Annotated in this window: 54 protein-coding genes and 1 pseudogene (2 of these 55 cut by a window edge); 26 read left to right on the forward strand and 29 right to left on the reverse strand. The window is 73.2% G+C overall.

Features of this window, described 5'->3' with window-relative positions:
- On the forward strand, positions 1-1,769 hold the end of the coding sequence (locus tag KBX43_RS13405) for an NAD-glutamate dehydrogenase (RefSeq protein ID WP_166457024.1). 3,298 nt of this gene lie to the left of the window's left edge; only the last 1,769 of its 5,067 coding nucleotides appear in the window; its start codon lies beyond the left edge, outside the window; the stop codon is at positions 1,767-1,769.
- A gap of 63 nt (positions 1,770-1,832) precedes the next feature.
- Here the strand turns inward: KBX43_RS13405 and KBX43_RS13410 are convergent, their stop codons facing one another.
- Both KBX43_RS13410 and KBX43_RS13420 read right to left on the reverse strand, forming a co-directional pair.
- Positions 1,833-2,642: a class F sortase gene (locus KBX43_RS13410; RefSeq protein WP_247677397.1), complete on the reverse strand. Its 810-nt coding sequence runs from the start codon at positions 2,640-2,642 to the stop codon at positions 1,833-1,835.
- Between the two features lie 79 nt (positions 2,643-2,721).
- A complete protein-coding gene (locus KBX43_RS13420; protein ID WP_247677389.1) occupies positions 2,722-4,017 on the reverse strand; it encodes a hypothetical protein in 1,296 nt (431 codons plus the stop codon).
- 725 nt (positions 4,018-4,742) lie between these two features.
- On the opposite strand from KBX43_RS13420, the gene KBX43_RS13425 reads away from it, so the two are divergent.
- A complete protein-coding gene (locus tag KBX43_RS13425) occupies positions 4,743-6,551 on the forward strand; it encodes a glycoside hydrolase family 6 protein (protein WP_069087262.1) in 1,809 nt (602 codons plus the stop codon).
- Positions 6,552-6,657: 106 nt separating this feature from the next.
- Here KBX43_RS13425 and KBX43_RS13430 read toward each other — a convergent pair whose 3' ends face one another.
- The 5 genes from KBX43_RS13430 to KBX43_RS13450 all read right to left on the reverse strand — a co-directional run bounded on the left by KBX43_RS13430 (position 6,658) and on the right by KBX43_RS13450 (position 10,965).
- Positions 6,658-7,041 carry a hypothetical protein gene (locus KBX43_RS13430; protein ID WP_043328785.1) on the reverse strand — a complete coding sequence of 128 codons (384 nt, stop codon included), beginning with the start codon at positions 7,039-7,041 and terminating at the stop codon, positions 6,658-6,660.
- Positions 7,042-7,110: 69 nt separating this feature from the next.
- Positions 7,111-7,434, reverse strand: coding sequence for a hypothetical protein (locus KBX43_RS13435; protein ID WP_043328786.1), 324 nt, complete (start codon positions 7,432-7,434; stop codon positions 7,111-7,113).
- A gap of 17 nt (positions 7,435-7,451) precedes the next feature.
- Positions 7,452-9,110, reverse strand: a complete 1,659-nt coding sequence (locus KBX43_RS13440) for a sodium:solute symporter family protein (protein WP_064447792.1) — start codon at positions 9,108-9,110, stop codon at positions 7,452-7,454.
- A gap of 135 nt (positions 9,111-9,245) precedes the next feature.
- A complete protein-coding gene (locus KBX43_RS32220; RefSeq protein WP_210884629.1) occupies positions 9,246-10,334 on the reverse strand; it encodes a hypothetical protein in 1,089 nt (362 codons plus the stop codon).
- A 13-nt stretch (positions 10,335-10,347) separates the two neighbouring features.
- Complete coding sequence (locus KBX43_RS13450) at positions 10,348-10,965, reverse strand: hypothetical protein (protein WP_043328790.1); 618 nt, start codon at positions 10,963-10,965, stop codon at positions 10,348-10,350.
- A gap of 305 nt (positions 10,966-11,270) precedes the next feature.
- Between KBX43_RS13450 and KBX43_RS13455 the strand changes: the two genes are divergently transcribed.
- From KBX43_RS13455 to KBX43_RS13485, 7 genes are all read left to right on the forward strand, one after another.
- A complete protein-coding gene (locus KBX43_RS13455; RefSeq protein ID WP_064447789.1) occupies positions 11,271-13,625 on the forward strand; it encodes a nitrate- and nitrite sensing domain-containing protein in 2,355 nt (784 codons plus the stop codon).
- The gene (locus KBX43_RS13460) at positions 13,625-14,047 is read left to right on the forward strand and encodes a roadblock/LC7 domain-containing protein (protein WP_043328791.1); all 423 of its coding nucleotides are present in this window, start codon (positions 13,625-13,627) and stop codon (positions 14,045-14,047) included. Before KBX43_RS13455 ends, KBX43_RS13460 begins: the two co-directional genes overlap by 1 nt.
- A complete protein-coding gene (locus KBX43_RS13465) occupies positions 14,037-14,426 on the forward strand; it encodes a DUF742 domain-containing protein (protein WP_030502282.1) in 390 nt (129 codons plus the stop codon). Before KBX43_RS13460 ends, KBX43_RS13465 begins: the two co-directional genes overlap by 11 nt.
- Entirely contained in the window at positions 14,407-15,009 is a 603-nt protein-coding gene (locus tag KBX43_RS13470; RefSeq protein WP_043328792.1) for an ATP/GTP-binding protein, read from the forward strand. Before KBX43_RS13465 ends, KBX43_RS13470 begins: the two co-directional genes overlap by 20 nt.
- Positions 15,010-15,115: 106 nt before the next feature.
- Positions 15,116-16,150, forward strand: a complete 1,035-nt coding sequence (locus KBX43_RS13475; protein WP_210884631.1) for a lactonase family protein — start codon at positions 15,116-15,118, stop codon at positions 16,148-16,150.
- A gap of 178 nt (positions 16,151-16,328) precedes the next feature.
- On the forward strand, positions 16,329-18,083 hold the full coding sequence (locus tag KBX43_RS13480) for a substrate-binding domain-containing protein (protein WP_051611375.1): 1,755 nt from the start codon (positions 16,329-16,331) through the stop codon (positions 18,081-18,083).
- A gap of 213 nt (positions 18,084-18,296) precedes the next feature.
- Positions 18,297-19,778, forward strand: a complete 1,482-nt coding sequence (locus KBX43_RS13485; protein ID WP_043328795.1) for a sugar transferase — start codon at positions 18,297-18,299, stop codon at positions 19,776-19,778.
- Between the two features lie 10 nt (positions 19,779-19,788).
- On the opposite strand, the gene KBX43_RS13490 is transcribed toward KBX43_RS13485, so the two are convergent.
- Positions 19,789-20,919, reverse strand: a complete 1,131-nt coding sequence (locus KBX43_RS13490; RefSeq protein WP_209963001.1) for a PP2C family protein-serine/threonine phosphatase — start codon at positions 20,917-20,919, stop codon at positions 19,789-19,791.
- Between the two features lie 95 nt (positions 20,920-21,014).
- Between KBX43_RS13490 and KBX43_RS13495 the strand changes: the two genes are divergently transcribed.
- On the forward strand, positions 21,015-21,530 hold the full coding sequence (locus KBX43_RS13495) for a MarR family winged helix-turn-helix transcriptional regulator (RefSeq protein WP_140946171.1): 516 nt from the start codon (positions 21,015-21,017) through the stop codon (positions 21,528-21,530).
- 2 nt (positions 21,531-21,532) lie between these two features.
- Here KBX43_RS13495 and KBX43_RS13500 read toward each other — a convergent pair whose 3' ends face one another.
- The 3 genes from KBX43_RS13500 to KBX43_RS13510 form a co-directional block, all read right to left on the reverse strand.
- Positions 21,533-22,513, reverse strand: a complete 981-nt coding sequence (locus KBX43_RS13500) for a B12-binding domain-containing protein (RefSeq protein WP_166457029.1) — start codon at positions 22,511-22,513, stop codon at positions 21,533-21,535.
- Positions 22,510-24,099 (reverse strand): PP2C family protein-serine/threonine phosphatase, encoded by a 1,590-nt coding sequence (locus KBX43_RS13505; protein ID WP_233514812.1) that lies wholly within the window; start codon positions 24,097-24,099, stop codon positions 22,510-22,512. Before KBX43_RS13505 ends, KBX43_RS13500 begins: the two co-directional genes overlap by 4 nt.
- A 210-nt stretch (positions 24,100-24,309) precedes the next feature.
- Complete coding sequence (locus KBX43_RS13510) at positions 24,310-25,569, reverse strand: ROK family protein (RefSeq protein ID WP_140946172.1); 1,260 nt, start codon at positions 25,567-25,569, stop codon at positions 24,310-24,312.
- 52 nt (positions 25,570-25,621) lie between these two features.
- Here KBX43_RS13510 and xylA point away from each other — a divergent pair, with 52 nt between their 5' ends.
- The 3 genes from xylA (at position 25,622) to KBX43_RS13525 (ending at position 29,785) form a co-directional block, all read left to right on the forward strand.
- Positions 25,622-26,809, forward strand: a complete 1,188-nt coding sequence (gene xylA, locus KBX43_RS13515; protein ID WP_043328799.1) for a xylose isomerase — start codon at positions 25,622-25,624, stop codon at positions 26,807-26,809.
- An 11-nt stretch (positions 26,810-26,820) separates the two neighbouring features.
- Entirely contained in the window at positions 26,821-28,245 is a 1,425-nt protein-coding gene (gene xylB, locus KBX43_RS13520; protein ID WP_210884634.1) for a xylulokinase, read from the forward strand.
- Positions 28,246-28,354: 109 nt separating this feature from the next.
- Positions 28,355-29,785: an MFS transporter gene (locus tag KBX43_RS13525; protein ID WP_043328800.1), complete on the forward strand. Its 1,431-nt coding sequence runs from the start codon at positions 28,355-28,357 to the stop codon at positions 29,783-29,785.
- A 58-nt stretch (positions 29,786-29,843) separates the two neighbouring features.
- On the opposite strand, the gene KBX43_RS13530 is transcribed toward KBX43_RS13525, so the two are convergent.
- From KBX43_RS13530 to KBX43_RS13550, 5 genes are all read right to left on the reverse strand, one after another.
- The gene (locus KBX43_RS13530; protein ID WP_043328802.1) at positions 29,844-31,490 is read right to left on the reverse strand and encodes an alpha-amylase family glycosyl hydrolase; all 1,647 of its coding nucleotides are present in this window, start codon (positions 31,488-31,490) and stop codon (positions 29,844-29,846) included.
- Positions 31,491-31,533: 43 nt separating this feature from the next.
- A complete protein-coding gene (locus KBX43_RS13535) occupies positions 31,534-32,604 on the reverse strand; it encodes a LacI family DNA-binding transcriptional regulator (protein ID WP_043328803.1) in 1,071 nt (356 codons plus the stop codon).
- Positions 32,605-32,666: 62 nt separating this feature from the next.
- Entirely contained in the window at positions 32,667-33,626 is a 960-nt protein-coding gene (locus KBX43_RS13540) for a carbohydrate ABC transporter permease (protein ID WP_043328804.1), read from the reverse strand.
- A gap of 1 nt (position 33,627) precedes the next feature.
- Complete coding sequence (locus KBX43_RS13545; RefSeq protein ID WP_030502266.1) at positions 33,628-34,674, reverse strand: carbohydrate ABC transporter permease; 1,047 nt, start codon at positions 34,672-34,674, stop codon at positions 33,628-33,630.
- Positions 34,675-34,746: 72 nt separating this feature from the next.
- Positions 34,747-36,087 carry an ABC transporter substrate-binding protein gene (locus KBX43_RS13550; protein ID WP_030502265.1) on the reverse strand — a complete coding sequence of 447 codons (1,341 nt, stop codon included), beginning with the start codon at positions 36,085-36,087 and terminating at the stop codon, positions 34,747-34,749.
- A 236-nt stretch (positions 36,088-36,323) separates the two neighbouring features.
- Between KBX43_RS13550 and KBX43_RS13555 the strand changes: the two genes are divergently transcribed.
- Positions 36,324-37,100 carry a M23 family metallopeptidase gene (locus KBX43_RS13555; protein ID WP_043328805.1) on the forward strand — a complete coding sequence of 259 codons (777 nt, stop codon included), beginning with the start codon at positions 36,324-36,326 and terminating at the stop codon, positions 37,098-37,100.
- Positions 37,101-37,143: 43 nt separating this feature from the next.
- Here the strand turns inward: KBX43_RS13555 and KBX43_RS13560 are convergent, their stop codons facing one another.
- The 5 genes and pseudogenes from KBX43_RS13560 to KBX43_RS13580 all read right to left on the reverse strand — a co-directional run bounded on the left by KBX43_RS13560 (position 37,144) and on the right by KBX43_RS13580 (position 39,556).
- Positions 37,144-37,641 carry a TspO/MBR family protein gene (locus KBX43_RS13560; protein WP_210870440.1) on the reverse strand — a complete coding sequence of 166 codons (498 nt, stop codon included), beginning with the start codon at positions 37,639-37,641 and terminating at the stop codon, positions 37,144-37,146.
- A gap of 139 nt (positions 37,642-37,780) precedes the next feature.
- Positions 37,781-37,927 carry a GPGG-motif small membrane protein gene (locus tag KBX43_RS13565; protein WP_013288160.1) on the reverse strand — a complete coding sequence of 49 codons (147 nt, stop codon included), beginning with the start codon at positions 37,925-37,927 and terminating at the stop codon, positions 37,781-37,783.
- A pseudogene (locus KBX43_RS13570) lies at positions 37,918-38,698 on the reverse strand (metallophosphoesterase). The gene KBX43_RS13565 and the pseudogene KBX43_RS13570 overlap by 10 nt, the downstream one beginning before the upstream one ends.
- A gap of 10 nt (positions 38,699-38,708) precedes the next feature.
- Complete coding sequence (locus KBX43_RS13575; RefSeq protein WP_225319459.1) at positions 38,709-38,918, reverse strand: hypothetical protein; 210 nt, start codon at positions 38,916-38,918, stop codon at positions 38,709-38,711.
- A gap of 56 nt (positions 38,919-38,974) precedes the next feature.
- The gene (locus KBX43_RS13580) at positions 38,975-39,556 is read right to left on the reverse strand and encodes a nucleotidyltransferase (protein WP_013288157.1); all 582 of its coding nucleotides are present in this window, start codon (positions 39,554-39,556) and stop codon (positions 38,975-38,977) included.
- Between the two features lie 148 nt (positions 39,557-39,704).
- Here KBX43_RS13580 and KBX43_RS13585 point away from each other — a divergent pair, with 148 nt between their 5' ends.
- Positions 39,705-40,436 carry a dTMP kinase gene (locus KBX43_RS13585; protein WP_043328813.1) on the forward strand — a complete coding sequence of 244 codons (732 nt, stop codon included), beginning with the start codon at positions 39,705-39,707 and terminating at the stop codon, positions 40,434-40,436.
- On the opposite strand, the gene KBX43_RS13590 is transcribed toward KBX43_RS13585, so the two are convergent.
- The gene (locus KBX43_RS13590; RefSeq protein ID WP_043328814.1) at positions 40,421-41,098 is read right to left on the reverse strand and encodes an SDR family NAD(P)-dependent oxidoreductase; all 678 of its coding nucleotides are present in this window, start codon (positions 41,096-41,098) and stop codon (positions 40,421-40,423) included. The two genes, KBX43_RS13585 and KBX43_RS13590, sit on opposite strands and share 16 nt — an antisense overlap.
- 268 nt (positions 41,099-41,366) lie before the next feature.
- On the opposite strand from KBX43_RS13590, the gene KBX43_RS13595 reads away from it, so the two are divergent.
- The 3 genes from KBX43_RS13595 to KBX43_RS13605 all read left to right on the forward strand — a co-directional run bounded on the left by KBX43_RS13595 (position 41,367) and on the right by KBX43_RS13605 (position 44,686).
- On the forward strand, positions 41,367-42,281 hold the full coding sequence (locus tag KBX43_RS13595; RefSeq protein WP_051611377.1) for a MurR/RpiR family transcriptional regulator: 915 nt from the start codon (positions 41,367-41,369) through the stop codon (positions 42,279-42,281).
- The gene (locus tag KBX43_RS13600; RefSeq protein ID WP_051611378.1) at positions 42,278-43,225 is read left to right on the forward strand and encodes an N-acetylmuramic acid 6-phosphate etherase; all 948 of its coding nucleotides are present in this window, start codon (positions 42,278-42,280) and stop codon (positions 43,223-43,225) included. The genes KBX43_RS13595 and KBX43_RS13600 overlap by 4 nt, the downstream gene beginning before the upstream one ends.
- A gap of 471 nt (positions 43,226-43,696) precedes the next feature.
- Positions 43,697-44,686 carry an RNA polymerase sigma factor RpoD/SigA gene (locus KBX43_RS13605; RefSeq protein WP_043330973.1) on the forward strand — a complete coding sequence of 330 codons (990 nt, stop codon included), beginning with the start codon at positions 43,697-43,699 and terminating at the stop codon, positions 44,684-44,686.
- Between the two features lie 72 nt (positions 44,687-44,758).
- Here KBX43_RS13605 and KBX43_RS13610 read toward each other — a convergent pair whose 3' ends face one another.
- Positions 44,759-45,724, reverse strand: coding sequence for a C40 family peptidase (locus KBX43_RS13610; RefSeq protein ID WP_043328816.1), 966 nt, complete (start codon positions 45,722-45,724; stop codon positions 44,759-44,761).
- A gap of 406 nt (positions 45,725-46,130) precedes the next feature.
- Here KBX43_RS13610 and KBX43_RS13615 point away from each other — a divergent pair, with 406 nt between their 5' ends.
- The gene (locus KBX43_RS13615; protein ID WP_104112957.1) at positions 46,131-46,640 is read left to right on the forward strand and encodes a DUF6232 family protein; all 510 of its coding nucleotides are present in this window, start codon (positions 46,131-46,133) and stop codon (positions 46,638-46,640) included.
- 7 nt (positions 46,641-46,647) lie between these two features.
- Here KBX43_RS13615 and KBX43_RS13620 read toward each other — a convergent pair whose 3' ends face one another.
- Both KBX43_RS13620 and KBX43_RS13625 read right to left on the reverse strand, forming a co-directional pair.
- The gene (locus KBX43_RS13620; protein ID WP_043328820.1) at positions 46,648-46,977 is read right to left on the reverse strand and encodes a DUF3817 domain-containing protein; all 330 of its coding nucleotides are present in this window, start codon (positions 46,975-46,977) and stop codon (positions 46,648-46,650) included.
- A 25-nt stretch (positions 46,978-47,002) separates the two neighbouring features.
- Positions 47,003-47,434: a hypothetical protein gene (locus KBX43_RS13625; RefSeq protein WP_166457035.1), complete on the reverse strand. Its 432-nt coding sequence runs from the start codon at positions 47,432-47,434 to the stop codon at positions 47,003-47,005.
- A gap of 125 nt (positions 47,435-47,559) precedes the next feature.
- Between KBX43_RS13625 and KBX43_RS13630 the strand changes: the two genes are divergently transcribed.
- Genes KBX43_RS13630 through KBX43_RS13640 form a run of 3 tightly spaced genes read left to right on the forward strand, consistent with a single transcriptional unit; the run spans position 47,560 to position 48,743 of the window.
- A complete protein-coding gene (locus KBX43_RS13630; protein ID WP_030502251.1) occupies positions 47,560-47,853 on the forward strand; it encodes a DUF6158 family protein in 294 nt (97 codons plus the stop codon).
- Positions 47,853-48,170, forward strand: a complete 318-nt coding sequence (locus tag KBX43_RS13635; RefSeq protein ID WP_064447778.1) for a hypothetical protein — start codon at positions 47,853-47,855, stop codon at positions 48,168-48,170. The genes KBX43_RS13630 and KBX43_RS13635 overlap by 1 nt, the downstream gene beginning before the upstream one ends.
- A gap of 33 nt (positions 48,171-48,203) precedes the next feature.
- Positions 48,204-48,743, forward strand: a complete 540-nt coding sequence (locus KBX43_RS13640; RefSeq protein ID WP_030502249.1) for a DUF1360 domain-containing protein — start codon at positions 48,204-48,206, stop codon at positions 48,741-48,743.
- 59 nt (positions 48,744-48,802) lie between these two features.
- On the opposite strand, the gene KBX43_RS13645 is transcribed toward KBX43_RS13640, so the two are convergent.
- The 3 genes from KBX43_RS13645 to KBX43_RS13655 are packed head-to-tail and all read right to left on the reverse strand — an operon-like array spanning position 48,803 to position 50,410.
- A complete protein-coding gene (locus KBX43_RS13645) occupies positions 48,803-49,012 on the reverse strand; it encodes a hypothetical protein (protein WP_043328824.1) in 210 nt (69 codons plus the stop codon).
- Between the two features lie 26 nt (positions 49,013-49,038).
- Positions 49,039-49,272, reverse strand: a complete 234-nt coding sequence (locus tag KBX43_RS13650) for a hypothetical protein (protein ID WP_018786980.1) — start codon at positions 49,270-49,272, stop codon at positions 49,039-49,041.
- A 40-nt stretch (positions 49,273-49,312) separates the two neighbouring features.
- On the reverse strand, positions 49,313-50,410 hold the full coding sequence (locus tag KBX43_RS13655; RefSeq protein ID WP_043328826.1) for a 3-deoxy-7-phosphoheptulonate synthase: 1,098 nt from the start codon (positions 50,408-50,410) through the stop codon (positions 49,313-49,315).
- A gap of 255 nt (positions 50,411-50,665) precedes the next feature.
- Here KBX43_RS13655 and KBX43_RS13660 point away from each other — a divergent pair, with 255 nt between their 5' ends.
- Entirely contained in the window at positions 50,666-50,887 is a 222-nt protein-coding gene (locus KBX43_RS13660) for a hypothetical protein (RefSeq protein WP_013288141.1), read from the forward strand.
- On the opposite strand, the gene KBX43_RS13665 is transcribed toward KBX43_RS13660, so the two are convergent.
- A complete protein-coding gene (locus tag KBX43_RS13665; protein WP_210884636.1) occupies positions 50,862-51,575 on the reverse strand; it encodes a phosphodiesterase in 714 nt (237 codons plus the stop codon). The two genes, KBX43_RS13660 and KBX43_RS13665, sit on opposite strands and share 26 nt — an antisense overlap.
- Positions 51,576-51,660: 85 nt before the next feature.
- Between KBX43_RS13665 and KBX43_RS13670 the strand changes: the two genes are divergently transcribed.
- The 3 genes from KBX43_RS13670 to KBX43_RS13680 form a co-directional block, all read left to right on the forward strand.
- Positions 51,661-52,950 (forward strand): pitrilysin family protein, encoded by a 1,290-nt coding sequence (locus KBX43_RS13670; RefSeq protein ID WP_043328830.1) that lies wholly within the window; start codon positions 51,661-51,663, stop codon positions 52,948-52,950.
- Entirely contained in the window at positions 52,950-54,293 is a 1,344-nt protein-coding gene (locus tag KBX43_RS13675; RefSeq protein ID WP_069087278.1) for a pitrilysin family protein, read from the forward strand. Before KBX43_RS13670 ends, KBX43_RS13675 begins: the two co-directional genes overlap by 1 nt.
- Before the next feature lie 97 nt (positions 54,294-54,390).
- Positions 54,391-55,094, forward strand: partial view of an aspartate-semialdehyde dehydrogenase gene (locus KBX43_RS13680; RefSeq protein ID WP_064447774.1) — the 5' portion only. It continues 319 nt past the right edge of the window; 704 of the gene's 1,023 nt are visible here — the first part of the coding sequence; the start codon lies at positions 54,391-54,393; its stop codon lies beyond the right edge, outside the window.

The following is a 55,094-nucleotide window of genomic DNA, read 5'->3' on the forward strand; positions in this document are numbered from 1 at the left end:
GGGAGGAGCGCAAGCGGCTGTTCGACATGCCGCGCTCGTCGTGGGAGGACTACGACCGCGAGCTGATCTCCGAAGGCGGCGGCGTCCACTCGCGTACGGCGAAGTCGGTGCCGATCTCGCCGCAGGTCCGCGCGGTGCTCGGCCTCGACGAGGACGTCACGCAGCTCAGCCCGCAGGAGCTGATGAAGGCGATCCTCACCGCGCCGGTGGACCTGTTCTGGAACGGCGGCATCGGCACCTACGTCAAGGCGTCCAGCCAGACCAACGCCGAGGTCGGCGACAAGTCCAACGACGCCATCCGGGTGGACGGCAAGAGCCTGCGCTGCCGGGTGGTCGGCGAGGGCGGCAACCTGGGCTTCACCCAGCAGGGCCGGATCGAGTACGCCTCGACCGGCGGCCGCATCTACACCGACTTCATCGACAACGCGGCCGGTGTGGACTGCTCCGACCACGAGGTCAACATCAAGATCCTGCTCAACACGGCGGTGGCCGACGGGGAGCTGGACCGGCCGGAGCGTGACGAGCTGCTGGCCCGGATGACCGACGAGGTCGCCGAGCTGGTGCTGCGGGACAACTACGACCAGGCGCGGGCGCTGAACAACGCCCAGGCCCAGGCCGCCTCGCTGCTCCCGGTGCACCGGCGGATGATCAACGACCTGGAGCGGTCCGGCGCGCTGGACCGGGCCCTGGAGGCGCTGCCGTCGGACGAGGAGCTGGCGGTCCGCACCGAGAGCGGGCTGACCGCGCCGGAGTTCGCGGTGCTGCTCGCGTACGTGAAGATCGTGCTGGAGCGCGAGATCGTCGGCGAGGGCCTGGCGGACGAGGAGTGGACGACCGACATCCTGGTCAACTACTTCCCGACGCCGCTGCGGCAGCGCTTCGCCGACCGGATGGGCCGGCACCGGCTGCGCCGGGACATCGTCACCACTGTCCTGGTCAACGAGGCGATCAACCGGGGCGGCATCTCGTTCGTCTTCCGGGTGGTCGAGGAGACGGCCGCCTCCGCGGCGGACGTGCTCCGGGCGTACGTGGTGGTCCGCGAGGTGTTCGGCCTGCGTGACCTCTGGGACGCGGTCGAGGCGCTGGACAACAAGGTCTCGCCCGAGCTGCAGACCGCCGTCTACCTGGACACCCGGCGGCTGCTCGACCGCGCGGTGCGCTGGCTGGTCACCAACCGCCGGTCGCCGATCGACGTGCCGGCGGAGATCGACCGGCTGCGTGGCGGCGTGGCCCAGCTCCTGCCGGACCTGGAGCACCGGTTCTGGGGCACCGAGCGGGAGGCCATCGCGGCGCACATCGAGTCGCTCGTCGACCGGGGGCTGCCGCGTGACCTGGCCGAGCAGGCGACCCGCCTGATGTACAGCTTCGGCCTGCTCGACATCGTCGAGACGGCGCAGGCGACCCGGCGGGACGTGGGCGAGGTGGCCTCGGTCTACTTCGTGCTCTCCGACCGGTTCCGGGTGGACGCGCTGCTGTCGAAGATCTCCCTGCTGCCGCGCGAGGACCGGTGGCAGACGCTGGCCCGGATGGCGCTGCGCTACGACCTGTACGCCGCGCTGGCCGCGCTCACCGCCGAGGTGCTCGGCTCCACCCCGGACGACGTGCCGCCGGTGGAGCGGGTGCAGGAATGGGAGCAGGCGAACGCCACCTCGATCCACCGGGCGCACCGGGCGATGGGGGAGTTCGACGAGTCCCGCGCCGACCTGTCCGCGCTGTCGGTGCTGCTGCGCCAGATCCGTACCCTGGTCCGGACCTCGGCGGCGGCCTGACCGTTCAACCGAGCGTGGCCCGGTGGTCGGGGAACCGACCACCGGGCCACCGCCGTTTCCGCCTCAGCTCGTCATCGGGGCGTAGACGACGATGTTGTTCAGGTAGCTTCCGGCCGTGCGGTCGAACACCCCGCCGCAGGTCACCACGCGCAGGGCGGGCACGGCCGACGGACCGTAGACCTGCGCGGCGGGAAAGGCGGTCTTCGGGTACGATCCGACCTCGCGCACCGTGAACGTGGCGGACCTGCCGTCCTGCCGGGTGACCACTATCGTGTCGCCGGCCACCAGCGCGCCGAGGTTGAAGAACACCGCCGGGCCGAGCTGGGCGGAGTCGACGTGGCCCACGATCACCGCGTTGCCGGCCTCGCCCGGGCTGGCGCCGGGGGAGTACCACCCGGCCTTCATGGCCTGGTCCAGCGGGGGCACCTGGACCGTGCCGTCCGGGTTCGTGCCGAGCGACATGATCTCGGCCCGCACCCCGATACGGGGGATCGAGATGGTCGTCGGCGCGGACCGGGGCAGTGGAGCCGGGGCGGCGCCGTTCGGGCTCGTCGCGCCCGCTGGGCCCGTTGCTGCCGGAGCGCCCGGGACCGCTGCGGCCCCCGGGGCGGCCGCGGTGCCCGGGGCGGCGCCGGGTGGGCCGGTCGTCGGGCCGGGCGTCGCGGGGCCGACGGCGCCCCCGGCGGCGTCCGCCGTCGGCAGGCCGGTGCCGTCCGGCGTCAGCTGACCCTCGGCGTCCGGCCCCGGTTGGCCCTCGGCGTCCGGGTCTGCTTGGGGGCCGGTGGTGACCGGGGCCGCCTGCCCGAGCGGCTGCGGCGGGGACGGTGGCGGGACGGTCCGGACGGACGCGCCGATCAGACCGGCCCCGGCCATGGCGAGCAGGACGACGACGGCCGTGCCGGCGGCACGCCACGGACTTCCGTGACGGCCGCCGGCCCGGGTCGTCGTCCGGTCAGACCAGGTCACCGGCCCGCCGCCGGCGCAGCAGCACCAGGCCGCCCAGCGCCGCGGCGCCGATCATGCCCGCGCCACCGGTGGCGAGGGTACGGTCCACGCCGGTGGTCGTCATGCCGCCGTCGCCGCCGTCGACCCCACCGCGCGGCAGGACCACCAGCTCGCCCTCACCGCAGGAGCCCCGCAACTCGTACCGGCCCGGCCGGGCGTCGTGCGAGACGGTGGCCTCGCCGTAGTAGACGAAGTCCTTCCCGTGCTCCCAGCCGTCCTTGCCGTAGTCGCGCTCGGCGTCCTTGCCGTAGTCGCCCTTGTCGTCCTGCCAGGCGCCTCCGCTCGCCTGCCAGTCGTCCTTGTCGCCCGGCCAGTCGCTCTTGTCGCCCGGCCAGTCGCTCTTGTCGCCCGGCCAGTCGTTCTTACCTTCCTGCCAGTCGTTCTTGCCGCCCTGCCAGGAGCCGTGCTCGTCCTTGCCGTCCTTGCCCTTGTCGTCCGGCCGGCCGCCACGGTCGTCCTTGCCGTGCTCGTCCTTGGCGTCCTTGCCGTGCTGTTCCTTGCCGTCGGGGCCGTGCGCGTCCTTGGTCCAGTCCGGCCCGCCCGGCTTCTCCTTCTCCCAGCCCGGCTCGGCGTCCTGGCCGTACTCGTCGTGCCCCTGCCAGTCGCCGGGGTCGACGGCCGCGCCGGCCCCCGCGCCGCCCGGCTGCGGCTGCCCTTCCGGCTGGCCGGCCGGCGGCTGGGGCTGGTCCGCCGGGGGCTGCGGCATGCCGTCGCCACCCGGGCCGTTGCCGCCGGGCCCGTTGCCACCCGGGCCGTTGCCGCCCGGGCCGTTGCCGCCCGGGCCGTTGCCGCCCGGCCCGTTGCCGTCGGGCCCATCTCCGCCCGGCCCGTGTTCGTCCCCGCCCGGCTCGCCGCGGCCGTCCGGGCCCTTGCCGTGGTCGTCCTTGCCGTCCGGGCCCTTGCCGTGCTCGTCCTTGCCGTCCGGGCCCTTGTCGTCCCAGCCCCAGTCCTGGTCGCCGCCCCAGTCACCGCCCCGGTCGGCCCAGTCGCCGTGCTCGCCGTCGCGGGCCGGGCGCAGGTCGACCTTGCCGGTCACCTTCGACCAGACGGTGGCGTGCTGCTGCGGCTCGGAGCAGATCGCGAGCAGTTCGACGGTGTCCCCCGCCTTCACCACGTGCGGCTTGGCGATGACCTTGCCCTCGTCGTGCCCGCCCGCGTAGGCCATTCCCGGGGTGAACACGAGAAGGCCGGCGCCGCCGAGGGCAGCGCCCGCGACCACCTTCCCGAGCATCTTCTTAGCCATGACCAGCGTCTCCATCCCTGTTCGTCCTGAGCCCGACGTCAGTCGAGCTAAGGCCGACGTTAGACCTTTTCGCGACTTATTCGGGGAAAGATTCGCTTTTAGGAGTTTGTCGAGATCGGGCGTGTCCGCGCTGTCCCCGCCTCCGCGCGCCGATCGGCCCGACTTCGGCGACCCCGCGACCCGGATCCCGCTCGTACGGTTCCGACGGTCTCGCCTCCGCCGGTGGGTGGAACGCCATGGGTGTCATTTGGCCGTTTTGACACCCATGGCGTTCCACCCGGCCGAGGCGGTGGCGGGACGGTCCGCCGCCCGGCGTGAGGGGGAGCGCGGCGAGGTGGTGCCCGCGGGTGGTTGGCGGCGAGCCCGGCTGGTGTAGCGGGGTCCGGGCGCGCGGTGAGCGGGGCGGGGTCGGGGCGGGCGGTAGGGTGGGCCGCGAGGCGCATCGAGGCATTGCCATGGAAGCGCTCCCATGCAAGAATCGCTGCACGCGGTTCGGGGAGCCACACCGCGAGCTCAGGCGTCGAGGGCAGCCGGTTGACCGGCCGACGTCCGGCTCCATCGGCCGGTCCTGCGGACCGGTCGGCACCACCACCCCCAACGCCCGTCCGGGTCGGGCGTCCCCCGAAGTAACCAGTGGCGCGCACGGTCGTTCCCGCAGGGCGACCGCCGCCGCCATTTGCGCCGGGCCGTACGCGGATCCGGTCTCGCCCAAGGAGATCAGTGGCATGAATCTGTGGAGAAGGCTGTCCGGCCGGAACCGGGCGCTCGCGCTGACCAGCGCCGGCGTCCTGGTAGCCGGTGGACTGGTGACCCTCCCGGTCACCGCGGCGCAGGCCGCCACCCAGTGCAGCGTGACCTACACGACCAGCGACTGGCCCGGTGGATTCACCGGCACCGTGACCATCAAGAACATCGGTGACGCGCTCACCTCGTGGAACCTCGGCTTCACCTTCCCGAACAGCTCGCAGCGGGTGGTGAACGGCTGGTCCGCGCGGTGGTCCCAGAGCGGCCAGAACGTCACCGCGCAGAACGAGGCGTACAACGGGTCGCTCGCCAGCGGTGCCAGCACCACCATCGGCTTCAACGGCTCCTGGAGCGGCAGCAACCCCAAGCCGACCCAGTTCACGCTCAACGGCACGGTCTGCAACGGCGGCACGCCGACCACCAGCACCCCGCCGACGAGCACGCCGCCCACGAGCACGCCGCCGACCAGCACCCCGCCCACGAGCACGCCGCCGACGTCGACCCCGCCGACGTCGCAGCCGCCGCCCGGGCAGCGGGTCGACAACCCGTACGCCGGGGTGAAGGGGTACGTGAACCCCGAGTGGAAGGCCAAGGCCGAGTCGGTGTCCGGCGGCAACCGGGTGTCGAACAACCCGACCGCGGTCTGGATCGACCGGATCGCCGCCATCAACGGCACGCCGGACAGCAGCTCCAACGGCGCGATGGGCGTCCGTGACCACCTGGACGCCGCGCTCGCCCAGGGCGCCGGCTACATCCAGTTCGTCATCTACAACCTGCCCGGCCGCGACTGCTCGGCGCTCGCCTCGAACGGCGAGCTGGGCCCGGACGAGCTGCCCCGCTACAAGGCCGAGTACATCGACCCGATCGCCGCGATCCAGGGCGACTCGAAGTACCGGAACCTGCGCATCGTCAACATCATCGAGATCGACTCGCTGCCCAACCTGGTGACCAACACCTCGGGCAACGCGGGCGGCACGGTCATGTGTGACACGGTGAAGGCCAACGGCGCGTACGTGAACGGTGTCGGCTACGCCCTGGCGAAGCTGGGCGCGATCGGCAACGTCTACAACTACATCGACGCCGCCCACCACGGCTGGATCGGCTGGGACAGCAACTTCGGCCCGGTCGCCGACCAGCTCAAGGCCGCCGCGGTCGCCTCCGGCAGCACCGTCGCCAACGTGGCGGGCTTCATCGTCAACACGGCGAACTACTCCGCGCTGAAGGAGCCGTACGTCAAGATCACCGACACGGTGAACGGCCAGACCGTGCGGCAGTCCAAGTGGGCCGACTGGAACCAGTACCTCGACGAGCTGTCGTTCGCCCAGGCGTTCCGGCAGAAGCTGGTCTCGATCGGCTTCGACAGCAACATCGGCATGCTGATCGACACCTCCCGCAACGGTTGGGGCGGCTCCGCCCGGCCGACCGGCCCCGGCCCGTCGACCAGCGTGGACGCCTACGTCGACGGTGGCCGGGTCGACCGCCGCTTCCACACCGGCAACTGGTGCAACCAGGCCGGCGCGGGTCTCGGCGAGCGGCCGCAGGCCAACCCGGAGCCCGGGATCGACGCCTACGTCTGGGTGAAGCCCCCGGGTGAGTCGGACGGCTCCAGCAAGGAGATCCCGAACAACGAGGGCAAGGGCTTCGACCGGATGTGCGACCCGACCTACACCGGTAACGCCCGCAACGGCAACAGCATGTCCGGTGCCCTGCCGGACGCGCCGATCTCCGGCGCGTGGTTCGCCGCCCAGTTCCAGCAGCTGATGCAGAACGCGTACCCGCCGCTCTCCTGAGCCGCGGCCGTACCACCCGCGGCGGCGGGAGTGAGGCACCGCCCGCGCGGGTTCCCCGGGCCCCTGGTCGACGCCCACGTCGACCAGGGGCCCTCGGGCGTCCGGGTCAGGGAACCGTACGCTCGATCGCGGCCCGGCCCAGCTCGTGCAGGTCGTGGCGGGCCCTTTCCAGGTTCTCCGGCGTCATGTCCTGGCCCCGGGCCATCACCAGGTCCTCCGGGTCCCAGGGCTGCTCGGCGCCGGTACGGATGCCGTCCGGCGCCGCGCCCGTGCCGGTGCCGGTCGCGCCGGTCCCGGCCGCGTACGGGTCACCGATGATGTTCGGCGAGCCGGTGTCGGCCACCGCGCCGTCGGGCTCGGTGAAGGTGGGGTTGTCCGGGTCGACGCCGCCGGCGCGCAACTGGGGCACCGTGCTGTCGTCGTCCACCGCCGCGGCCACCTCGGGGGTCTCCTCGAGCGGCCGCTCGCCACCGCGGTCACGATCGGTCATGCTGCTGCCCTCCTGTCCCTTCGCGTGATCCCCTGGGCGTACCCGGTGCGGGCCGCGCCATGCGGACGGTCAGGCGTCGTCGTGGCCGGGCTCCGGCGTCTCGGTCGGGCTCAGCCGTTGCCAGAGCAGCATCAGCAGGCCGAACACCAGCATCGCCGCGCCAGCCCACAGGTTGATCCGCAGGCCCTGTGCCTTGTCGATCTCGGCGGACGTGTCGAAGAGCCCCATCAGGCCGACGATCAGCCCGTACGCGACGAACAGGCCGCCGATGACCCGGCGGATGTCGAACAGCCGGGCCGCCGCCGAGCGGGCCTCGCGGGCGTCCTCGGTCTCGTCGACGAGCGGGTCGTGCGCCTCGCCGCCCTGGTAGTTGCGGTCCGCGTCGTCTGTCATGGCGTGCGTCCCCTCCTCTAGAAGACCGGGATGTAGAACAGGGCGGCGAGGATCACGGCGACGACGCCGAGCAGCACCGGGGAGCGGTACCAGGCGGCGTCGCCGGCCAGCGAGTCGTCGGCGAGCGCGGTGTCGCTGAGGCCGTACACCAGCCCGGTCAGCTGGTCGTCGGTCTTCGGCCGGGTCAGCGGCGTGACGATCGCGGCCACCACCGCGACGGTGGCGAAGGCCAGGCCCGCGCCCCAGAAGCTCTCCTCCAGGTCCGAGTTGAAGCTGATCACGCCGCCCTTGTAGAGCAGGTACGTGGCGGTGGCCACGACAGTGCCGGACAGCAGCGACCAGAACCCGGCCAGCGGCGTCATCCGCCGCCAGAACATGCCGATGATGAAGGTGCCGAAGAGCGGGGCGTTGAACACCGAGAAGAGCGCCTGGATGTAGTTCATGATGTTGCTGAACCCGGCCGCGATGAACGCGGTGCCGATGCCGATCACCACCGCGCCGACTGTGGCGAGCCGGCCCACCTTCACGTAGTGCTCGTCCGACTCGTTGCGCCGGAAGTACGCCTGCCAGATGTCGTACGTGAAGACGGTGTTGAACCCGCTGACGTTGGCCGCCATGCCGGCCATGAACGAGGCCACCAGGCCGGTGACCGCGATCCCGAGCACGCCGTTGGGCAGCAGGTCGCGCATGAGCAGCGGGATCGCGTTGTTGTAGACCAGGTCGCCGTCGTCGGCGCCCAGACCTTTGACGGTGACCAGGGCGATCAGGCCGGGGATCACGGTGACCGCGGGGATGAGCAGCTTCGGGTACGCGGCGATGATCGGCGTACGCCGGGCGGCGCTCATGTTCCGCGCGGACAGCGCGCGCTGCACCTCGGCGAAGTTCGTGGTCCAGTAGCCGAAGGAGAGCACGAAGCCGAGGCCGAACACGATGCCCAGCCAGTGCGCGCCGAGCGGGTTGCCGGTGCTGCCGGTGCCCTCCCAGGCGTGCAGGCCGGCCTCGCCGAGCCTGGAGTCGCGGACCGCGTCCATCAGGCCGCTGACGCCGCCGACCTTGACCAGGCCGATGACCGTGATCGGCACCAGGCCGGCGATGATCACGAAGAACTGGAGCACCTCGTTGTAGATCGCGCCGGAGAGCCCGCCGACGGTGATGTACGCCAGCACGATCACCGCGCCGACGATGATCGCGAACCAGAGCGGCCAGCCGAGCAGCGCCTGCATGATCAGGGCCAGCGCGTAGAGGTTCACGCCCGCGATCAGCACCTGGGCTACCGCGAAGCTGATCGCGTTGAGCAGGTGGGTGGGGCGGTTGAAGCGCAGCCGCAGATACTCGGGGACGCTGCGGACCTTGGAGCCGTAGTAGAACGGCATCATCACGATGCCGAGGAAGACCATCGCCGGTACGGCGCCGATCCAGTAGTAGTGCACGGTCATGATGCCGTACTGGGCGCCGTTGGCGGCCATGCCGATGATCTCCAGCGCGCCCAGGTTCGCCGAGACGAACGCCAGGCCGGTGACCCAGGCGGGCAGCGATCGGCCGGAGAGGAAGAAGTCCACGCTGGTGCGGATCGCGCGCCGGGCGGCGAAACCGACGCCGAGCACAGTGACGAAATAGAGCGCGAGGATCAGGTAGTCCACCGCGTTCATGTCCAGACGCAGGCCGCCGCCGCCCATGCCCGTGCTCCCCTCGTGTGCACCGCTGCCCGCACGTACCCCGTTTGCGAAGTTTCATGCCTGCTGGCCGGTCCGGGCGCGACGGAGCCCCGGCCGGGTCGCCGGCCGGGGCTCGGTGGGGTCCTGCGGCGGGCCTCAGCGCCCCAGTACGCGGTCCAGGAAGTCGCGGTAGCCGCGCACGGCCACCCGGAGCTGCTCGGTGTCGGTGGAGCCGGACTCCTGCCACGCGCCGAGCCGGGTGCGCTGCTCGCGCAGGGCGGTGGAGAGCGCCTCGATCGCCTCCTCGACGAGCGACTCCGCCTCGCCGACCGCGGCGCGCGGGTCGTCCACGAAGCGCAGCTGCACGTCGCGCCAGCGGTCCCGGAAGCCCTGCGCCGCCTCCGGCGCGAACAGCGTCGCGGCGTCGGCCGGTACCGCGCCCGGCGTGGGCCGGTCCGCCCCGCCCAGGGCCGTGCCGGCCGCTGCCGCGCCCGCGCCCGCGTCGACGTGGTCGTGGCGCCGGTCGGCGTCCTCGTCGGCCGCGGGGACCGGCTCGGCGTCGGGGTCGACCAGGCCCGGCTCGGCGCTGCCGTACCCGACCGCGCCGTCGGCCGCCGCGTCGTCCCGGACGACACCGTTGGCCCGCGCGTCGCCGTCGACCGCCGCGTCGCCGTCGGCGTGCTCGGCGTCCCAGCGGTCGCGGTCGTGCAGTCGGTCCCCGGCCGTCGGATCGGCCCGCTCGTCGTCCAGCGGGTCGGTCCGGCCCGGCGCGCCGTCGCCCGGCACGGCCGTGTCCTCGTCGCGGGCGTCGCGCTCGTCCTGCGGACGGCCGCTCGCCAGCGCCGACGCGGCGACCGCGTCGCCCACCGTGGCCGCGCCGAACGCCGTCGGCAGCGGCGCTGGCTCGTGGAACGGCGGACGCCCGTCGTCGTCGCGCCCGTCGTCGGTACGGTCGGCCGCGTCGCTCAGTTCACCGGCGTCGTATGCGCGGGTCTCGTCGACCTCGTCGCCCCGGTCGTCGATTCCGTCGTGGCGCCGGTCGTCGGCGCCGAGTTCGCGCCGGTCGTCGGCGACGGCCGGGTCGTCGAAGGTGCCCCGGTCGTCGAGCGCGTCCTCGGGCACGTCGGCCCGGTCGGCGTCGTGCCGGCCGGGGCCGGCGTGGTCGCCCGGCTGTGGCACCGGTACCGGCGCGGACCGGACGGCCTCGGGGTGGTCCTGCGTGACCTGCTGCTCTTCCTGGCGCATGGCGGCGGCCTCCTCAGCGGCTCGTGACGTCGTGGTCGTGGTCGGGGTGGCGCTGCTCCGGCTGCTCCCGCTGCTCCGGCTGCGGCGTCGACGTGGGCACCGGGTCCTCACCGAGCAGGTCGGCGAAGAGGGCCCGGTAGTGCACGAGCGCCTGCCGGAGGTCCTCGGTGCCGGCCTCACCGCGCTCGTTGCGCTGCCGGATCTCGTGGGCGTCGCGGTAGTGGGTGAGCGTGCGGGCGTGCTCGACGGAGAGGTGGGCGATCTGGTCCGAGAAGTCCCCGGTGGGGTATCCGCGCTCGGCGATCAGGCGGCTGACCAGCTCGTCCGCCTCGCCGACGGTCTCAGCGGGCGAGTCGACGAAGCGCACCTGCAGCTCTTCCCAGGCGGCGGCGTAGCGGGCCCGGGACTCCGGGCTCAGCGGGGTCAGCTCCAGTTCGGCGTGCCGGCGCTCGCGCTCACGCAGCTCGCGTTCGGCCGCGCCGCGGCTGTCCTGCTCGGCGACGACCCGGTCGTACTCCGGGCCGAAACGCTCCCGCAGCGCCCGGCGGCGGCTGGCGACCACGGCGAACGCGGCGAGCGCGGCGATGACGAGGACGACGATGACTATGACGATTACCTGGGTGGACGACATGGCTCCTCCTTCGCCCGCTGGTATTCCCTCATGCGGGTGATCGCCAATCCCGTTGCGCGGCACTTTCCGCCCCGGTCGGGAAATAAGGAGCGGTGTCGCGACCGCCGTCCGGTGCCGGTCCGGTGTCCGACTGCGCCCGCCGTGCCCGTCTCGGACCGTAGTGAGAGCCGAGACGGCCGGTAGTGCATCCGCCCCGGATTACGTATCCTGCCCAAGGCGTCCGGGCCGGGGCCCGGCGTCGTGGCCGGCGAACGTGACGGCCGCTGCCGGCGCCACCGAGCGACACCTTCCCGGGCGAGGTCTGATTGAACACCCGTGACTGGCCGATCCGCGCCAAGCTGACCGCGCTGGTCATCGGCCCGGTGACCGGGCTGCTGGCGTTGTGGATCTTCGCCACCACGCTCACCTTCGGGCCCGCGCTCGATCTGCTCTCCGCCCGTACTCTTCTCTACGACCTCGGCCGTCCCGGCGAGCGCGTGGTGGCGGAGCTGCAACGGGAGCGACGGCTGTCGGTGGTCCAGCTCGCCGGCCGCAGCGCCCTGCCGGCCCTGGCGGAACAGCGCGTACGCACCGACGACGCGATCGTCGAGCTGCGCCGCAAGGTCGACGGCAAGGCCCTGCGCGACGTCGCCGACGAGCAGCTCGACGGCCGCCTCGACCAGCTGGTCTCGGCACTGGACGCGCTGCCCGCCGGACGCGCCTTCATCGACGACCGGAAGGTGGACCGGTCCGGCGCCGTCGGCCTCTACAGCGGGATGATCGGTTCGGCGTTCCAGGCGTTCGGCGCGATGGCAGCGCTGCCCGACGCCCAGCTCAACCGGGAGGCGACGGCGCTCACCGCGCTGGGCCGCTCCCGCGAGCTGCTCGGCCAGGCCGACGCGCTGCTGGCCGGCGCGGTCATCGCGGGCCGGTACGCCGACGGCGAGCACGAGCAGCTGGTCCGGACCCTGGAGAACCAGCGTTTCCTGGCGGAGACGGCGGTCGCCGAGCTGCCGTCCGAGGAACGGACCTCGTACCAGCGGTTGACCGAGGGCGCAGGGTTCGTCAAGCTGCGCGCGCTCCAGGACACCCTGATCCGCTCGTCCGCGTTGCCGGCCCGGTTCGACATGGCCGGCTGGGAGGCCGGCCACGCCGAGGTGTGGCAGAGCCTGCGCGACTTCGAGCTGCGCGGCGCGGACGCCCTGGCCGAGCGGTCGGTGCCGATGGCCACCCGGATCCTCGTCCAGCTCGCCGCCGCCGGTGTGCTGGGTCTCGTCGCGATCGTCGTCTGCGTGCTGGTGGCGCTGCGGGTCGGCCGGTCGCTGGCCCGGCGGCTGACCGGCGTACGCACCGCCGCGACCGAGGTCGCCGAGCAGCGGCTGCCCGACGTGGTCGCCCGGCTGCGCCGCGGCGAGGAGGTCGACGTCGCCCGGGAGGCGCCCGAACTGGACCACGGCGGCGACGAGATCGGCCAGGTGGCGCGCGCGTTCAACGAGGTGCGGCGTACCGCGGTGCGCGCCGCGATCGACGAGGTCACCCTGCGCCGGGGGTTCAACGAGGTGATCCTCAACCTCGCCCGGCGCAGCCAGGGCCTGGTGCACCGGCAGTTGGCGCTGCTGGACCGGCTGGAACGGCGTACCGAGGACCCGGACGAGCTGGCCGGACTGTTCCAGGTCGACCACCTGGCGACCCGGCTCCGGCGGCACGCCGAGGACCTGGTCATCCTCGCCGGCGCCGCGCCCGGGCGGGGCTGGCGCCGGCCGGTCGCCGCGGTCGACGTGATGCGCGGCGCGATCTCCGAGGTCGAGGCGTACGACCGGGTCGACGTGGGTGAGGTGGCGTCGGCCGGGGTGCTCGGCCGGGCCGTCGGCGACGTGATCCACCTGCTCGCCGAGCTGATCGAGAACGCCACCGCGTACTCCCCGCCGGGTACCCGGGTGGACGTCACCGGCCGGACCGTGCCGGGCGGCTACACCATCGAGATCACCGACCGGGGGCTGGGCATGTCCGCGCCGGCCCTGGCCGCCGCCAACCGCAAGCTGGCCGAGCCGCCCGAGTTCGACCCGGCCGGCAGCGCCCGGCTGGGGCTGTTCGTGGTGGCGCGCCTGGCCGCACGGCACGGCGTGCGGGTGGAGCTGCGGCCGGCCCGTCCGGCCGGGATCGTCGCCGCGGTGTTCGTACCGTCGGATCTGATCACCGACGAGCCGCCGGTGGGCACGGACGGCCCCGCCGGGCCGGAGCGGCGGCGCCTGGCCAAGGTGACCCGGTTGACGACGGTGCCGCGTCCGGGGCGCCCGAACCGGCCGGGACGGGACCGGTCGGAGAGCACCGTGGTCCCGTTGCAGTCCGCGCGCGCCTCGACCGTGGAGCCTCCCACCGACGGCGACGGCCTGCCACGCCGGATCCGGCGGCGCGGCGCGTCCGCGCGTCCACGCGCGGCGGTCGTGGACGCCCCGGCGTACCGCACGCCGGAGGAGGCACGCCGGGCCATGTCGGCGTTGCAGGCGGGCACCGCGCGGGGTCGCCGGGACGGCGCCCGCGCCACCGACCCGGCCGGTGACGCCGATCCGGCCACCACCGAAAAGCCTGACACCGGTACGCCGTCCGCCACGTCGGGGCCGGCCGTGGAGCCCGCCCTGCCGGTGGCGGAGGACCGAACCGCGACTGAGAGGGACGCCTAGTGGTGTACACGACGCGGCAGAACGCCGATCTCGACTGGCTGCTCGACGACCTGGTGGAGCGGGTGCCCGCCGCACGCCGGGCGGTGGTGCTCTCGGCGGACGGGCTCCTGCTCGGCGCCTCCGGCGACCAGGACCGCAGCGAAGCGGAGCACCTGTGCGCGCTGGCGTCCGGCTTCTCCGGCCTGGCCAAGGGCGCCACCCGGCACCTGGGCGGCGGCGCGGTCCGCCAGACCGTGGTGGAGATGGAGTCGGCCTATCTCTTCGTGACCGCCGCCGGACAGGGCGCCTGCCTGGCGGTGGCGAGCGACGCCGACGCCGACATCGGCCTGGTGGCGTACGAGATGGCGATGCTGGTGATCCGGGTCGGGGAGAACCTGGCCGCGCCGGCCCGCAGCGGCGGGGGGCCGGCCGATGCGCGCTGACTCGCCGGGGCCGCAGCACGAGTGGCTGGACGCCGACGCCGGTCCGGTGGTGCGCCCGTACACGCTCACCGGGGGCCGGGTGCGCCCGCCGGTGGACGGCTTCGACCTGCTGGCTTTCGTGCTCGCCACGCCGGACGCCGAGCCGGCCGGCACGCCCGGCCTCCAGCCGGAGCATCGCCGGCTGATCGAACTGGCCCGCCGGCCGAAGGCCGTGGCCGACCTCGCCGCCGACCTGGACCTCGCCGTGGGCGTGGTGCGGGTGCTGCTCGGCGACCTCCTCGCCCATGGCTTCGTCGCGGTGCACCGGCCACCGGCCACCGCGTATCTGCCCGACGACAACATCCTCAAGGCGGTGGTCAGTGGACTCCGTGCGTTATGACCGGGAGCCGGGGGCGCCCCAGGTGCCGCTGGCTCTGAAGATCCTCATCGCCGGTGGCTTCGGCGCCGGCAAGACGACGCTGGTCAGCGCGTTGAGCGAGGTCCGGCCGTTGCAGACCGAGGAGGTCCTCACCGGCGCCGGGCTCGACACCGACGACGTCTCCGGGGTGGAGCAGAAGGCGACCACCACGGTGGCGATGGACTTCGGCCGGATCACCATCAACGACGACCTGCAGGTCTACCTGTTCGGCACCCCGGGTCAGGACCGGTTCTGGTTCCTCTGGGACGAGCTGGCGTTCGGCGCGCTCGGCGCGGTGGTGCTCGCCGACACCCGGCGGCTGGCCGACTGCTTTCCCTCCATCGACTACTTCGAGCAGCGGGGCATCCCGTTCGTGGTGGGCGTCAACTGCTTCGAGGGCTCCCGGCGGTTCGGCCTGGAGGCGGTGCGCGACGCCCTCGACCTGGACCCGGACGTCCCGCTCGTGCTCTGCGACGCCCGGGACCGGCAGTCCGGCAAGCTGGTGCTGATCTCGCTGGTCGAGCACGTGGCGCGGCAGCGCGGCGAGCCGGTGCCGGTGGGCTGAGCCGCCCGCGGCGAATCTCGTCGGCCGTCGCGGGACTGATCGGACGCCTGACCGGGAAGCCTCTGGTTGGATCTGGCGGAGACAGGACCGACGGAAGGTGGGAGCGGTGACCGGGCAGGACGAGATCGTCCACATCGGCGGCTACACGGCGGAGACGGGCGGGCGGGGTGAGGGCGTCGTCGCGGCCCGGCGGGACCGGGCGACCGGCGGGCTGACGCCGCTGGGTGTCGTGGCGGTCACCCCGTCGCCGTCGTTCCTGGTCCGGCATCCGGCGCTGCCGGTGCTGTACGCGTGCAACGAGCTGCCGGACGGCCGGGTCGGCGCGTTCCGGGTGGCGCCGGACGGCGACCTCACGCCGCTGGGCGAGCGCCCGTCCGGCGGGGCCGAGCCCTGTCACGTGGCGGTGGCCCCGGACGGGCGGCACCTGTTCGTGGCGAACTACGGCGGCGGCAGCGTGGCGGTGTTCGGCCTGGACGCCGAGGGCGTGCCGGGGGAGCGCGCCGACCTGGTCCGGCACGAGGGGCACGGCCCGGACACCGACCGGCAGGAGCACGCGCACTGCCACATGGTGTCGCCGGATCCGGCCGGCGGGGCGCTGCTCGCCGTCGATCTGGGCACCGACTCGGTCTACCGGTACGACGTCGACGCCGGCTCCGGCCGGCTGACGCCCCGGGAGCCCCGGGTGAGCACTCCGCCCGGCACCGGGCCCCGCCATCTGGCCCGGCACCCGGACGGGCGGCGCGCGTGGCTGGTCGGCGAGCTGGACGCCACTGTCACCGCGTACGACCTGACGTCGGACGGGCCGCGGGAGCGGGCGCGCGTCGACGCCAGCGGGCGGGCCGGGCATGTCCAGCCGTCCGAGGTGAGCGTGGGACCGGGTGGGCGTTTCCTCTACGTGGGCAACCGGGGCGTCGGCACGGTGGCGGTCTTCGCGCTCGACGGCGAAGCGCCGGAGCTGGTGGCCGAGGTCGACACCGGCGGTGAGTGGCCCCGGCACTTCGCGTTCGCCGGTGAGCACCTGTACGTCGCCGACGAGCGGGCCGACATGATCAGGATCTTCCGGGTCGATCCGGTCAGCGGCGTGCCCGAGGTGATGGGGGAGCCGGTGCCGGTGGCGAGCCCGACCTGCTTCCTGCCGTGAGCGGACGGTCACCGAAACGACCGTCCGCAGTGGACTTCATCACTCTGAAATGACTGACCAGTAACTTAGCGTATGAGTTAGGTGATCAACTGTTTCTGCTGCGTAACTTTCGTCCGAACGGTTGTGGTGGTAACCCCACGAGGTACGCAAGATGGTCACCGTGTCTGGCCGCCATCGCATGCGTTCCAACCTCCGTGGAGCAGGCGCCGCCGCTGTGGCGGTAGCCCTGGTCGCCGTCGTGGGCGGCTCCTGGTTCGGCTACCAGCAGCTGGCCGGCCCGAACTGTTCGGGCCGGATCGAGCTGTCGGTGGCGACCGCCCCGGAGATCGCCCCCGCGGTGCGCGGCGCCGCCGACCAGTGGGTCGCCGACGGCGCCGCGGTGGGCGGCACCTGCATCGCCGTCAACGTCTCCTCCTCGGAGTCGGTCGAGGTGGCCGCCGCGGTGGCCAGCAAGCACGGCGCCACGCTCGCCGGAGTCGGGCAGGCCAGCGGCACCGCTGTCACCCCGGACGTCTGGGTGCCGGACTCCTCGACCTGGCTGGTCCGGCTCAAGAGCGGCGGAGCCAGCGCCTTCGCGCCGACGAACGGCGCCTCGATCGCGCGCAGCCCGGTGGTGGTGGCGCTGCCCGAGCCGGTGGCCTCGCGCATAGGGTGGCCGGACAAGAAGCTCCGCTGGTCCGACCTGCTGACCCAGGTCACCGCGAGTAAGCCGCTGCGGGCCGGGATCGTCGAGCCGACCCAGGACGCGGCCGGCCTGTCCGGGCTGCTGTCGCTCACCGCCGCCGCCAGCTCCACCGGCGATTCCGGCTCGCCGAAGGCGCAGGAGGCGATGGTCGGGGCGCTGCGGGCCCTCGCCACGAACCGCTCCTCGCTGCGGCAGGACCTCCTCGCGCGGTTCCCGCGCTCGTCGGACCCGACGGCGATCGCCAACGGGCTGGGCGCGGCGGCGCTGTCCGAGGAGGACGTGATCGCCTACAACAGCACGAAGCCGCCGATCCGGCTGGCCGCGCTCTACCTGGAGCCGGTGCCGATCCCGCTCGACTACCCGTTCGCGGTGCTGCCCGGCATCGAGCCGGCCAAGGCGTCCGCCGCCCGGGTGCTCTTCGAGGTGCTGCGTACGCCGGACTTCAAGGACCGGCTGGCCGCGCAGGCGCTGCGCGCGCCGGACGGCAACTGGGGGCGCGGCTTCCAGGCCCCGACGGGCGCGCCGAGCCCGGCGAACGGCGGCGCGAGCCAGGTGCCGCCGTCCGGTCAGGGCGGCGCGGCCGACCTCGACCCGGGCGCCATCTCGACGGCGACCACCACCTGGTCGGTGGCCACGCAGTCGGGCCGGATGCTCTGCGTCATCGACGTCTCCGGCTCGATGAAGAAGCCGGTCGCGACGGCGAACGGCGCCAGCCGGGAGCAGGTCACGGTGGCGGCCGCGAGCCAGGGCCTCGGGCTCTTCGACGACTCCTGGTCGATCGGCCTGTGGACGTTCTCCACGAACCTTCAGGGCTCGCAGGACTGGAGCGAGCTGGTCGGAATAAAGCCGTTGTCGAGCAACCGGGGGGCGCTGCAGCGCGGCCTCGCCTCGATCAAGCCCTCCAGCGGCGACACCGGCCTGTACGACACCATGCTCGCGGCGTACAAGAAGGTGCAGCAGGACTGGGAGCCGGGCAAGGTCAACTCGATCGTGCTGTTCACCGACGGCAAGAACGAGGACGACAACGGCATCTCGCAGAAGGAGCTGCTGGACCAGCTGAAGAAGCTGAAGGACGACGAGCAGCCGGTCCAGGTGGTCATCATCGGCATCGGCACCGAGGTGAACCGGGCCGAGCTGGAGTCGATCACCAAGGTCACCGGCGGCGGCGCGTTCGTCACCACCGACCCCAGCAAGATCGGCGAGATCTTCCTCCGGGCGATCGCGCTCCGGCCGCCCGCCCCGCGCTGACCTGAAGCTCAGCGCTAGTCTTCCGCCGTACCGGCAAATCCGGTACGGCGGAAGGCTTCCCGGGTCAAGACGCGGGATGAGAACTGACGGTAATGCGTCCGAATCAATCGGTAACCATAATTGTCCAGGCATGATGACCGGGTGCCTCGACCGCGGGCTCCACACCGGAGCCGGGCGGGGACGGGGCGGTCCTGAGCGAAGTGGGGAGGGCCGGTGACCTCGGCGACGCTGTTGACCCCTGCCACGTCGTCGCGACCCGGTGGTGAACGCCCGGGCAAGACGACACGAGCCGCGGAGCGGGCCTACATCCGGGTCCTGGTGGTGCTGGACACCACCGTGCTGGCGGTGGCCATCCTGGTCGGTTACCTGGCCCGGTTCGGCGACGAGGAGCCGACCGGGTCCGAGATCCCGTACGTCGTGGTAGCCCCGGCGCTGCTGCTGGTCTGGCTCGTCTCGCTCAAGGCGATGCGGTGCTACGACGACCAGGTGCTCGGGTACGGCGCGGACGAGTACCGCCGGGTCAGCGCGGCGAGCATGCGGCTGGCCGGCGGTATCGCGATCGCCGGGTACATCGCCGACGTCGGCGTCTCCCGGGGCTTCCTGGCCATCTCCTTCGCCGTCGGCACCGTCGGCCTGGAGGTGGCGCGGTTCGCGGCCCGCAAGCGGCTGCACCGGGCCCGCGACCGGGGCGCCGGCTGGTCGCGCAAGGTGCTCGTGGTGGGCGACACGGCACACGTGCTGGAGCTGGTGCACACGCTGCGCCGGGAGCCGTACGCGGGCTACCAGGTGGTCGGCGCGTGCATTCCGGACGCGCTGCTCGCCCCGGTGCCGCAGCGGCTGGGTGACGTGCCGGTGGTCGGCTCCTTCCGGGGCATCCCGGAGGCGGCCACCGCGATCGGCGCCGACACGGTGGCGGTCACCGCCTCCGGTGAGCTGACCGCGACCCGGCTTCGCCGCCTGGGCTGGCAGCTGGAGGGCACCGGGGTCGACCTGGTGGTGGCGCCGGCGCTGACCGACGTCGCCGGCCCTCGCATCCACACCCGCCCGGTCGCCGGCCTGCCGCTGATCCACGTCGAGGCGCCCGAGTTCCGTGGCGCCCGCAAGCTGGTCAAGGGCTTCGTGGACCGGTCGATCTCGCTGATCGCGCTGCTCGTGCTGGCGCCGCTGCTGATCGTGATCGCGCTCGCCATCAAGATCGACAGCCGGGGTCCGGTGCTGTTCCGGCAGACCCGGGTCGGTCAGGGCGGCGAGGAGTTCGGCGTCTTCAAGTTCCGCACCATGGTGGTCAACGCCGACGCCCTGCTCGCCGAGCTGGCCGCGCGCAACGAGACCGACGGCCTGATGTTCAAGATGCGCGACGACCCGCGGGTGACCCGGGTGGGCCGGCTGCTGCGCAAGTGGTCGCTGGACGAGCTGCCCCAGCTCGTCAACGTGCTGCTCGGCCAGATGAGCCTGGTCGGCCCGCGCCCGCCGCTGCCGTCCGAGGTGGCTCGCTACGACGGCGACGTGGCGCGACGCCTCCTGGTCAAGCCCGGCATGACCGGCCTCTGGCAGGTCAGCGGCCGGTCCGACCTGAGCTGGGAGGACGGCATCCGGCTCGACCTCTACTACGTGGAGAACTGGTCGCTGGCCGCCGACCTGACCATCCTCTGGAAGACGTTCGGCGCCGTGATCAACAGCCGCGGCGCGTACTGAGCGGGCCGGGTCAGGGCTGCGGGCCCAGCCAGTCCAGGCACACCACCACCGCGTCGTCCACCAGATCGCCGGCGACGAAGGCCCGCAGGTCGCCGATCAGCGACCGGACCGCGTCCAGCGGCTCCATCGGCCCGGTCCGGCGCAGGAACCGGTCCAGCGCCGCCTCGCCGTAGCGCCCCTGCTCGGTGGTGGCGTCGATGACGCCGTCGCTGACCACGAAGAGCCGGTCACCGCGCTCCAACTGGAACGTCTGCTCCCGGTAGTCGGTGCCCTCGAACATGCCGAGCGGGAACTGCTCGTCCAGCGCCTGCTCGCTGACCTCGCCGGCCCGCAGCCGCAGCAGACGGGGCGAACCGGCGTCGACCACGGCCAGCGTGCCGGTGGCCAGGTCCAGTTCGACGAGCAGCACCGAGACATGCTGCTGGCCCCGGTGCTGCGCGTAGATCGCCTGGTCGGCCAGCGCGGCCTGATCGGCCAGGGGGAGCCCGGCCCGGCGCGCGTTGCGCAGCGCGTACGTGGCCAGCGAGGCGAGCAGCGCCGCGGCCACCCCCTCACCGAAGCCGTTCAGCACCGCCAGCCAGAGCCGGTGGCCGTCGTCGGACCAGTCGAAGCTGTCCCCGCGCACCGCGTACGCCGGTTCCAGCTGCCCGGCCAGGCTGAACGACGGCCGGATCCGGCTGCGCCCGGGCAGCAGCTCCCACTGCATCTCGGCGGCCAGCGTGAGGCGCCGGCTGCGCCGGGCGGTCCGGTAGATGTCGGTGGTCGCCATGACCGCGCTCAGCTCGTGCCCGAGCACCGTGGCGATGGTGTCCAGCTCGCGGCGCGCGTCCGGGTCGGCCGGTACCGGAGAGACCCGGAGGACGCCCCGGCGCTCGCCGCGCATGCCCACCGGGAACCAGCCCACCTCGTCGGCGATCACCGGCTCCTGATGGTCGAAGGCGCGCCAGGCCGGGTGACCGGGGCGGGCGAGCGCCTCGCCGTCACCCAGCGGCAGCAGCTCGGCGAGCCGGTAGTCGACCTGGTAGAGCTCGGTGCGGGTGATTCCGTACGTGCGCGCCAGCTCGGCGGCGAGCCGGTCCACGATGAGATCCGTCGGCGCCTCGGTCAGGACCCGGCGCGCGCGGCCCTCCGCTCCGCTCATCTTTGCTCCTTTGCACAGGTCGCCGGGCAGATCCGGGGGGTAGTCTCGGGCCCACCATGACCGAAGAGCCTGGTCCCCAGGGACCTGACACGAGTATGTCCGCCGCCCTGGACGAGGCGGCAGGCACCTTGCTCGCCGTCTGGGAGGCGGCCCGGGAGCGCACCACCAGCCGGCTGTCCAGTGCCCAGTTACGCGCGATCATGGTCGTCGAGCAGTATGACGGCATCAACCTCCGCCGGCTCGCCACCCTCACCGACATGCTGCTCTCCTCCGCCAGCCGGCTCTGCGACCGGCTGGTCGCGGCCGGCATGCTGGAACGCGAGCCGGGCCGCTACGACCGGCGGGAGATCTCCCTGCACCTCACTCCGGAGGCCCTGCGGCTCCTCGCCGAACTGCGCACCGACCGGCGGCGCCGGCTGGAGCGGATCCTGGACGGAATGAGCTCGGAGGGCCGGGTGGCACTGCTGCAGGGCATGCGCGAGTTCGACGTGGTCGGCCGGCGCGGGGAGGCGACAGCGGCCGAGGGCTGGCCGGTGCTGCAGCCCTCCGGGGAGCGGATCGGTGACCCGGCCCGCCCGTCCGGCGAGCCGCCGGTGGCCCGTACCGCCTGACTTCACCCGCGGACGGCCCGCAGCCGGGCCACCACCCGGGGATGCTCGGTCAGCGCCCGCTCCAGCGTGCCGAGCACCTCGTCCAGCAGCGCCCGCCCGCCCCGGGACGTCAGCGCCTCCGCCTGCCACTCGACGAAGTCCCGCAGCAGCCGGTCGTCGTCCACCCGCACGGCCGCGATCAGCGCGTCCACCAGGTGCGCGATGCCGGTGGCGGCGTCCTCGGCGGTCTCCTCGGGAGGGTCCACCGCGGTCAGCGCGAGCCGGACCAGCTCCCGCCGCCGGTGCAGCAGGGCGACGTACGAGTCGTCGGGCGGCGGTGGTGGCGCGCCGATGTGCGTGCCCGCGGACAGCGGCCGGTCCAGCAGCGCGACGGCGTCCCGGGCGCTGGCGCCCCAGGCCGCCGCGCCGATCGTGGCGGCCCACCGGCCCTCCGGCCCGAAGCCGGGGCCGCCCGCCAGTACCGGCACCCCGGCCGCGCGGCTCGCCTCCACCATCCGCGCCGCCCGGACCAGCCGGTTCGGCTGCACGCAGCTCAGCAGTACCGCGTCCGGGCCGGTCTGGTGCAGGTAGGAGACCAGGTGCCGGGCCGGCACGCTGGCGCCCAGGAACGTCACCCGCCAGCCGGCCGCCCGGACCACCTCGGCGACGATCCGGGCGGCCAGCGCGTGCCACTCGCCCTCGACGCAGGCCATCACCACGTGCCCACGTCGCGGTGCGCCGATCGTCGCGCCCACCGCGCCGACCACGAGTTCGCTGACATGGGTGGCGGCGTGCTCCTGGGCCACGCTCCAGGAACCGGTGAGCCAGCGGCGGCCGATCTCCTGCTGCGCCACCGCGACGAGGTCCACCAGGATGTCCGCGACCGGCACGCCGTCGGCGAGCAGTTCCTGCGCCAGCGCGATCGCGCCGGCCCGGTCGGCCCGGTCCAGGTGATCGAGATACGCGGCGAGCGTCTCCGGCCCGATCCGGCGCTCCGGGCTCACCCGGCGGCCAGCGCCAGCATGGCGATGTCGTCGTGCGGCTGCCCGTCCAGCCACTCGTCGACGAGCTGGAGCACCCGCTCCACGAGCGCGGCCGGCGGGAGCCCGGCACCGGAGGCGACCGCCTGGCGCAACCGGTCCTCGCCGAACATGGCCAGCTCGGTCGGGCCGCCCCGGGCCTCGGTCACCCCGTCGGTGTACGCCAGCAGCAGGTCGCCCGGCGCCAGCCGTACCTCGGCGTCGACGAACCGCGCGTCGGTGAGCGCGCCCACCGGCATGCCGCCCACCCGGACGGTCTCGATCCCGCCGCCGGCGCGGGCGACGAGCGGGGCGGGGTGCCCGCCGCCGGCCACCCGGACCCGCAGCCCGCCGCCGGGCTCGCGGCGGACCGCGCCGAGCAGGAGCGTCGTGAACTGGGCCCGGCGGGCGGCGTCCGGCGCGTCCAGCAGCGCCCGGTTGAGCAGCTCCAGCAGTTCCCGGGGACGCTGCTCGACGAGGCGCAGCGTCTGCAGCGACTGGCGTACCCGGCCGGTCAGCACTGCCGCGCCGACGCCCTTGCCGCAGACGTCGCCGAGCGCGAGGAGACCGCCCTCGGCGGTGGGGAACACGTCGTAGAAGTCCCCGCCGATGCGCAGGCTGTCCCCGGCGGCGCGGTAACCGCCGGCGAGCGTCATCCCGGGCAGGCGCGGCAGTTCCGGCGGGAGCAGGCTGTTCTGCAGCACGCGCGCCAGGTGGGCCTGCTCGCCGTACAGCTCGGCCGCGGCCAGCGCGGCGCCGGCCCGCCCGGCGAACTCCCGGGCCAGTGCGATCTCCCGCTGGTCGAAGCCGGGCCGTTCGGGGCGGCGGGCCAGCACCAGCGCGCCGGCCGGGCCGCCGGCGCTGGGCATCGGGCTGATCAGCACGGTGCCCGGCCGGCCGAAGCCGGTGGGCAGCACCTCGGCCAGGTCGGCCAGTTCGGCGTCGAGCCAGGGACTGGGCTCGGTGCGGTCGCCGTCGAGCGCCTCGACCAGCCCGGGGACGGACTCCACGGTGCGCCAGCCGGTCACGCCGGTGACCGGGCCGGAGTCGCCGGTGGCGTACCGGATCCAGTGCGGCGCGTCCTCGGCGGGCGGGGCCGGGCGGTGCACCACCACGGCGACGTCGGCCAGGTAGGGCACCGGCAGCGTGACCGCGGCGCGCAGCGTCTGGTCCCGGTGCAGGGACAGCCCGAGCCGGCTGCCGGCCCGGGCGAGGAAAGCGGTCCGGGAGCGTTCGGCGAGCAGCGCGTCGGTGCGTGCGTGCTCCTCCGTGACGTCTCGGACGTACCAGGCGCCGCGCCCGGCGGCCAGCGGGCGCCGCAGCCCGCGCAACCGCCGGCCGTGGTGCTCGGTCTCGAACGTGTCCGATCCGGTGCGCGCCGCCTCGGCCAGCGCCGGCACCTGGCACCCGGCCAGGTCGACGCCGGGGGTCAGCTCCGGGAGCAGGTCGGTGGCCATCGCGTTGACCAGGGCCACCACGCCGGCCGGGTCGACTGTCACGACCGCTTCGGCGAGCCCGTCCAGCAGCTCCTGGGCGAGCCGGTCGTCAGCCGGGAGCGCGGCCCCGGCCACCCGCCGGGGTCGCTTCCTCCAGGCGTGCCCCCCGCCGCTGACCGGCCCCGCGACACCGCCCCGGCGCGCGGCTGTCACCTCAGGTGGCCGGGCGCTTCGGTCAGTCGACCCCTGCGCATGCTGTCGGTGCACTCCTCGCTCGGCGGACAGGTTGCCTGGCGGCAAGCGTACCGAGCGCGGGCACGTAATGCCCGTCCAGGAACGGCCGGATCAGGCGCTGCGGGCCAGCCAGCCCACCGGCCGGTCGACGATCCGGCGGACCACCGAGCCGGCTCCGCCGACCGCTGCGGACTGCGCCCCGAGCACGGCCGGGCGCACCTCGACCGGTGCCCAGGCGGCGGTCAGCACCCGCCGGGAGATCTCCGCCACCACAGGCGGCCGCAGCCAGGGGGCGAGCGGGGCGTATCCGCCGCCGAGCACCACCGTGTCCAGGTCCAGCAGGTTCACCACGCCCGCCACGGCGACCCCGAGGGCGGCGCCGGCGTCGGCCAGGGCGGTCAGCGTGGCCGGGTCACCGGCGTCGGCCAGGTCGGCGAGCCGGGTGGCGGCGGTGTCGGCGGGCAGTTCCGCGCCGGGCAGCCCGGCGGCGGCCAGGATCGCCTCCTGGCCCGCGTACCGCTCCAGACAGCCCTGGCCGCCGCAGCGGCACGGCCGCCCCTGCGGCTGGACCGGGAAGTGACCGATCTCTCCGCTCCAGCCGCGCGCGCCCCGGTAGAGCGAGCCGTCCAGCACGATTCCGGCGCCGATGCCGATCTCGCCGGTGATGTGCAGGAAGCTGCGGGGGCCGGCCGGTCGCGCGTACAGCTCGCCGAGCGCCGCCAGGTTGGCCTCGTTGTCGACCACGAGCGGTGGCACCCCGTCGACCGGCTCGGCCAGCGAATGCCCGGCCAGCAGCGCCGGCACGTCCACGTCCCGCCAGCCGAGGTTCGGCGCGAGCCGGACCAGGCCGCCGTCGCCGACCAGGCCGGGCACGGCGAGCGCCGCGCCGGCCAGGGTCAGTCCGTCGCGTACGGCGGCGGCGCGCGCCTCGGCGGCCAGCGCGGCGAGCCGGGCGAGCGCGTCGGCGGGGGAGACCGGGCGCAGGTCGGCGCGGCGGACCAGGTGGTGCCGGACCGTGCCGGTCAGGTCGACGACGCAGGCCGCCAGGTAGTCGACGTTCACCTCCAGGCCGAGCCCGGCCGGGCCGTCGGAGGCGAGCACCAGCCCCCGGGCCGGCCGGCCCGCACCGGTACGCGGCTCCGGCTCCGCCTCGGCGACCAGCCGGCCGGCGATCAGGTCGTCGACCACGGCGGAGACGGTGGCCCGGGTCAGGCCGGTGTCGGCGGCGATCCCGGCCCGCGAGGGCGGCCGGTCGGCGGCGGCGATCCGCCGGAGCACCACTGCGAGGTTCAACTCGCGCAGGCTGCCCTGCCGGACCGCCCCGGCCGTGCTGGCGCTTGTCACCTCTTGACACTGCCACATCGCCGCCATTTAATTCAACCGCTGAACAAATCGCGGACGACACCACCACTGGAGGTCTGCCATGGCACCCCGTCCCACCCCCGCGGACAAGTTCTCCTTCGGCCTCTGGACGGTGGGCTGGCCGGCCCGTGACCCGTTCGGCGACGCGACCCGTCCCGAGCTGGACGCCGTCGAAGCCGTGCACCGGCTCGCCGAGCTGGGCGCGTACGGCATCACCTTCCACGACGACGACCTGGTCCCGTTCGGCGCGGACGCCGCCACCCGCGACGCCCGGCTCAGCCGCTTCCGCAAGGCGCTCGACGAGACCGGCCTGGTCGTGCCGATGGTCACCACCAACCTGTTCAACCACCCGGTGTTCAAGGACGGCGGCTTCACCAGCAACGACCGCGACGTGCGGCGGTACGCGCTGCGCAAGGTGCTGCGCAACATCGACCTGGCCGCCGAGATGGGCGCGAAGACGTTCGTCATGTGGGGCGGCCGGGAGGGCGCCGAGTACGACGTCGCGAAGGACGTCCAGGCCGCGCTGGACCGCTACCGCGAAGCGGTCGACCTGCTCTGCGAGTACGTCGTCGACAACGGCTACGACCTGCGCTTCGCGCTGGAGCCGAAGCCGAACGAGCCCCGGGGCGACATCCTGCTGCCCACCGTCGGCCACGCGCTCGGCTTCATCTCCACCCTGGCCCGCCCGGAGATGGTCGGGCTGAACCCGGAGGTCGGGCACGAGCAGATGGCCGGGCTGAACTTCGCCCACGGCATCGCCCAGGCGCTCTGGCAGGGCAAGCTGTTCCACATCGACCTCAACGGCCAGCGCGGCATCAAGTACGACCAGGACCTGGTCTTCGGCCACGGCGACCTGCTCAACGCGTTCGCCCTGGTCGACCTGCTGGAGCACGGCGGCCCGAACGGCGGCCCGGCCTACGACGGCCCGCGCCACTTCGACTACAAGCCGTCCCGCACCGAGGACATCGCCGGCGTGTGGGCCTCCGCCGAGGCGAACATGCGCACGTACCTGCTGCTCAAGGAGCGGGCCGCGGCGTTCCGCGCCGACCCGGAGGTGGTCGAGGCGCTCGCCGCCGCCCGCGTGGCCGAGCTGGCCACGCCGACGCTGAACCCCGGTGAGGGCTACCGCGAGCTGCTCGCCGACCGGACCGCGTTCGAGGAGTTCGACCCGGAGGCCGCCGGGGCGAAGGGCTTCGGCTTCGTCCGGCTCAACCAGCTCGCCGTCGAGCACGTGCTCGGCGCGCGCTGAGGCGGGCCGCCATGCCGCTCGTCGCGGGGGTCGACTCGTCGACCCAGTCCTGCAAGGTGGTGGTCCGGGACGCGGAGACCGGCGCGCTGGTCCGGCAGGGCCGCGCGCCGCACCCGCCCGGCACCGAGGTCGACCCGTACGCCTGGTGGGAGGCCCTGCGGGCGGCGGTGGCCGAGGCCGGCGGCCTGGCCGACGTGGCAGCCGTCTCGGTCGGCGGCCAGCAGCACGGCATGGTCTGCCTGGACGCCTCCGGTGAGGTGGTCCGGCCGGCGCTGCTGTGGAACGACACCCGGTCCGCCGACGCGGCCCGGGACCTGGTCGAGGAGGCCGGCGGCGGGGAGACCGGCCGCCGGTTCTGGGCCGACGCGACCGGCGCGGTGCCGGTGGCCAGCTTCACCGCCACCAAGCTGCGGTGGCTGGCCCGGCACGAGCCGGACAACGCCGACCGGGTGGCCGCCGTGTGCCTGCCGCACGACTGGCTCACCTGGCGGCTCGCCGGCGCGCCCGGCCTGGACGCGCTGCGCACCGACCGGGGTGACGCCAGCGGCACCGGCTACTGGTCGCCGCGCACCGGCGAATACCGGGTGGAGCTGCTGGAGCGGGCCTTCGGCCGGCGCGTGACGGTGCCGGTCGTGCTCGGCCCGGCCGAGGCGGCCGGACACCTCGACCCGGCGGGGCTCGACGGCGACCCGGGCGCGGCGGGGCGGATCCTCCTCGGGCCGGGCACCGGGGACAACGCCGCCGCGGCGCTCGGTGCCGGCGCCGGTCCGGGCGACGTGGTCGTCTCGATCGGCACCTCCGGCACCGTCTTCGCGGTCGCGGACAACCCGGCCGCCGACCCGAGCGGCGCGGTGGCCGGGTTCGCCGACGCCACCGGCCGGTTCCTGCCGCTGGTGTGCACGCTCAACGCGGCCCGGGTGCTCGACGCCACCGCGACCCTGCTCGGCGTCGACCTCGACACGCTCGGTGAGCTGGCCCTGTCCGCGCCGCCCGGCGCCGACGGGCTGGTCCTGGTGCCGTACCTGGAGGGGGAGCGAACGCCGGACCGACCGCACGCCACCGGCGAGCTGAAGGGCCTGACACTGCGCACCTCGACCCCGGCGCACCTGGCCCGGGCCGCGGTCGAGGGGATGCTCTGCGGGCTGGCCGACGGTCTCGACGCGCTGCTCGCCCAGGGCGCCCGCGCCGACCGGATCATCCTGGTCGGCGGCGGCGCCCGGTCCGCCGCGGTACGGCGGATCGCGCCGCAGGTCTTCGGCCGCCCGGTGGTGGTGCCGCCGCCCGGCGAGTACGTGGCTGACGGCGCGGCCCGGCAGGCCGCCTGGGTCGCGCTGGGTGGCGACACCCCGCCCACCTGGTCGGTCGGCGACACCGACGAGTACACCGGCGAGGCGGTCCCCGCCATCCGCGAGCGCTACGCCCACGCCCGGGGGTAAGGAAGGGCCCCTTCTTAACGCCTGTGGTAGAGGAGGGGCCCCTTCTTAACACGCGCGTCGGCCGGGGGCGGTGTCCCGGAACCGGCCCGCACCTGATTGGCTGCCCTGCATGACGGGCACGAAGGTCTCCCGGCGCGGGAACGCGGCACACCGGTTCTACAGCGTCGTGGTCTTCGTGGTGCTCGCCTCGCTGGACAACGTGGCGATCGGCCTGGTGCCCCCGCTGTACGGGCCGATCTCCACCGCCCTCGACGTACCCCAGCGGATGCTCGGCCTGGTCACCGCCGTCAGCTTCCTGGTCAGCGCGGTGGCGGCGGTGGGCTGGGCGTACGTCGGGGACCGCACCAACCGCAAGCCGCTGCTCATGGTCGGCACGCTGCTCTGGGCCGCCGGCACCGCCGGCAGCGCGCTCGCCGGGGGGTACGCGACGTTCCTGGCCGCGCAGTTCGTCGGCGCGGTCGGGCTGGGCGCGGTGGGCTCGGTCGGCTTCTCCGTGGTCACCGACCTGATCTCGCCGCGCCGACGCGGCCTGGTGATGAGCTTCTGGGGGCTGTCCCAGGGCGTCGGCACGCTGGCCGGGACGCTGCTCGGCGGCGTGCTCGGGGCGACCGACTGGCGGCGGCCGTTCCTGCTGCTGACCGGCGTGGGTCTGGCCGCCACGGTGGCGTACCTGTTCACCTACGACATCCGGCGCGGGCAGAGCGAACCGGAGCTGGCCGGGGCGATCGACGCCGGGAACGAGTACGACTACCGGATCAGCCGCGCCGACCTGCCCCGGATCCTGGCCCGCCGGACCAACCGCTGGCTGATCCTGCAGGGGCTGACCGCCCAGGCCGCGTTCGGCTCGCTGGTCTGGCTGCCGGTGCTGTTCAGCCAGCGGGCCGAGGCGCAGGGCTACTCGCCGGCGACGGCCGTGGTGGTGGGCAGCGTCTTCGCCACCCTGTTCCAGCTCGGCGGGGTGTTCTCGATCGTGGGCGGCCTGGTCGGCGACGCGCTGCAACGGCGTACGCCCAGTGGCCGGGCCACCGTCGCGGCCGTCGGCATCCTCGCGGCGCTGCCGTTCTACCTGGTCCTGTTCTTCGTGCCGATCCGCATCGACGTGCCCGACGGTGCCGGGGCGGGCGCGGTGGTGACGGCGGTGCTGTCCAGCGTGCTGACCGAGCCGACGGTGGGGCTGAGCCTGCTCACCGCCGTGGTGGCGCTGGCGCTGACGTCGGCGAACTCGCCGAACTGGTTCGCGCTGATCGCCGACGTCAACCCGCCCGAGCACCGGGGCACCGTCTACAGCCTGGGCAACCTCGTCAACGGCGTCGGGCGGGCGGCCGGCAACGGGCTGGTCGGGGTGGTGTTCGCCGCGCTGCGTACGGCCTTCCCGCCGCCGTTGAACTACGCGGTCGGGCTGGCCGCGTTCCAGCTCTTCTTCATCCCGACCGGGATCATGTACTGGCTGGCCGCGCGTACGTCGCCGCGGGACATAGCGCAGGTGCACGACCTGCTGCACGCCCGCGCCGACCGCCTGGAAGGAAGGGCCCCTTCTTAACGGTGAGTGTTAATAAGGGGCCCTTCCTATACCGGAGGCGTTAATAAGGGGCCCTTCCTTACACCACCCGGAACCAGACGGTGACGTCCGTGGGGACCGTGGCGTCGTCCAGCGGCGCGCTCGACACCAGCACCTGCGCGCCGGCCGGCAGCGGCGCCGGGTCGGCCCCGAAGTTCGTCAGCACGGTGAGGTCGCCGTTGGTGAACGTGAGCACCTCGTCGCCGGAGGACAGGAACCGCAGCGGGCCCCGGGCCAGCGCGTGCTCGCGGCGCAGCCGCAGCGCGGTCCGGTACAGCTCGTACGTCGACCCGGGCACGCCGCGCTGCCGGTCCAGCGCGTACTCGGCCCAGGTCGACGGCTGGGGCAGCCAGCTCGCGTCGGTCGGCCCGAAGCCGTACGACGGGGCGTCGGCCTCCCACGGGATCGGCACCCGGCAGCCGTCCCGGCCGCGCTCGGTGTGCCCGCTGCGCGCCCAGGTCGGGTCCTGGCGGGCCTCGTCGGGCAGCGTGGTGTGCTCCGGCAGCCCCAGTTCCTCGCCCTGGTAGAGGTAGGCGGAGCCGGGCAGCGCGAGCATCAGCAGGCTGGCTGCCCGGGCCCGGCGCAGACCCAGCGCGGCGTCCGGCTGCGGGTCGTCCACGCCGACGCCGTTGGCCCGGCCACCGGCGGTGCCCAGCCCCAGCCGGGAGGCGTGCCGGACCACGTCGTGGTTGGACAGGACCCAGGTGGTGGGCGCGCCGACGGAGTCGGTGGCCTCCAGCGAGCGGGTGATCACCGCGTACTGGGCCGGCGCGGTCCAGGCGGCCAGCAGGTACTCGAAGTTGAACGCCTGGTGCATCTCGTCCGGGCGCACGTACCGGGCCAGCCGCTCGGCCGGCTCCACCCACGCCTCGGCGACCAGGATCCGCTCACCGGGGTACGAGTCGAGGACCCGCCGCCACTCCCGGTAGATCTCGTGCACGCCGTCCTGGTCCCACATCGGCGGGCGCGGCTTGTCCACCTCGCTGCCGGAGAGGATCTCCTGCGGCTCCTGCCAGTCGGCCAGGTCGGCCTGCTTGATCAGGCCGTGCGCCACGTCCACCCGGAAGCCGTCCACGCCCCGGTCCAGCCAGAAACGCAGCACGTCGAGGAACTCCGCGCGCACCTCCGGGTTGTCCCAGTTGAGGTCGGGCTGGCCGGAGTCGAACAGGTGCAGGTACCACTGTCCGTCCGGCAGCCGCGTCCAGGCGGGGCCGCCGAAGACGCTCACCCAGTCGTTCGGCGGCTCGGCGCCGTCCGGGCCCTTGCCGTCGCGGAAGACGTAACGCTGCCGCTCCGGGCTGCCCGGGGCGGCCGCCACCGCCTCGGTGAACCAGCGGTGCGCGGACGAGGTGTGGTTGGGCACCAGGTCGACGATCACCCGTAGCCCGCGCGCCTTCGCCTCGGCGATCAGCTTGTCGGCGTCGGCGAGCGTGCCGAACAGCGGGTCGACGTCGCGGTAGTCGGCCACGTCGTACCCGGCGTCGGCCTGCGGGGACGGATAGAACGGGGACAGCCAGAGCGCGTCGACTCCCAGCTCGGCGAGGTGGTCGAGCCGGGAGGTGATGCCCGGCAGGTCGCCGATGCCGTCGCCGTCGGAGTCGGCGAACGAGCGCGGGTAGACCTGGTAGATCACCGCCTCGGTCCACCAGCCGGTGCCCGGGGCCTGCTGCGTCGCGTCGGTGTTCAGCGCCTTACTCCTGTCTGGGTGGTGCGGGGACGAGCAAGTTGGTTCAGTGTGCCCGCGGCGGCGCTGTCGATTCGCGCACCACCAGGCGAGTGGGGAGGATCACCGGGGGTGGCGTCCCGTCGTCGGTGCCGGCGCCGCGCGGCGCGGGCACCAGGCCGGGGTACGGCTCGGTGGCCCGTACGCCGAGCGGGTCGAGCAGGATGCGGGCGGCGAGCAGTCCCTGGTCGGCGGCGGGCTGGGCGATCGTGGAGAGCCCGAGCACACCGGCGAGGTCGTGGTCGTCGATGCCGATCACGCTCACGTCCTGCGGCACCCGTAGCCCGGCGTCGCGCAGCGCGGTGACCGCGCCCATCGCCATCTCGTCGCAGGCGGCGAAGATGGCCGTCGGCGGCTCGCCCCGGGCCAGCAGCTCGGCGGTGGCCCGGGTACCCCCGTCGATGGTGAACCGCGACTCGACGTCGAGGCTCGGGTCGGGCCGCAGCCCGGCGGCCCGCAACGCCTCCTGGTAGCCGCGCCGCCGGTCCAGGTGGGTGGTGAAGGCCAGTTCGTCGTCCGGGTCGCCGGAGATGTGCGCGATCCGGGTGTGGCCGAGGTCGAGCAGGTGGCGGGTGGCGGTCCGGGCGGCGGCCACGTCGTCGATCCGGACGCAGGGCCACCCGGGCACCTCGCTGCCGGAGCTGATCGTCACGCCGGGCAGGTCCAGGTTCGTCAGCGCGTGCACGTCCGCCGCGCGCAGCGGGGTGGCGACCAGGATGATCGCGTCCACGCGCTTGTGCAGGCTCGCCGTGCGCAGCACCCGCTGGCGGGTCTGCTCCCGGCCGCCGAGGTTGTAGAGCAGCAGGTCGTAGCCGCTGTCCTGGAGGAACTCCTCGACCGCCTCGACCACCGTGCCGAAGAACCACCTGGTGATCCGGGGCACCACCACCGCGACCGTGCCGGTCCGGCCGCCGGCCAGCCGGCTGGCGCTCGGGGACACCGCGTACTGGAGCTGCTCGGCGGCGGCGAGCACCCGCCGCCGGGTCGCGGCCGAGACCGTCGGCAGGCCCCGCAGCGCCCGGGAGACGGTGGCCGTGGAGACCCCGGCCAGCCGGGCGACGTCGTCAATTCTGGTCATCGTGTGGGCTCCCCGCCGTGACCCGGGCCCCGCCGCCGGCCGTGCCGGCGGCGGGGCGCGGATCAACCCTTGACGCTGCCGGCGAGCAGGCCTCGCACGAAGAAGCGCTGGAGGGACAGGAACACGATCAGCGGTACGACGATCGACACGAACGCGCCGGCCGTCAGCCGCTGCCACTCGTTGCCCCGGGTGCCGGCCAGTTCCGCGAGCCGGACCGTCAGCGGGGCGGTCTCGTCGCCGCCACCGGCGAAGATCAGCGCGACCAGCAGGTCGTTCCAGACCCAGAGGAACTGGAAGATGCCGAACGCCGCCAGCGCGGGCATGATCAGCGGCAGCACGATGGTGCGGAAGATCTTCGGGTGGGTGGCCCCGTCGACCCGGGCCGCCTCCATCAGGTCGCCGGGAAGCTGCGAGATGAAGTTGTGCAGCAGGAACACGGCGAACGGAAGCGCGAAACAGGTGTGCGCGAACCACACCTGGGCGAACTTCTGCTCGTCGACCAGATCCCACGCGGGCAGGATCTGCACCCCGGCGATCGTGACGCCGGTGGAGAAGAACCGCAGCAGCGGCACCAGGGCCATCTGCAGCGGCACGATCTGCAGTGCGAAGATGCCGATGTAGACCCAGTCCCGCCCCTTGAAGTTCATCCACGCCAGCGCGTACGCCGCGAGCGACGCGAACGCGAGCGGGAAGAGCACCGAGGGGATGGTGATCGCCAGCGAGTTGATGAAGTAGCTGGCCAGCTGCCCGGACGAGCCGGAGCTGAACAGCACCTCCTGGTAGTTCTCCAGCGTGATCTGCGGGTCGCTGAAGAACGTCCACCACCCGGTGGTCTTGATCTCGTTCTCCGGCCGGAGCGAGGAGATGAACAGGCCGAAGGTCGGGATCGTCCAGAGCATCGCGATCACGACCGACACGAGCGTGGCGGTACGGCTGTTCAGACGCTTGCGCACCCGGGCGCCCCGGGTGGCCGGTTCGGTGGCCTGGGCGCCGACTCCGACGGTGGGCGTGGTGGTGGTCATCTCAGCCCTCCCGCTGCTTGCGCAGGTTGCGGATCTGGTAGATCACGATCGGGATCACCAGGACGAACAGGAACACCGCCAGCGCCGAGCCCTGCCCGTTCTCCTGGTAGCGGAACGCCTGGTTGTACATCTCGGTCGCGATCACGTTCGTGTCGTAGTTGCCGTTGGTGGCGGTGCGGACGATGTCGAAGACCTTGAGCGTGGCGATGGAGATCGTCACCACCACGACGATCAGCGCCGGCCGGATGCTCGGAATGGTGATCCGCCAGAACATCTGCCAGGCGGTGGTGCCGTCGAGCCGGGCCGCCTCGACGATGTCGGCCGGGATGGCCTTGATCGCGGCGGAGAGCACCACCATGGCGAAACCGGCCTGGATCCACACCATGATCACGATGAGCAGGAACGTGTTCAGCGGCGAGTCCAGCAGCCACTGCTTCGGTTCTCCGCCGAGGCTCACCACGATCTGGTTGAGCAGGCCGATCTGGTCGCCCTCGCCCCGGTAGGCGTAGACGAAGCGCCAGATGATGGAGGCGCCGACGAACGAGATCGCCATCGGCAGGAAGATCAGGGACTTGGCGACGGCCTCGAACCGTGCCTTGTCCACCAGGACCGCGTAGATCAGGCCGAACGCGGTGGCCACCAGCGGCACCAGCAGCACCCAGATCAGCGTGTTGACCAGGACCCGGACGATCGAGTCCTCGGCGAACATCCAGCGGTAGTTGTCCAGTCCCACCCAGTTGCTGCTGCTGGAGTCCATGAAGGAGAGCAGCGTGGTGCGGATGGCCGGCACCACCAGTCCGACGGCGAGCAGCAGCAGCGTCGGCAACAGGAAGAAGAACGCGAACGCGCCCTCGCGCTGCTTGGGCCGGCGGGGCAGCGGCGTGCCGCTCACCGAGGCGGCGACCAGTTGCGCCTCCCGGCGCCGGGCGAAGTACGACGGCACCACGTCGAGGAGCAGGAGCAGCCCGCCCACCACCGCGACGAAGGCGATCAGCCCGTACATCAGCATGAGGAACTTCGGCTGCTCCGCCGCGAAGTCGAACTCCATCGACCCTCCTTCAAGGGTTCGGCTAGCAGAGGTGGCCCGGTCCGGGGGAACCGGACCGGGCCACCTGCTAGATCACTTCCAGCTGCCCTCGATGTCGTTCAGGACGGAGTTGGTGTCCTTGCCGTTGATCCAGGCCACCATGCCCTTCCAGAAGGTGCCGGCGCCGACCGCGGCCGGCATCAGGTCCGAGCCGTCGAAGCGGAAGACCGTCTTCTCGTCCTGGAGGATGCCCACGGAGAGCTTGTCCACCGGGTTCGGCACGTTGTTGATGTCCAGCTTCTTGTTCGCGGACACCCAGTCACCGATCTTGGCGCGGCTGTTGGCGTACTCGCCGGAGGCCAGGTAGGTCTGCACCGCCTGGACCTCGGGACGGTCGGCGAACGCGCCGACGAACTCGCCGCCACCCAGCACCGGCTTGCCCTTGGCCGGGTCGATGGCCGGGAAGTAGAACGCGAAGACGTCGCCGTCCTCGGCCACCTTGGTGCCCTCGGGCCACTGGTTGGCGTAGAAGGACGCCTGGCGGTGCATCGCGCACTTGCCGGTGGTGATCGGCGTGCCGCCCTCCTGGAAGGCGGTGGTGGAGATGCTCTTGACGCCGCCGAAGCCGCCGTTCATGTACTTCTCGTTCTTCAGGATGGTGCCGGCCCGGTTGAGCGCGTCAGCAACCTGCGGGTCGTTGAACGGGATCTGGTGGGTGGTCCACTTGTCGTAGACCTCCGGGCCGCCGGTACGCAGCAGCACGTCCTCGATCCAGTCGGTGGCCGGCCAGCCGGTGGCGTCACCGGACTCGATGCCGGCGCACCACGGCTTGGTGCCGCTGGCCGCGATCTGGTCGGAGAGCTTGATCAGGTCGTCCCACGTGGTGGGGACGGTCCAGCCCTTGTCCTTGAAGGTCTTCGGCGAGTACCACACGAAGGACTTCACGTTCGAGCCGAGCGGGGCGCCGTAGAGCTGGCCGTTGACGGTGCTGTACTTCAGCCAGTCGGGGGAGTAGTTCTGCTCGGCCATCGCCTTGGTGTCGGCGCCGACCGGCTTGAGCTTGCCCGAGTCGACGAAGCGCTTCAGCAGGCCCGGCTGCGGGATGAAGGCGAGGTCGGGGGCGTTGCCGCCGTCGACCCGGACCGGGAGCTGCGCCTCGAACTCGGCGTTGCCCTCGTGGTCGATCTCGATGCCGGTGCAGTCCTCGAACTGCTTCCAGGACTCGTTGAGGCGGTCGGCCTCGATCTCCCGGATGGAGGAGTAGATGGTCACCTTCTTGCCGTCGTGACCTTCGTACTTCTCGTATGCGGCGCATTCGGCCGATCCGGCCTTGTCGCTCTTCTTGTCATCGCCGGTGCCGCAGGCGGCGACACCGAGCGCCAGCCCCAGGACGCCGGCGACCGCGAGCGTCTGGCGCGATCTGGCAAACGCCATGCCGATCTCCTTCCTTGCCGGCGCGTGGGGGGATCGAACCCGCGCCGGTCCGATGGTCGTCCTCACATGTAAGCGCTTGCATCGTGTCGGGTCCACCCCTAACCGGACACGGCCCGGTAACAATCCCGAAACCCTGGCCAGGGGCTTGGGTGCGCTCCCACGAATCTTCCCGGGAACGGAACTTTCTGTCAGGATGTCCGCATCACATTGAAGACTTTCAACATTGGAGGCAGTGGATGCGTAAGCGATGGCTCGCCCTCGGGGCGAGCGCGACGGTCCTGGCGGCGACCCTCGTGCCGGCCGCGCCGGCGATGGCCGCGCCGACGTTCAAGGTCCCGTTCCCCTGCAACCAGTCCTGGTCCGGTCAGACCCGGACCAACCACAGCCCGGCGAACGCCATCGACTTCAACCGCACCGACGACGCCGGCGACCCGGTCGTCGCCAGCGCGCCCGGCACCGTCGACGTGGTCACCAACCTCGGCGACACCAGCTACGGCAAGTACGTCCGGATCAACCACGGCGGCGGCCACACCACCTACTACGCCCACCTGAGCGCCTTCAACGTCTCCGTCGGGCAGACCGTCGGCTACGGCCGGGTGATCGGGTACGTCGGCACGACCGGCGGCTCCACCGGCCCGCACCTGCACTACGAGCAGCGCATCGACGGCAGCTCGGTGAAGATCAAGTTCAACGGCGTCCAGGCGCTCTACTGGGGCACCAAGACCTACACCAGCGACAACGGCTGCGGCGGGACGAACACCGGCCAGGGCACCGTGAACACGGCCGGCTCCCCGCTGACGGTCCGCTCCGGCCCCGGCACCGGCTACAGCTCGGTCGGCACGGTCGCCGACGGGGCGAAGGTGACCATCCAGTGCCAGACCAGTGGCACCAGCGTCAGCGGCACCTACGGCACCAGCTCGATCTGGGACCGGATCGGCTCCGGCCGGTTCATCTCCGACGCCTACGTCTACACCGGCTACGACGGCTACATCCCCGGCGTACCCCGCTGCTGAGCCCGGCGGGCGCGGGGGCGACCGGCCCTCGCGCCCGTACCGGTCAGGAGTTCAGCCGCCACACCGCGAAGTTCAGCGCGGACGCGAACGTCACCCACGCCCAGTACGGCAGCATCAGCAGCGTGGCCGGCCGGGAGACGCGCCGGAACAGGACCACGGTCACGCCGATCGCCAGCCACATCAGCACGATCTCGGCGAACGCCAGCCCGTACGCCCCGGCGCCGAAGAACAGCGGGGTCCAGATCGCGTTCAGCACGAGCTGCACCACCCAGGCCCAGAGCGCGGGGCCGAACCCGACCCGGCGCCAGACCAGCCAGCCGGCGATCGCGATCAGCGCGTAGAGGACCGTCCAGACCGGGCCGAACAGCCACGACGGCGGCGCCCACGCGGGTTGCTCCAGGCTCTGATACTCGGCGGAGGTGCCCTGCACACCCAGCCCGCCGATCGCGGCCGCGGCGAAGGTGGCGGCGCCGAAACCGAGCAGCGCCCACCACTTCCGGGCGCCGGTGGTGCGCCGGGTGACACTCTGCGACGTCTCCATGGTCGAGATGTTTCCGCTCGACCGGCCCGGCAAACGCCGGCCCGGACGCGGAAAAGCCGGAGTCACCCGGCCCGGGTGTTCCGGTCCGGCAGGACGGAACACCCGGGCCCGGCGACCCCGGCGGGTACGAGAACCGCTGTTACGTGTTGAAGATGCTGACGCCACCCGGGCCGACCAGGAGGCCGACGACGATGAGGACGATGCCCCAGAGGATCTGCCGGCGGAACAGGGCGAGAATTCCGGCGACCACCAGTACGACTGCGAGAATCCAGAGAATCAGCTCCATGTCGGCTGAATACCCGTGCGCCCGATCCCGGAAACCTCCCGGTCAGTCGAGCTGGTCACCGCCCAGGTGGAAGACGCTGTACGCCTGCTTGATCACCGGGTGCGCCACGTTGCGGACCCGCACCCCGCCCGGCGTGGTGCCGCGCTCGGTGCCGTGGTGGGCGTGCCCGTGCAGCGCCAGCGCGGTGGGCGCGGCGTCGATCGCCTGCCCGAGCTGGTAGCAGCCGAGGAACGGATAGATCTCCAGCGGCTCGCCGGCGAGCGTGTCCGGCACGGGGGAGTAGTGGGTGAGCGCGACGAGCGCGTCGCAGTCCAGCGAGAGCAGCGCGTCGGCGAGCGCGTCGGCGCTCTCCCGGGTGGTCCGTACGAACGCCTTCATCTCCGGCTCGCCGAAGTCGCTGGCGCAGCGCCCGGCGAACCCGCCGCCGAACCCCTTGACGCCGGCCACCCCGAGCCGCCCGCCCGGCGTGTCCACCACGACGCCGGTGCCCTCCAGCACCGTGATCCCGGCGTCCTCCAGCACCTTCACCACCTGCGGCACCTGGTCGCACTGGTGGTCGTGGTTGCCGAGCACGGTGATCACCGGTACGCCGAGATCGCCGAACTCCCGGGCCACGCAGCGCGCCTCGGCCTCGGTGCCGTGCCGGGTCAGGTCACCGGCGAGCAGCAGCGCGTCGGCGGAGCCGGGCAGCTCCTCCAGCGCCGGACGGAACCGGCCCACCACGTCCTCGTCCAGATGCACGTCGCCGACGGCGGCGATCCGGATCACCATCGAACCTCCCTCACGGCAGCTCCTCGACCTGGGTGGGCGCCTGCGTGCGGATCACCCCGATGTCGCTCGTCACGTGGGTGTCCGGGAAGCGCTCGGCCACCCGGCGCAGGATCTCCTCCCGCCGGTGCGGGCTCTCCACCTCGCCGTAGAGCACCAGCCCGTTCTCCCGCCGCACCACGGTGATGCCCTGCTCGGCCACCGTCGGGTCCTCGGCCAGCATGCTCTGGATCTCCGCCTCGACGTACTCGTCGGGGGGAACGTCGCCGGACAGTCCGGTCACAGGGTCTCCCTTCCGCCGGGCGCGCCGCCGGGCAGCACGTCCAGCCGGTCGAGCAGCACCAGGAACGCCTCCGCGTACGGCGAGTGCTGCGTCTCCTTCCGTACCCGTTCCCAGTCGATCTGCTCCCGCAGCGAGCGGGCCAGCGGCAGGGCGCGGGCGAAGTCGCAGTAGTGCTGCGAGAAGCTCAGCAGCTTGTGCACCATGAGCTGGCTGGCCGAGAGCACCGGCATGTGGATGGCGTCGACCGGGCGCACGATCGTGTCGGCGAACGTCTCCTCGGTCACCGGCGTCTCCACCGGCCGGTGGATCAGGTCCACCATCCGGTCCTCGTCGTAGACCTTGACCAGCCAGTCCTCCGGCGGGCGCTCGGCGGTGAAGCCGGCCTCGACGAGCGCCTCCAGCGCCCGGTCGACGTCGACCTCGCGGAGCAGGAAGTCCACGTCGTGGTCGCTGGAGTGGCCGCCGTGCGCGTACACCGCGAAGCTGCCACCCAGCGCGAACGGGATCTCGGACTGTTTGAGCACGGCGGCGACCTTCTTCAGCGTGTGCACCAGGGTCTCGTCCCCGCGCTCGGCCATCTGCGGCTCCCTCGTCGTCATGGGCGGTGGGATCACGTTGCGTACCCGGCGGACGCTCCGGTCACACCTGTTGCGGCGCGATCGGCCCGCCAGGGCAGGAAAGCGACATACAGGCCGGTGTGGGCGTCGGTCGGATAACCTCGGGAGGGTGGCCAGCTCACTGCGGACGCGGCGGGGCAGGGCCCGACTGCGTGCCGTCGCCCTGATCGGCATCGACGGCTCAGGCAAGACCACCCAGGCGCACCGGCTCGCCCAGGCCCTCACCGCCGCCGGCCACCCCGCGACGTACCACCGCAACGCCGGTGGCCGCCGCTGGCTCGGCCGCGTCGCCCAACGGATCGGCCGTCCGGACGCGCAGCGGCTCGTCGGGCGTGACGGCCTGCTCGTGGTCGAGTCGGCGCTGCGCTGGCTGGCCATCGCGCTCGCGCTGCTGAGCTGCCTGGTCACTGGCCGTACCGCGGTGATGGACCGCTGGTCATACTGCCAGTACGCGAGCATCCGGGCGCACGGCGGGCAGCGGTGGGAGCGGCTGGTCCGGGCCGGCTACCGGGTCTTCCCGGCGCCCGCTGTCACGTTCCTGCTCACCGTCGACCCGGCCGAGGCGTACCGCCGGATCGAGCGGCGCGGCACCGACCACGAGAGCATGGCCTGGCTGACCGACGCGGACACCGCCTACCGGAGGCTGCCGGAGTACGGCGGCTTCGTGGTGGTGGACGGCAACGGCCCACCGGAGGAGGTGGCCCGCCGGATCCGGGCGCACCTGAGCGAGTGGCTGCCCGACGATCCGTCCGCCGGTCCCGGCCCGGCTCCGGGCGGCCCTCCACGTCCGGCCGGCGGGGCGGGCCGCGACGGCCCGGTGCCGGTTCAGGCCCGGCCGTAGACCGGGATGCCGGCGCCGCTCGTGGGCGCCGACTCGGGGGAGGCCAGGAACCGGATCACGCCGGCGATCTGCGCCGGAGGCACCCAGCGCCGGTGGTCGGCGTCGGGCTGGGCGGCCCGGTTGGCCGGGGTGTCGATGACGCTCGGCAGCACCGTGTTGCACCGCACCCCGCGCTGGCGGTACTCGACCGCGACCGCGTCGGCGAACGCCCGCACCGCGGCCTTGGCGGTGACGTAGCCCGAGGCGCCCGGGAACGGCGACACCGCCGCCCGCGCGGAGACGCAGACCACGGCGCCGTCACCGGTCGCCACGAGGTGCGGCAGTGCCGCCCGGGTCACCAGGTAGGTCGGGCGCAGGTTGAGCCGCAGCATCCGCTCGAACTCCTCGACCGGGGTCTCGTGCACCAGGCCGCCCGCGGCGTACCCGCCGACCAGGTTGACCACCGCGCGCAGTGGCGCGGCCGGCTCGGCGGTCGCGACCTCGACCGCCCGCGCGGCCCCCTCGGGGGTCAGCAGGTCGGCCACGACCCGGACCGGGCCGTCGTCCGTCCCGGCCTCCCGCTGGGGTACGACCACCCGCCAGCCTGCGTCGAGGAAGGCGGCGGTGACCGCGCCGCCCAGCCCACCCGTGCCTCCGGTGACCAGCACCGTGCGTTCCGTCATGGACACACACGCTAGTCAACCGTCGTGCCGACCGACCGGTGACCCGCACGGGCCGTCCGGACCGTCCGGCCGAGGCCGACCAGGCAGGCCCTGCCGCGCGACGGCGGACCGGCACGTCGGGCGGCAGGAGTGACTCGACCGGACCGGTTGAGGCGGTGGGGCTGCGACAATGGGATCCTTGGCCCGGGGGCGGGCACGGAAGACGGTAAATTTCCCGATACGCGGTGTCATGGTTGACGCTCACGCGCTCTGAAAGTAAGTTTCATCCGTGGCGAAGAGTCCGAAGATTTCTGCGAGTCACGAGCCCGGTGGACTGATCGTCCACATCAGCGGCCTGCTGCCCTCGCTGTCCCCGGCCGAACAGCGGGTGGCCCGGCTGGTCGTCGCCGATCCGGCGGACGCGGCCCGGCGCACGATCACCGACCTCGCCACCGCCGCCGAGACGTCCGAGGCGACAGTGATCCGCTTCTGCCGCTCGGTCGGCATGGACGGCTACCCCCAGTTGCGCATCCGCCTCGCCGCCGAGGCCGCCCGCCGGGTCGAGCCGCCGGACGCGCGGGTGGTCGGTGGCGACATCCCGCCGGGCGCCGACCTGGCCCAGATCATCGCCACCATCGCCTTCAACGACGCCCGAGCCGTCGAGGAGACCGCCGAGCAGCTCGACCCGGCCGTCTGCGAGCAGGTGGTCGAGGCAATCGGCGCGGCCGGCCGGATCGACGTCTACGGCGCGGGCGCCAGCGGCTTCGTCGCCTCCGACTTCCAGCAGAAGCTGCACCGCATCGGCCGCATCGCGTTCTACTTCCCGGACGTGCACACCGCGCTCACCTCCGCCGCCCTGCTCGGGCGCGGCGACGTCGCGGTCGGCATCTCGCACACCGGCACCACGTCCGACGTCATCGAGGTGCTGGAGCAGGCGCGGGCCCGGGGAGCCACCACCGTGGCGCTCACCAACTTCCCGCGCTCGCCGATCACCGAGGTCGCCGACCACGTGCTCACCACAGCCGCCCGGGAGACGACCTACCGCTCCGGCGCGACGGCCAGCCGGCTGGCCCAGCTCACCGTCGTCGACTGCCTCTTCGTCGGGGTGGCCGCGCGCAGCCGGGCCCGGACCAAGAAGGCGCTCGAAGCCACGGCCGAGGCGGTCCAGTCGCACCGGGTCGGTCCCGGGCGGAGGCGGGGATGACGGCGGGCCGGGCGGAGCGCGACGGCGTGGCGGCGATCCGGCCGGTGGTGCGTGTCGGCGCGCCGACCGAGCGGCGCAACCCGCACAGCTTCGACCTCGACCTGATGTCCACCCGGGACGTGCTCACCGTGATCAACGAGGCGGACCGGCGGGTGCCGGCCGCCGTCGCCGCGGTGCTGGACGAAATCGCCGAGACCGTCGACCTCGCGGTGGCCGCGCTGCGCGACGGACACCGCGTGCACTACTTCGGCGCCGGCACCTCCGGCCGCCTGGGCGTGCTGGACGCGGCCGAACTGGCCCCCACGTTCAACTCGCCCCGGCACTGGTTCTGCTCGCACCTCGCCGGTGGCCCGGACGCCATGTGGCGGGCGGTCGAGGACGCCGAGGACGACGAGCGCGGCGGCGCCGCCGAGGCCGCCGAGTGCGTGCGCCCGGGCGACCTGGTGGTCGGCCTGGCGGCCAGCGGACGCACCCCGTACGTCCTCGGGGCGCTCGCCGCGTCCCGGGAGCGGGGGGCCGCTACGGTGCTGCTCTGCGCGAATCCGGAGGCCCCGGCCGCCGCGTCGGTGGACGTCTTCATCGGCGTGGACACCGGGCCGGAGGTGGTCACCGGGTCGACCCGGATGAAGGCCGGCACCGCGCAGAAGCTGGTGCTCAACACGTTCTCCACGGCCGTCATGGTGCGTCTGGGCCGTGTCTACTCGAACCTGATGATCGACATGGTGGCCACCAACGCCAAACTGCGCGGTCGCATGATCTCGATCCTCGTGGAGGCCACCGGTTGCGCCGAGGAGGTCTGCCGGGTCGCGCTGCGGGAGGCCGACGGCGACCTCAAGACCGCGCTCGTCGCGCTGGTCTCCGGCGCGGAGGTGCCGGCCGCCCGGGCCGCGCTGGCCCGCTCCGCCCACCAGGTACGCGGCGCGCTCGCCCTGCTCGCCTCCTGACCGCCCCGCTCACCCCTTCTCCCGGCGATCCACCCGCCCGGCGCATCCGTCCGGCGGGTGCGACACGTATCACGTGCGGGAGGGGGACGTTCCCGCCCGTACGGATTGTTCAACGAGGCGGAGGGTAATCCTGAGCGTGGCTGAACCGACCGGTCCACGAGCGCGTATCTCGCAGTGACCAGGATCGCAACGACCCGGTGACGCGGCTCGCTGTGTTCATGGAACAGGCAATGGTGCCATTCCATGGGCGAATAGCGATTCAGCAGCTCCGGCGGGCCCCAAAAGCCGTGTCCGGAAGCCGTCCGAACCGGGCCGGTAACAGGAAACATGGACCGGGCTCTCAGCTAGTACTCAGGCATTCGTGACAGTTTCGACTCACGACATGGAATCCCCGAAGCGTCACATCTGTTGTGTAGGTGTCAGCACCTACGGGCACAGCGGAGGTTACGGGGAGGGCTGATGAACGTGGGGATGGCAAGGAACCGGGCAACCGGCGCGAGCGAGGGGACCGTGGCAATCGTGGACAAGAACATCGGCATGCGTACCGACGAGGTCGCCGAGGAGCGGGACCTGGTCGGCGTCTACCTGCACGAGATCTCCCGGACGCCGCTGCTCGACGCCGCCCGGGAGGTCGACCTCTCCAAGGCGATCGAGGCGGGCCTCTACGCCGAGCACCTGCTCGACGAAGACCGGATCCCCGAGGGCGTCGACCGGGAGGACCTGGAGCGGCTGGTCGTCGAGGGTGAGCGCGCGAAGGACCTGTTCATCCGCGCGAACCTGCGACTGGTCGTGTCCATCGCCCGGCGCTACGTGCGCTCCGGGATGCCCATGCTGGACCTGATCCAGGAGGGCAACACCGGCCTGGTCCGGGCGGTCGAGAAGTTCGACTACGAGCGGGGTTTCAAGTTCTCCACCTACGCGACCTGGTGGATCCGCCAGGCCATCAGCCGGGCGATCGCCCAGCAGGAGCGGACCGTACGGCTGCCCGTGCACCTGGTGGAGGACGTCAACCGGATGCGCAACGTGGCCCGGCAGCTCACCCGTGAGCTGGGCAGCGACCCGGAGCCGGAGCAGATCGCGACTGCCCTCGGCGTGACCGTCGAGCGGGTCAACGAGCTGGTCCGCTGGTCGCAGGACACCGTCTCGCTGGACACCCCGGTGGGCGACGACGGCGACACCAACCTCGGTGACCTGGTCGCCGACAGCGACGCGCCGTCGCCCGAGGAGATCGTGCTCACCGGCCTGGAGCGGCAGCGGATCGAGGGTCTGCTCAACCACCTCGACGACCGGTCCGCCGGCATCATGCGGGCCCGGTACGGCCTGGAGGACGGTCGCGAGCACTCGCTGACCGAGGTCGCGTCGCGGTTCTCGCTCTCCCGGGAGCGGATCCGCCAGCTGGAGATCCAGGCCCTCGGCCGGCTGCGTGAGCTGGCTCGCGCGGAGGGGCTGCAGGCGGCCTGACCTGGTAGTAATTGAGACAACGAACGGCCGGCGTCCGACAGGGGGACGCCGGCCGTTCGCCGTCCGCGTCGATCAGACCCGGCCGTAGCCGGCGATCGACATGATGTTCATACCGCGTTTGCTGACGTTGCGTCCGGCGCTGGGCGCGTCGATGATCTGGCCGTTGCCGACGTAGAGCGCCACGTGCCCGAGCCCGGAGTAGAACACCAGGTCACCCGGTTGCAGCTGGCTGCGGCTGATCCGCGTGGTGGCGTTCCACTGCCGTGCCGCGCTGTGCGGCAGCGACTTTCCGGCGGCCCGCCACGCGGCGAGCGTCAGACCGGAGCAGTCGTAGCTGCCCGGGCCGTCCTGGGCATAGCCGTAGGGCTTGCCGACCGCGCCGTAGGCGTACCGCACGGCCTTGCCGGCGTCGCCGGAGACGGCCGGGGGCTTGCCCGCCGAGCCAGCGTTGCCGGGCGCCTCGGTGGCCCGCCCGTACGCCCTGCGCCGCATCTCGTAGAGGTCGGCCAGGTCTCCCTCGATCCGCGTCTTCGCGGACTTGAGCTGCTTGGCCTGCGCCGCCTCCCGGGCGAGCGTGGCGTCCAGCCGGGTCTTCTGGTCGATCAGCCGCTGCTGGTCGGCGGTGAAGCTGGAGAGGGTGCGCTGGCGCTGGCGGGTGAGCTGGTCCAGTGTGCCCAGCCGCTCCGGCAGCGTGGCCTGGCCACCCGGGTCCAGCAGGGCCGCCGCGGTACGCATGCCGCCGGTCTTGTACGCCGTCGCCGCCAGCACGCCCACCTCGGCGCGGCTGCGCTCGGCCTGTTCCTGCAGCGGCCCGATCCGGGCCTCCAACGTGGCCGCCGTGGCCTTGTTGGCCTTGATGTCCTCGTTGAGCTTGTTGTAGGACTCGACGATTCGCTCCAGCTCAGTCGAGGACTTCTCGATCTGCTTCGTCAGCTCTGCGGGTGTGGGCTCGGCCCGGGCCACCTGCGCCGGGGCGAGCAGCGCGGCCGAGAGGCCGGCCACCGCGAGCGAGCGGAGCAGCATCCGTAAGGACGACAAGAGCGGAAAGCTCCTCTCCCACCGGCCGCCGGGCGCGTTCGCGACCCGGCGACACCGGCCCGGGGCCATCCGGGTGGATGGCTGTCGACCGGGCCGACCTGCACAACCTAACCCGTGATCGGAGTGGTCGGGAGTTCAAGCAGGGGCGAAAGTTGGCAAAGTGGCGGAAAGTGACGATGGTGCAGCATGGTGTGGCTCGCCCGATTGGTCGTTCTGGGCGGATGTCGTCAGCCACCGCCACGCAAAGTCATGACAAAGACTGAAATCGCTTCCTCTTTCCGGCGGGCCACCCGGGGCAGAACCGGCGGCCGATCGCCGAAAACCCGAGGTCAGGTGGCGGGCCCGCAACACAATGAAGCCCGGAACCGGGATTCCCGCACGGGATCCGCGTCCCCGGGAGGCCGCCGTGCAGACCGAACGCTCCGCCACCCAGCCGACCCGACCCACCTCGCCCAAACTGCTCTACGCCCGGCCCGGCATCGTCGTCACCGCCGAGCGCTTCACCGTCGGCCGCAACAGCTGGCCGGTGGCCGAGATCACCCAGGTGCGGACCGATCGCGGCCCGCACGACCGGCTCGCGATCCGCGCCGTCGCCGTGTCCGCCGCGATGATCGCCGCGGTCGGGCTGCTGCTCGGCTTCACCGGCGGCCTGCACCGGCTCACCGCCGAGGCGTACCTCCTGCTCGGCGCGGTCGGGCTGGTGCCGCTGCTGCTCGTGCTGATCGGCGACCGCTGGCGGCCCCCGGCACACGAGCTGTGGGGCCGGGTGCGGGGCACCGAGGTGCTGCTGTTCAGCAGCGACGACGAACGACAGTTCGGTCAGGTCAGCCGGGCGCTGCGCCGCGCCCGCGAGGCGGCGCGCATGGGCGGCTGGGCCGACCCACCGGCGGCCGAGCCGTGGCGACCGGCGCGGTGAGCGGCGCTCAGCCCGCGACCGGCTCCGGGGTACGCGGCTGCTGCTCGGCAGCCACCCACTGGCTCACCCGCCGCTCGGCGTAGAACGAGACGAACGGCACGGTCCCGGCGAGCATCACCAGCAGCATCCGCTTCAGCGGCCAGTTCGCCCGGCGGGACAGGTCGAACGTGAGCGCCAGATAGAGCATGTACAGCCAGCCGTGCGCCACGCCGACCACGCCCACCACGCTCGGGTTGTCGAAGCCGTACTTCAGCGGCATGCCGATCAGGACCAGCACCACGAGCGCCACGCCCACGATCCAGGCGATCACGCGGTACCGGGTAAGGGCTCCGCCCACCGTCGTCCGTCCTTCCGCACCGGCCTCAGCCGGGATAGTCGCCGGGCCGGGCGCCCGGATTGGCGTTCAACCAGGATAGATAGCGGTTGTACGCGGCCAGCTCGGCGTCGTCCGCCCCGTCGGCCGGGGCGGCCGGCGTCCGCACGACGCGCACCGGGCGGCGTACCGCCGGGGTGGTGACGGCCGGCTCGGCGCCGGCAGCCGCCGACGGCGCCGGATCGGCCGTCGGCTGCGCGTCGCCCGGCGGCGTCGCCCGCAGCGTCTGGCGGACCTCCCGCCACCAGACGAAGATCACGAAACCGGCGAACACCGGCCACTCGATCGCGTAACCGAAGCTGATCGCGTTGCCCCCGGCGGCGCGGGTGACCTGCCACCAGCCCATCCCGAGGCAACCCGCCACCAGCACGACCATGGCCACGTGGCGGACGATCCACGCCGGTGTCCAGAGCCGTTCCATGCCCACGAGAGTACCGGGACTCCCCGGGCGTCTCCGACACGGCGTCGTAGTCCGGGCGGTGGTTTGGTGGCACGCCCGCTGGGCATCCGAACAGGTGCCAACCCGAACGAGACGAGGGGGCGACGATGACCGAATCGGTACGCCGGGACGCGAGCCCGGAACAGCGGGTCGCGGAGTGGGACGGCGATCACGCCCGCACCGTCGACGGCGAGCAGCTCGGGGTGGACCCGGTGGAGCTGGGCGACGAGGACCTGGTCCGGGAGATGCAGAGCCTGCACCGCACCCGGCTGGACACGCTGCGCCACGCCACCGACTCGGCGCTCGCCAACCACCTGCGGCGCACCGCCGAACTGGAGACGGAGTACCTGGCCCGGCACCCCGGCCGGGAGGTCGACCCGAGCCGGCTGCGGGACGCCTGATGGGCAGCCACGCCGAGCGCGGCATGTCCGCGCCGCCGGAGGTGGTGTTCAACACCGCCACCGATCCGGACCGCTCCTCGGCCTGGCTGCCCGAGCGGCTGCGCAACTCCGGCACCTGCCGGGTCGAGGTCGTCGACGCCGACGACATGCGCGCCCGGTGGAGCGCCGCGGACTGGTCCGCCGAGATCGACGTGGAGCCGGCCGACGCGGGCGGCGCCCGGGTCCGGCTCGACCTGGCCGGCCCGGACCACGACCTGGCCGACGAGATCCTGGCCAACCTCGACCGCGAGGTGGCCGACAACCTGACCGCCGGCTGAGCCCGGCCGCACGACGAGCACGAGGAGGCCGGGTTGACCGGGAGTGGCCTGAAGCAGAAGGTGGCGCGCCTGCGCCAGGCGTACGCGCCGCACGAGCACCGGCCGCTGGAGGGCTACCTGAAGGCGATGGGCACGTACGCGGGCGTGACCGCCGCGCTCGTCGGCCTGGTCCGGGCGACCGGACGGCCGGTGCCCGAGCGGCCCACGCCGGCGGACGTGGTGCTGCTCTCGATCGCCACGCACAAGCTCAGCCGGCTGCTGTCCAAGGACGCGATCACCAGCCCGCTGCGGGCGCCGTTCACCCGCTACGACCACCCGATCGGCAGCGGCGAGGTGATGGAGCAGGTCCGCGACGAGGGCAGCCCCACCCGGCACGCGCTCGGCGAGCTGGTCAGCTGCCCGTTCTGCCTGGCGGTCTGGGTCGCCACCGGGCTCACCGGCGGCCTGGTGCTGGCGCCCCGGCTGACCCGGCTGGTCGCCACCGCGCTGACCGCGGTGGCCGCCTCCGACTTCCTCCAGATGGGGTACGCGGTCGCCCAGCAGGCGGCCGAGGGCGGTCACCACGAGGCGTGAGGGATGCGGACACGAAAGGGGCCGGCGCACGCCGGCCCCTTTTCGCGCGTCTCCCACGGTCAGGTGGGGGTGGTGCCGTGGTCCTCGCCGGCCCAGCCGCGCGACGCCTCCGGCTCCCGCTCCTCCTCGTCCTCCCCGGTGACGATGTCCCGGTCCACAGCGGTGCGCTCGTGCTCGTTGGCGAAGTCCGGCTCCGGCAGCGTGTCGACGCCCTCCGGGGGCTGGCCGAGCGCCGCCAGGTGCTCGTGCTCGGGGTTGCGGTCGGTCATGTCGCGTCCTCTCGTCTTCCGGGGGCTCAGGCGACCGTGCCGCCCAGCAGATCGGCCGCCTCGTCCGCCGCGTACTCGCCCTGGGGGAGCGCGGCGATCCGGGTGAGCAGCTCCGCGGGGAGTTCGGCGGCCACCGCCCGGCGGTAGATGTCCGCCTGGGTGATCCGCTCCTGGCCGTGGTAGATGTCGTCGAGCAGGTCGTCGAGCGGCCGCGTGTCGGGCTGCTCGGTCACGGGCGCGTCATCGGTCACGCCGACCACCTACCCGGCGCCGAACCGGTCAAACTCGCCCCAACCCCGCTCAGGCCGGCGCCGGCAGCGTGGCCCGGCGGGCCCGGACGGCCTGGGCCAGGTGCTCCAGGACCTCGGCAGTGGTGTCCCACCCGATGCAGGCGTCGGTGACCGACTGGCCGTACGCCAGCTCCCGGGTCGGGTCCAGGTCCTGCCGGCCGGGCACCAGGAAGCTCTCCAGCATGATGCCGACGATCCCGCGCTGACCGGCGGCGAGCTGGGCGGCCACGTCGGCGGCGACCAGCGGCTGGTTGCGGTGGTCCTTGCCGCTGTTGGCGTGGCTGGCGTCGACCACCACCCGCTCCGGCAGGCCCGCGGCGCGCAGCAGCTCCAGCGCCCCGGCCACCGACTCCGCGTCGTAGTTCGGCCGGCCGCCCCCGCCGCGCAGCACCAGGTGCCCGTCCGCGTTGCCCCGGGTGTGCATGATCGCCGGGGTGCCGGAGACGTCGATGCCGGGGAAGACGTGCGGCACCCCGGCCGCCCGGATCGCGTCCACGGCGGTGGCGATGCTGCCGTCGGGGCGGTTCTTCATGCCGATCGGCATGGACAGCCCGGAGGCGAGCTGCCGGTGCACCTGGCTCTCCACCGTCCGCGCGCCGATCGCGCCCCAGGCCACCGTGTCCGCGATGTACTGCGGGGTGATCGGGTCGAGGAACTCGCAGCCCACCGGCAGGCCCAGCCGCAGCACGTCGAGCAGGAGCGCCCGCGCGGTACGCAGACCGGTGTTCACGTCGCCGGACCCGTCCAGCGCCGGGTCGTTGATCAGGCCCTTCCAGCCCACCGTCGAGCGCGGCTTCTCGAAGTAGACGCGCATCACCACGAGCAGGTCGTCGGCGACCCGGGCGGCGGCCTCGCGCAGCCGGCCCGCGTACTCCAGGGCGGCGGCCGGGTCGTGCACGGAGCAGGGGCCGACGACGACGAGCAGCCGGTCGTCGTCGCGGTCCAGCACCCGGCCGACGGCACGGCGGCCCGCCACGACGGCCTCGGCCAGCGGGGTCTCGAGCGGCAGGTGGTGGTGCAGCAGGGCCGGGGTGGTCAGCGGCACCACACGGTCGATGCGCTGGTCGATGACCCGATGGGCGTCCTGGGACGTGGTCACGGTGGGGATTCCTTCCGCCGACCGTGCCCCCGTGCCGGGTCCGGGGGATCGAGCCGGCTGCTCGCATACGAAAGGGCAGGGAAAAGAATCCCTGCCCGGCCGGCTCGAAGAGGTAAGTGACGTCAGCTCATGGTCGAGTCACCGGCTCCTCCAGCCGGCTGCCTAAACCATCGATACGACCGCGTCACGTCGGCCAGCGTACCCGACGCGCGCCGGAAAGCCCGCTGTCGTTCCGAAGTGCGGAACACGGGGTATGTGATCGCCATGACCACCAGCCATGACCCCAGTGACCAGGAACGGATCGAGTCCCGGGCGCATCTGCTGCCGGAGGAGGCGGCGGCGGGCAGCGACGACGCCGAGGCGCAGGCCGACGCGATCCTCACCGAGTCCGACATCCGCGAGGCGGACCAGAACGCCGCCCCCGACACGGTGCTGGAGCACCGCACCTCCGAGCAGACCGTCACCCCCGTCGAGCCGCCCGACTGAGCGTCGCGCCCCGGGCCCGGCGGGAACCCCGGTAACTGTCGTTCCGCAACCGGGCCAGCGGGCCGGCCAGGCGCAACCCCGGCGGCACGTTGCCGATCGGATCGAAGGCGAGCGCGGCGTCCTCGGCGGCGCCGCGCTCGCCGTCGAGGCGTACCTCGCCGAACGGCCGCCACCGGCCTGCCGCCGAGGCCACCGCCAGCACCAGCCGGGGCTCGTCGGCGGCCACCGCCGCGCCCGCCCCGGCCAGGCCGCGACCCAGGTCGGGTGACTCCGGGTCGGCCAGCACGGCCAGGAACAGCCGTCGCCCGCCGGCCCGGAACGGCATGATCGACGTGTACGTCCCGGTGAAGCGCCGCCGGGGCAGCGGCAGGTTCCGCAGCACCGGCGCTGCGGCGCTGGAACTGAACAGCAGGTCCACCGGCGGCTCCGGGTCGCGGTGCAGCCGTACCGCCACGCCCAGCACGTCCGGCCAGGCGCCCGGCGTCGGCACGCCCTTGGAGAGGCGGATCGTGGCCGGCCACCGGCCCGGCAGGTCGAGCAGCGGCACCCCGGTCGGCGGTCCCGGCGTACCCCAGATCCGGACCTCGCCGCCGAACGTGCGCCCGGCCGGGTGCAGCAGGCGGGCGTGCCGGAGCCGGGCCAGCGCGGCGGCGGCGCGCTCGACGGCGGACGGTGAGGTGGCGGCCATGCCCGCACGGGTACCCCGGCGCGCACCGACGATGCTCCGGCGCGCGTGTCACCTTTCCGCCTCCGGGATCGGATAGCGTCGTCTCATGCCCGACAGCGGTTTCCCCTGGCCGATCGAGACGACCCGACTGGACAACGGCCTGCGTGTGGTGGTGAGCGAGGACCGCACCGCCCCGGCCGTGGCGGTCAACCTCTGGTACGACGTGGGCTCCCGCCACGAGCCGGCCGGACAGACCGGCTTCGCGCACCTCTTCGAGCACCTCATGTTCGAGGGTTCGGTGAACGTGGCGAAGACCGAGCACATGAAGCTGATCCAGGGCGCGGGCGGCTCGCTCAACGCGACCACCAACCCGGACCGCACCAACTACTTCGAGACCGTTCCGGCCGAGCACCTGGAGCTGGCGCTCTGGCTGGAGGCCGACCGGATGGGCGGGCTGGTGCCGGCGCTGACCCAGGAGACGCTGGACAACCAGCGCGACGTGGTGAAGAACGAACGGCGGCAGCGCTACGAGAACGTGCCGTACGGCGACGCCTGGCTGCGCCTGCTGCCGCTGCTCTACCCGCCGGGGCACCCGTACCACCACGCGACGATCGGGTCGATGGCCGACCTGAACGCCGCCGACCTGGCCACCTTCCAGGAGTTCCACAGCACCTACTACGCGCCGAACAACGCCGTCCTCACCGTGGTCGGCGACACCACCGCCGCCGAGGTGTTCGGGCTCGCCGACAAGTACTTCGGCGGGCTCGCCGCGCGCGCCGACATCCCGGCCGCGCCGGACGGCCGTACCGTGCCGGCCACCGGCCGCCCGGCGGTGGAGACGGTCACCGCCGACGTGCCCGCCCCCCGCGTCTACGTCGCGCACCGCACTCACCCGTTCGGCACCCCGGGGTACGACGTGACCACGGTGCTGGCCACCGTGCTCGGCAGCGGCCGGGGCAGCCGCCTCTACCAGCGCCTGGCCGACGGCGAGCGGATCGCCCAGCCGGACCTCGTCGGCGCGTACGGGGTGGACCTGGCGCACGCGCCCGCCCCGCTGATCGCCACCGCCACGGCCCGCCCCGGGGTGAGCGCCGAGCGGCTGCGCGACGGGCTGGCCGAGGTGGTCGACGAGCTGGCCACGGTGCCGGTGACCGCCGCCGAGCTGGACCGCGCCAAGGCGCTGCTGAGCACCATGTGGTGGCGGCAGATGTCCACTGTCGACGGGCGGGCCGACACGCTCGGCCGGTACGCCACCCAGTTCGGCGACCCGGCCCGCGCGGCCGACCGGCTGCCGGCCTGGCTCGCGGTGACCGCCGAGCAGATCGCCGAGCAGGCCGCCGAGCTGCTCGGCGCCGCCGACCGGGTGATCCTGACCTACCTGCCCGAGGAGAAGTGATGTCGCTGATCGCCACCCGTCCCGGCCCCGGCGCCGCCCGGGCCTACCGGTTCCCGCAGGTGGTCCGGCGGACGGCGGCCGGCGGCCAGGTGGTCGCCGCGCACCTGCCCGGGCAGAACCTCGCCGTCGCGTTGCTGCTTCTCGACGGCGGCGCGGGCCGGGAGCCGGTCGGCAAGGAAGGGCTCGGCGCGGTGCTGGCCAAGGCGCTGGAGGAGGGCACCGCGCAGCGGGACGCCACCGCGTACGCGCTGGCCATCGAGGCGCTCGGCACCGAGCTGTCGACCGGGCTGGACTGGGACTCGTTCCAGGTGAGCGTGCAGGTGCCGGTGGACCGGCTGACCGCCGCCGTGGAGCTGCTCGCCGAGGCGGTCCGTACGCCCCGGCTCGACCCGGCCGACGTGCGCCGGGTCCGCGACGACGAGGCGACGGCGCTGCGGATGGACTGGGCCAACCCGGGCCCGCGCGCCGACGCGGTGCTGCGGGCCGAGCTGTTCGGCGCGCAGCACCGGTGGGGCCGCCCGCTCTACGGCGACCCGGACAGCGTGGCCGCGCTGGAGGTGGACGACGTCACCGTCTTCCACTCGGAGTGGTTCATCCGCCCCGGCACCCTGATCGTCGCCGGTGACCTGGAGCGGATCGACCTGGACGCGCTCGCCGCGACGGCGTTCGCCGGCGCCGGCGGCGGCCCGGTGGAACGCGGCGGCCCGATCGACGTGCCGCTGACCGGGCAGCGCCGGATCATTCTGGTGGACCGGCCCGGCTCGGTGCAGTCCACGCTGCGGCTGGGCCACCCGTCCCCGCACCGCGCCCACCCGGACCACGTGCCGATGACGCTCGCCGGCACCGTGCTCGGCGGCGCGTTCACGTCCCGGCTCAACCACCTGATCCGCGAGGTGCGCGGCTACACGTACGGGATCCGGGGCGACTTCGCCTCGTCCCGGCGGTTCGGGCGGTTCGCGGTCAGCTCCGGCGTGCAGACCGCGGTGACCGCCCCGGCGCTCGTCGAGTCGGTGGGCGAGATCTCGCGTACCCAGCTGACCGGGGTCACCGAGGACGAGCTGGAGGTGGCGCGCTCCTGGCGGGCCGGCCAGCTCTCGGTCGAGCTGCAGAGCCCGCGCGCGATCGCCGCGGCCCTGACCACGCTGGTCGTGCACGACCTGCCGGACGACTACCACGCGCGGCTGCGGGAGCAACTGCTCGCGGCGACCGTCGAGGACGTTTCCGCCGCCGCGGCGACCTACCTGCACCCCGAGTCGCTGACCATGGTGATCGAGGGGGACGCGGCGGTCATCCGGGACGAGCTGGTCGCCAGCGGTCTCGGCGAGGTGCTCGACCACACGTGACCGGACGGGGCGGCGGGCCTGTGATTCCCGTCGCCCCGCATCCGCGCGGTGGGAAACGTTTCCCACCCGCACCGCCCGGCTGGGTAGCCTCGCGGGCATGAGGATCGGCATTGTGGGAGCCACCGGTCAGGTCGGTGGCGTCATGCGGCAGGTGCTGGCGGAGCGCGAGTTCCCGGCGGAGCAGGTGCGCCTGTTCGCCTCGGCCCGGTCGGCCGGGCGCACGCTGCCCTGGCGCGACGGCGAGGTCACCGTCGAGGACGCGGCCACCGCGGACTACCGCGGCCTGGACATCGTGCTCTTCTCGGCGGGCAAGGCCACCGCGAAGGAGCTGGCTCCCCGGGTCGCCGAGGCCGGCGCCGTGGTGATCGACAACTCCTCGGCGTTCCGGATGGACCCGCAGGTGCCGTTGGTGGTCGCCGAGGTCAACCCGCACGCGATCGCCGACCGCCCGAAGGGCATCGTGGCGAACCCCAACTGCACCACGATGGCCGCCATGCCGGTGCTGCGTCCGCTGCACGACGAGGCCGGGCTGGTCAGCCTCGTCGTCGCCACCTACCAGGCGGTCTCCGGCGCCGGCCTGGCCGGCGTGGCGGAACTGGACGAGCAGGTCCGCAAGGTGGCCGGGGACGCCGCCGGGCTGGCCTTCGACGGCGGTGCGGTGGAGTTCCCGGCGCCGCGCTCGTTCGCCCGCCCGATCGCCTTCAACGTGCTCCCGCTCGCCGGCTCGATCGTCGACGACGGCTCGTTCGAGACCGACGAGGAGCAGAAGCTGCGCAACGAGAGCCGCAAGATCCTGGAGAT

The organism is Micromonospora sp. C41, from assembly GCF_018070485.1.
GTDB classification, from domain to species: Bacteria; Actinomycetota; Actinomycetes; order Mycobacteriales; family Micromonosporaceae; genus Micromonospora; species Micromonospora chalcea.

What these genes read in the sequence shown, in the direction of transcription:
- KBX43_RS13410 (WP_247677397.1), bottom strand. Translation starts at nt 2,642, where the DNA reads ATGGCCGGGGCCGGTCTGATCGGCGCGTCCGTCCGGACCGTCCCGCCA.
- KBX43_RS13420 (WP_247677389.1), bottom strand. Translation starts at nt 4,017, where the DNA reads ATGGCTAAGAAGATGCTCGGGAAGGTGGTCGCGGGCGCTGCCCTCGGC.
- KBX43_RS13425 (WP_069087262.1), top strand. Translation starts at nt 4,743, where the DNA reads ATGAATCTGTGGAGAAGGCTGTCCGGCCGGAACCGGGCGCTCGCGCTG.
- KBX43_RS13430 (WP_043328785.1), bottom strand. Translation starts at nt 7,041, where the DNA reads ATGACCGATCGTGACCGCGGTGGCGAGCGGCCGCTCGAGGAGACCCCC.
- KBX43_RS13435 (WP_043328786.1), bottom strand. Translation starts at nt 7,434, where the DNA reads ATGACAGACGACGCGGACCGCAACTACCAGGGCGGCGAGGCGCACGAC.
- KBX43_RS13440 (WP_064447792.1), bottom strand. Translation starts at nt 9,110, where the DNA reads ATGGGCGGCGGCGGCCTGCGTCTGGACATGAACGCGGTGGACTACCTG.
- KBX43_RS32220 (WP_210884629.1), bottom strand. Translation starts at nt 10,334, where the DNA reads ATGCGCCAGGAAGAGCAGCAGGTCACGCAGGACCACCCCGAGGCCGTC.
- KBX43_RS13450 (WP_043328790.1), bottom strand. Translation starts at nt 10,965, where the DNA reads ATGTCGTCCACCCAGGTAATCGTCATAGTCATCGTCGTCCTCGTCATC.
- KBX43_RS13465 (WP_030502282.1), top strand. Translation starts at nt 14,037, where the DNA reads ATGCGCGCTGACTCGCCGGGGCCGCAGCACGAGTGGCTGGACGCCGAC.
- KBX43_RS13480 (WP_051611375.1), top strand. Translation starts at nt 16,329, where the DNA reads ATGCGTTCCAACCTCCGTGGAGCAGGCGCCGCCGCTGTGGCGGTAGCC.
- KBX43_RS13490 (WP_209963001.1), bottom strand. Translation starts at nt 20,919, where the DNA reads ATGAGCGGAGCGGAGGGCCGCGCGCGCCGGGTCCTGACCGAGGCGCCG.
- KBX43_RS13495 (WP_140946171.1), top strand. Translation starts at nt 21,015, where the DNA reads ATGTCCGCCGCCCTGGACGAGGCGGCAGGCACCTTGCTCGCCGTCTGG.
- KBX43_RS13510 (WP_140946172.1), bottom strand. Translation starts at nt 25,569, where the DNA reads ATGGCGGCGATGTGGCAGTGTCAAGAGGTGACAAGCGCCAGCACGGCC.
- xylA (WP_043328799.1), top strand. Translation starts at nt 25,622, where the DNA reads ATGGCACCCCGTCCCACCCCCGCGGACAAGTTCTCCTTCGGCCTCTGG.
- xylB (WP_210884634.1), top strand. Translation starts at nt 26,821, where the DNA reads ATGCCGCTCGTCGCGGGGGTCGACTCGTCGACCCAGTCCTGCAAGGTG.
- KBX43_RS13525 (WP_043328800.1), top strand. Translation starts at nt 28,355, where the DNA reads ATGACGGGCACGAAGGTCTCCCGGCGCGGGAACGCGGCACACCGGTTC.
- KBX43_RS13535 (WP_043328803.1), bottom strand. Translation starts at nt 32,604, where the DNA reads ATGACCAGAATTGACGACGTCGCCCGGCTGGCCGGGGTCTCCACGGCC.
- KBX43_RS13540 (WP_043328804.1), bottom strand. Translation starts at nt 33,626, where the DNA reads ATGACCACCACCACGCCCACCGTCGGAGTCGGCGCCCAGGCCACCGAA.
- KBX43_RS13545 (WP_030502266.1), bottom strand. Translation starts at nt 34,674, where the DNA reads ATGGAGTTCGACTTCGCGGCGGAGCAGCCGAAGTTCCTCATGCTGATG.
- KBX43_RS13550 (WP_030502265.1), bottom strand. Translation starts at nt 36,087, where the DNA reads ATGGCGTTTGCCAGATCGCGCCAGACGCTCGCGGTCGCCGGCGTCCTG.
- KBX43_RS13555 (WP_043328805.1), top strand. Translation starts at nt 36,324, where the DNA reads ATGCGTAAGCGATGGCTCGCCCTCGGGGCGAGCGCGACGGTCCTGGCG.
- KBX43_RS13560 (WP_210870440.1), bottom strand. Translation starts at nt 37,641, where the DNA reads ATGGAGACGTCGCAGAGTGTCACCCGGCGCACCACCGGCGCCCGGAAG.
- KBX43_RS13565 (WP_013288160.1), bottom strand. Translation starts at nt 37,927, where the DNA reads ATGGAGCTGATTCTCTGGATTCTCGCAGTCGTACTGGTGGTCGCCGGA.
- KBX43_RS13575 (WP_225319459.1), bottom strand. Translation starts at nt 38,918, where the DNA reads ATGCTGGCCGAGGACCCGACGGTGGCCGAGCAGGGCATCACCGTGGTG.
- KBX43_RS13580 (WP_013288157.1), bottom strand. Translation starts at nt 39,556, where the DNA reads ATGGCCGAGCGCGGGGACGAGACCCTGGTGCACACGCTGAAGAAGGTC.
- KBX43_RS13590 (WP_043328814.1), bottom strand. Translation starts at nt 41,098, where the DNA reads ATGACGGAACGCACGGTGCTGGTCACCGGAGGCACGGGTGGGCTGGGC.
- KBX43_RS13600 (WP_051611378.1), top strand. Translation starts at nt 42,278, where the DNA reads ATGACGGCGGGCCGGGCGGAGCGCGACGGCGTGGCGGCGATCCGGCCG.
- KBX43_RS13605 (WP_043330973.1), top strand. Translation starts at nt 43,697, where the DNA reads ATGGCAAGGAACCGGGCAACCGGCGCGAGCGAGGGGACCGTGGCAATC.
- KBX43_RS13625 (WP_166457035.1), bottom strand. Translation starts at nt 47,434, where the DNA reads ATGGAACGGCTCTGGACACCGGCGTGGATCGTCCGCCACGTGGCCATG.
- KBX43_RS13630 (WP_030502251.1), top strand. Translation starts at nt 47,560, where the DNA reads ATGACCGAATCGGTACGCCGGGACGCGAGCCCGGAACAGCGGGTCGCG.
- KBX43_RS13635 (WP_064447778.1), top strand. Translation starts at nt 47,853, where the DNA reads ATGGGCAGCCACGCCGAGCGCGGCATGTCCGCGCCGCCGGAGGTGGTG.
- KBX43_RS13645 (WP_043328824.1), bottom strand. Translation starts at nt 49,012, where the DNA reads ATGACCGACCGCAACCCCGAGCACGAGCACCTGGCGGCGCTCGGCCAG.
- KBX43_RS13660 (WP_013288141.1), top strand. Translation starts at nt 50,666, where the DNA reads ATGACCACCAGCCATGACCCCAGTGACCAGGAACGGATCGAGTCCCGG.
- KBX43_RS13665 (WP_210884636.1), bottom strand. Translation starts at nt 51,575, where the DNA reads ATGGCCGCCACCTCACCGTCCGCCGTCGAGCGCGCCGCCGCCGCGCTG.
- KBX43_RS13670 (WP_043328830.1), top strand. Translation starts at nt 51,661, where the DNA reads ATGCCCGACAGCGGTTTCCCCTGGCCGATCGAGACGACCCGACTGGAC.
- KBX43_RS13675 (WP_069087278.1), top strand. Translation starts at nt 52,950, where the DNA reads ATGTCGCTGATCGCCACCCGTCCCGGCCCCGGCGCCGCCCGGGCCTAC.